We start from the raw sequence: 57,671 nt of genomic DNA, 5'->3' as shown, positions 1-57,671 counted from the left end.
ACCGCCAATGATCAGCCCGGCCGATCGCTGATGGTGCGCAGTTCCGGGCTGTACGCGCCCCCGACCGGCAGTGCCGTACAGGTCACCACCATTGGCCATGCCCACGTGCTCAGCGACACCAACCCCGCGTAGGCGCGAGTTTGTGCCTGAAGAAACGACCCTCACCCTGGTGAGAGCAAGCCTGCAGAGTCGGTATAAATCAACTAACGAATGAAACACTTCATATAACGCCCGGCACTTTCGTGGGGGCCTTTCCATTTTCCCGACCTCTACCTGCCGAACGCCGAATGGAACTCGGCGCGTCTGTGCTCGATCCCGTTGTCCATGCCGAAGTCGAAGGGCGGGTGATGGCTGATGCATTTCGCCAGCTGCTGGCCGCTGCGCGCCAACGCCACCTCCATTTCCAACCCTTGGGCGACTTGCTGCCACCCATCCCGAGTGCATTGCCGACGGGTCGGGTCCGGCGCGGCGCAGTCGACACGTGGCGTTGTACAACACGATAGACGAACTGAAATATGGCCTCGCTTATCCTGACGGCGCGCAACAGCGCATCAATCCCGAGCACGCGCCCAAGACTCAGGAGTGACCCATGAAAATCAGTGTATTTGGTAGCGGTTACGTTGGCCTGGTACAAGCCGCTGTGCTGGCTGAGGTCGGCCACGACGTGGTCTGCATGGACATCGACGAGCAAAAAGTCGAACGGCTGCAGCAGGGCCACGTGAGCATTTACGAACCGGGGCTGGCCAGCCTGGTCCGGGAAAGCCTGGAAGCCCGGCGCCTGCAGTTCACTACCGATGAAAAACTCGCGGTGCAACACGGCCAGGTGTTGTTCATCGCGGTCGGTACGCCCTCCCGGGACGATGGCTCGGCGGACCTGCGCTACGTGCTGTCGGTGGGTGAAGCAGTGGCCCGTCATCGCGAGCAACCGGTGATTCTGGTGGAAAAATCCACCGTGCCCGTGGGCACCGGCGACACCTTGCGCGCGCACATCGACAAATGCCTGATCAAGGTGGGGCGATTGCTGCAGTTCGAGATCGTCTCCAACCCCGAGTTTTTGAAGGAAGGCTCGGCCGTGGCCGACTGCCGGCGCCCGGACCGCATCGTCATCGGCTGCGAAAGCGATGAGGTACGCGACGTCATGCGTGACCTCTATGCGCCGTTCAATCGCAACCATGACCGCATCATGTTCATGGACCTGCGCAGCGCCGAACTGACCAAATACGCCGCCAACTGCATGCTGGCGACCAAGATCAGCTTCATCAACCAGATCGCCGAACTGGCCGAACACCTGGGCGCCGATATCGAATCGGTGCGCCTGGGCATCGGCGCCGACTCGCGCATTGGCTATCACTTCATCTACCCCGGTTGCGGCTATGGCGGCTCGTGCTTCCCCAAGGACATGCGCGCCCTGATTCACAGTGCCGAGCAAGCACACTGCTCCAGCGACCTGCTGCAGGCGGTGGAGGCAATCAACCAGCGGCAGAAACACAAGCTGTTCGACCGCATCAACGCCTTCTTCAAGGGCGACCTGCGGGGCAAGACCTTCGCCGTGTGGGGCCTGGCGTTCAAACCCAACACCGATGACATGCGCGACGCACCCAGCCGCGTGCTGCTGGAGTCGCTGTGGGCCGCGGGCGCCAGCGTGCGGGCATTCGACCCGGAAGCGATGCAGGAAACCCAGCACCTGTATCCCGAGGAAAGCAAATTGATGCTGATGGGCACGCCGGAATCGGTGCTGGCCGGCGCCGACGCACTGATCATCTGCACCGAGTGGCAACAGTTCAAGGCACCGGATTTCAACCTGATCCGCCAACGGCTCAAGGCGCCGGTGATCTTCGACGGACGAAACCTGTACGACGCCGACCGCCTGGCGCGCAACGGTTTCACCTATTTCCCGATGGGACGCGGCGAATCGCGCAAGCTGCCGATCCCCCTTCAGCAGTGGCCGGCGGCGCAGGGGGTGGCCTGAGGGGTCAGGCAGGTACTTTCAGATCCACGCCCAGCGCCAGGGCGAAAGCCTTGACCAGAGGGCTGCGTACGGTGTTGTGGCGCAGGATCAGGTTGAACGGCGTGTCGATATGGATCAGGTCCGGGCGCACCGCGCGAAACTGTCCCTGGGCGACCATGGCCGCCGCGTAGTGTTGCGGCAGGAAGCCAATGAAGCGTCCGGTCTTGATCAGCAGTGCCACGGCCTCCACTTGCGTGGCCGAGGCGGAAAAACTGTCATAGCGGGCAAAGTTGAGTTTGTCGCGGTGGATTGCATAACGATGGTTCACGCATTCGTAGTCCTTGAGCAGGTGACTGCCAATGTCGCCGTCGGGAATGGCGAACAACGGATGACCGACCGCGCAATAAATCTGCGAGCGTTCTTCATACAGTTTGTAATAATCGAACTCCTCGCGCTTTTGATAGACCGGCACAATCCCTGCGACTAACCGACCCTCTACCACGCCCCTCTCCACCTCATCCAGCTGTGAAGCCTGAATTTGCAACCTGACCTTCGGCGATGACTCACTAAGTTGTTTTAGCGCAGCAACTAACGGTGAATGATCGTCGGTGATCGTATTATCAATAACACCCACACCAAGATCACCGATCAGTTCATTTTGAGCAGAACTAAGCCGGTCCCGAAAGTTATCGACCGAGGCAAATAAATCAATCGATGCCTGATACACCAGGCGACCTTCTTCGGTCAGATGAAAGCCTTCCCGACCCCGGGTGCACAGACGCATGCCGATGCGGATTTCAAGGTCGGAAATCTGCTTGCTGATGGCGGCCAGCCCCACATTCAGCTCGTTTTGAGCCGCGCTGAAGCCTCCGGCCTCGACCACCGCCTTGAACACTTTCAACAGTTTGAAATCCAGCCCGCTGAGGGCCAGCGGCGCTCGTTGCGGCGGTTTCGGCGTCGGGTTTCCGGAATTGGAAAGTGGGGTTTCCATAATGCTTATTTACCTCTGGCGCCGTATTCAACAACCTGTGCCCAACAACAAAAACATAGCTGGCCTAATAATAATGATCACAGAAAACCTGGCTTGGCAACCGCCAAAAAATCCAGAACATGCGTGCCAGATCACGGTGTTCGAATTATTAAAAGCTGACGTTTCGATCAGCCCTCGCTCCTTTCGTAACTGCGCTTTCCCCCTGCCCTAGAACATTGTTTTGGCCTGACCACGCCCGCTCGATTCCTATCGATTCCGGTAACGGTTCCAGGCCAGGCACACCGATTTCAGTTCGCTTGACCGACGAGGAAAACAACAATGTCCCAAACCACCGAACGTCTCTGGGGTGCGCGCTTCCAAAGCGGCCCGTCCGAAGCCCTGGCGGCCTTGTCCCGGTGCCCCGAGCGCTACTTCCGACTGACCCCGTACGACCTCGCCGGCTCCAAGGCCCATGCCCGTGAGCTGCAACGTGCCGGGCTGCTGAGCGAACAGGAAACCCTGACCATGCTCGACGCACTCGAGCGCATCGGTGCCGATTTCCGCGACGGCCGTATCGCCCCGACCCTGGACGACGAAGACGTCCACACCTTCATCGAACGCCTGCTGACCGAACGCCTCGGCCCGCTCGGAGGGAAACTGCGCGCCGGTCGTTCGCGCAACGACCAGACCGCCAACGACCTGCGTCTGTTCCTGCGTGACCACGTGCGCACCCTGGCCGTTGAAGTGCTGGCGCTGCAACAGGCACTGGTGGGCCAGGCCGAACAACACGTCGAAAGCATTTGCCCGGGTTTCACCCACCTGCAACAGGCCCAGCCGATCGTGTTTGCCCACCATCTGCTGGCCCACGCCCAGTCGATGTTGCGCGACGTGCAACGCCTGGTGGACTGGGACGCCCGCACCTCGCTGTCGCCTCTGGGCGCAGCGGCCATGGCCGGCTCGGCGATTGCGCGGCTGCCGCAGCAATCGGCGAAGGAAATGGGTTACAGCGGGGTGTGCGAAAACTCCATCGACGCCGTGGCCAGCCGCGACCACGTTGCCGAGTTCCTGTTTATCGCCAGCATGCTCGGCATCAACATTTCCCGCCTCGCTGAAGAGTTTTGCCTGTGGTCGTCCCGGCAATTTCGCTGGGTTGCCCTGGACGATGCCTACGCCACCGGCAGTTCGATCATGCCGCAGAAGAAAAATCCGGACATTGCCGAGCTGGCCCGGGGCAAGGCGGGTCGCCTGATCGGCAACCTCACCGGCCTGCTCTCGACCCTGAAATCGTTGCCGCTGTCGTACAACCGCGACCTGAGCGAAGACAAGAACGGTGTGCTCGACAGCGTCGACACCTTGCTGCTGGTGCTGCCGGCCATGGCCGGAATGGTGGCGACCATGACGGTCAACGTCGAAGAACTGCGGCGCCAGGCACCGCTCGGTTTCACCCTGGCCACCGAAGTCGCCGACTGGCTGGGGGTGCGCGGCGTGCCATTCAAGGAAGCCCATGAAATCACCGGCGCACTGGTCAAGGCCTGTGAGAAACACGACATCGAGTTGTGGGAGGCCTCTCCGGCGCTGTTGGCAGAAATCGATCCTCGCCTGACCCCGGAAGTGCGCGACAGCCTGACGCTGGAAGCTGCCATCGCCGCCCGCAGCGGCTGGGGCGGCACCGCGCCGCAACAGGTGCGCGAACAGATCGGTCGCCTGAAAACCGCCCTCGCCGCCCAGCAGGCGTGGACCGAGAACTATCAGGGTTTTCGCCTCTGAATCAAACACACGGCCCCTGGGGGAGCGAGTCTGTTCACGATAGCGGTGCATCAGTAATCAAGAGGCTGGCTGACAAGATGCCATCGCGACCAGGCTCGCTCCCACGGGGCCAAGTGTTTGACCTGAAATAAAGTGTACGGAGAACCAACATGAGCCAGACCCAGGCAGAGCGACTCCAGGCGGAGCGCAAACTGGCGGAAAACCAGTTCGATATCACCCAGTACGATCATGTGCCACGGCGTTACTACGGGCGGATCTTCTTCGCCACGGTGATCGTCATCGCCCTCATCGGCCTGGTGCGCGCCTTCGCCGAGGGCAAGATCGAATGGTCGTACATCGGCCAGTTCCTCACCTCCCAGGCGATCATGTGGGGCCTGCTCAACACCATCGTCATGGCCGTGCTGGCGATGGCGCTGGGCATCGTCTTCGGGGTGATCACGGCGATCATGCGCATGTCGGCCAACCCGATCCTGCGCTACGTGGCGCTGACCTACACCTGGCTGTTCCGTGGTACGCCGCTGATCCTGCAGCTGCTGCTGTGGTTCAACCTGGCGCTGATCTTCCCCACCATCGGCATCCCCGGCCTGTTCGAAATCGACACCGTGAGCCTGATGACGCCCTTCGTCGCAGCCCTGCTCGGCCTGAGCATCAACCAGGGCGCCTACACCGCCGAAGTGGTGCGCGCCGGCCTGCTGTCGGTGGACACCGGCCAATACGAGGCCGCCAAGTCGATCGGCATGCCGCGCCTGCAAGCCCTGCGCCGGATCATCCTGCCGCAGGCCATGCGGATCATCATCCCGCCGGTCGGCAACGAGTTCATCGGCATGGTGAAAATGACGTCGTTGGCCAGCGTCATCCAGTACTCGGAGCTGCTCTACAACGCCCAGAACATCTACTACGCCAACGCTCGGGTGATGGAGTTGCTGATCGTCGCGGGCATCTGGTACCTGGCGACCGTCACGGTGCTGTCCTTCGGTCAAAGCCGCCTGGAGCGTCGTTTCGCCCGCGGCGCCGGCAAGCGTTCCTGAGGAGTCGAACATGAGAAACATCGTCAAGGCCGTGAGCCTGAACAAGTACTACGACCAGTTCCACGCGCTCAAGGACGTCAACATCGAAGTCGAGCAAGGCGAAGTGCTGTGCATCATCGGCCCGTCCGGCTCCGGCAAGAGCACCCTGCTGCGCTGCGTCAACCAGCTGGAAAAAATCGACAAGGGCGGCCTCTGGGTCGACGGCGAGCTGGTGGGCTACCGGGTGGTCGGCAACAAGCTGCATGAGCTCAACGAGACGCAGATCGCCCGGCAACGCCTGTCCACCGGCATGGTGTTCCAGCGTTTCAACCTGTTCCCGCACATGACCGTGCTGCAAAACATCATCGAAGGGCCGTGCCAGGTGCTCAAGCGTTCGCCCAAGGAGGCGCAGGAGGAAGCCCTGGAACTGCTGGCCCGCGTCGGTCTCGCCGACAAACGCAACAGCTATCCGATCGAACTCTCGGGTGGCCAGCAACAACGTGTGGCCATCGCCCGCGCACTGGCCATGCGGCCCAAGCTGATGCTGTTCGATGAACCCACTTCGGCACTCGACCCGGAACTGGTCGGAGAGGTGCTGTCGGTGATGCGCGACCTCGCGCAGACCGGCATGACCATGATCGTCGTCACCCATGAACTGGGCTTCGCCCGGGAGGTTTCCAACCGCATGGTGTTCATGGACGGCGGACAGATCGTGGAGGCTGGAAGCCCCGAAGAAATACTAATAAGTCCACAAAACCCGCGCACCCAAAGTTTCATTTCTGCCGTTCGAACCTAAGCGTCCGCCTCGCCAACCCGCAGCGGCGTCAAAACACTCATAAGAGAACGACCATGAAGAACTTCGTAATCCCCGCAGTACTCGCCGGCCTGATGGCCTCCAGCGTCAGCTTCGCCGCCGAATTGCCGGCCAGCATCAAGGCCAAGGGCGAGATCGTCGTCGCGATCATGCCAAACTATCCGCCGATGGACTTCAAGGACCCGGCCACCAACCAGTTGACCGGCCTCGACTATGACCTGGGCAATGCGCTGGCCGAACGCCTGGGCATCAAGATCAAATGGCAGGAGACCGGTTTCGAGCAAATGATCAACGCGCTCACCACCGATCGCGTCGACATGGTGCTGTCGGGCATGACCGACACCGCCGAACGGCAGGCCAGCGTGACCTTCGTCGACTACTTCACCAGCGGTCCGCAGTTCTACACCTTGCAGAAAAACAAGGACACTAACGAAATCATCGACCTGTGCGGCAAGAAAGTCGGCACCAGCCGTCGCACTACGTTCCCGGCGGAGATCGCCGAGTGGAGCAAGGCCAACTGCGAAGCGGCGGGTAAACCGGCGATCAACGTGGTCGGCACCGAAGGTTCCGCCGACGCCCGTGCGCAACTGCGCCAGAGCCGCATCGACGCGGCGATGCAAGGCAGCGAGACCCTGCCGTACCTCAAGACTCAGGAAAAGGACATGTACAAGACTGTGGGCCTGCCGATCTCTTCGCAGTTCACCGGCCTGGGCGTCAGCAAGAAAAAACCCGAGTTGAGCGAAGCGGTGAAAGTCGCGTTGCAGAGCATGATCGACGACGGCAGCTACCTGGCGATCCTGAAGAAGTGGGACCTGGAACTGGGTGCCATCAAGACGGTGACCATCAACGCCGGGAAGTAAGCCGCCAAGCAATCCTGTCCGCTGGTGGTGGGAGCGAGCCTGCTCGCGTGGATGTGTCAGTCGACACCGGTGCGGCTGATGCGCCATCGCGAGCGGCTCGCTACCACAGCGATGGGGTTTGACCCATGAAATAGCTGGAGCACCACGATGTCCTCCTCACCCCGACCCACCTGGCCGGCGCCCCACAAAGCCTGCCTGGCCCTGGCCTTCGACCTCGACGGCCCCACCGGCGATGCCATGCTCAATGGCTCGATCTGGCAAAAGCCGGAGTATTTCGGCTTTGGCGGTTATGGCCCTTACCGGGCGTTGCCGCGACTGCTCGACCTGCTCGATGCGTTCCGTCTCCCGACCACCTTCTTCGTCCCGGCCTGGGTCGTGGAAAACTGGCCGAAGCAGTGCCAGGCGATTGTCGAGCGCGGGCATGAGGTGGCGTACCACGGCTACAAGCACGAATCCTTTTACGCCCTGACGCTGGAACAGCAGAAGGACGTGATGAAGCGCTGCCGCGAGGTGTTCTGGAACCACCTGAACATCCGCGCCGAAGGTTTCCGCACGCCGTCCGGTGACTGGCACACCGAAACCCCGGCGATGCTGGTGGAGGCCGGCGTGACCTATTCCAGCAGCATGCGCGGCGACGATCGCCCTTACCTGGTCAAGGTACCGGGCTTCGACACCCCGCTGGTGGAGATCCCCGGGCGCTGGGAAATGGACGATTACGCCTCACTGGCCTATACCCGCGCGCCGGATTTCCCTTCAGGTCTGGATCGCACCGCCAGTTATGAGCTGACCCTGGACAATTGGTGTCGCGAATACGACGGCGCCATGGATGAAGGCTTGTGCCTGACCACCCTGTTCCACCCCAAGATCACCGGCAAGCCGGGACGTATCCTGCTGCTGGAAAAACTCTTCGAACACATGCGTCGGCGTGACGACGTGTGGTTCGCCACCTGCGCCGATGTCGCGCAGTGGTGGCTGAAGGAGCACCACCATGACTGAGTCGGTTTTCTGGCCCAAAGGCTACCGTTGCGCCGTCGTGGTGACGGTCGATTACAACGACATCCACGGCATTCTGACCCAGGCCCCGGAAGTGGCCGGACGCGACAAGACCCTGTCCGTGTGGCGTTACGGCACGCAACGGGGTGTCGAGCGTCTGCTGGGGCTGTTCGATGAACTGCAGGTGTGCAGCAGCTGGTTCGTGCCCGGCATCGTTGCCGAGGAAAACCCGCAGCATCTGCAGGCCATTCAAGCGGCCGGGCACGAGATTGCCTGCGCCGGGTATCGCCATCAGAACTACGACACCCTGGACCTGGCGCAACAGCGTGACGAAGTCGCCCGAGGGTGCGCCGCGTTGCAGGCACTGACCGGCCAGCGCCCCAGCGGTTTCCGCATTCCCGCCGGCAACGGTGCGCCAGGGTTCATCGAAGCCCTGGGCGAACAAGGCATTCGCTGGTCGTCGTCGTGGCGCGGCGATGATCTGCCTTTCGCGCACCCCACCGCGCCCGGGGTCATCGAACTGCCCTTGCACTATGAGCTGGAGGACGAACCCTACTTCGCCTTCAACCTGAGCCCGGCGGTGCCGCCGGCGCAATCGCGGATCGCTTCCTACAGCCACACCCTGGGCAATCTGCAAATGGACTTCGCCGGTTTTCACCGCTTCGGCCTGTGTTACGTGCTGCGCCTGCACCCCGAGATCATTGGCACGCCCGGGCGGATCGGCGTGTTGCGCGAACTGCTGCAGGGCATCCGGCAACACGATGATGTGTGGATTGCCCGCGGTGCCGAGGTCGCCCAATGGTGGACGGATTCGGCGCTGCCAACGGCTGGGGATCACCCCGCCTCGGTGTACGAACGGCATTATCGGGACTACCTGCCATGACCGAACGCCTGCAGCGACTGGCGCAGTTCTGCGTCGACACCCGTTTTGAAGACTTGCCAGCGGCACTGGTGATACAAGCCAAGCGGCACATCCTCGACACCTTCGGGGCGACATTGGCCGGCGCGGACAGCGAGGTCGCACGCCAGGCGCATCAGGTGTTCGAAGGCGAAACGGGCAGCAGCCTGGTCTGGGGCACCGACCTGCGACTCGGCGCGGCCCAGGCGGCAATGCTCAACGGCGTCGCCGCGCATGCGCTGGAACTGGACGACACGGGTGGCTGTGACCACTCCGGGGCGGTGGTGTTGCCGGCGGTGATGGCCGCCGTGTCGATGGCGCCTGGACCGGTCAGCGGTCGTGAGCTGATCACGGCGGTGGTACTCGGTTATGAGGTCGGCCGGCGGGTGCTCGAGGCCTGCGGTGGTTACTCGGCGCACAACGGCGCCGGGTGGCACTCCACCGCCACCTGCGGGGTGTTCGGCGCGGCCGCCGCCAGTGCGCGCATCCTGCGACTGGACGCCGGGCAAATGCTCGCCGCGCTCGGCATCGCCGGCAGTTTCAGCGGTGGCCTGTGGGCGTTCATCCACGACGGTTCACAAAGCAAAAAACTGCACAGCGGTCGTGCGGCCGAAGGCGGTTTGATGGCGGCCCGGTTTGCCTGGCAGGGCATCACCGGGCCGGCGAAGCTGTTCGATGATGTCTGGGGCGGTTTTCTCAAGACCTTGGCGGTGCAGACGGCGAAGCCGCCAGCGCTGGATGCGGATCTCGGATCGGTGTGGAAACTCGCGCGCTGTTCGATCAAGCCCTACGCCTCCTGCCGGGGCACCCATTCGGCGATCGATGCGCTGGGGCAATTGTTGGAACAGTTGCAAGTCGACGCCGATCAGGTCGAAGACATCAAGGTGTCGTTGTGCGGGTTCCTGCAGGGCATGTGCGGTGGCCAGGATATCGCCACGCTGCCAGCGGCACAGATGAGCCTGCCCTACGCGCTGGCCGCGCGCCTGGTGCATGGCCATTGCCGGCTTGACGCCTATGACGAGACCGCGCGCCGTGACCCGCGGATTGAACGCTGGCTGTCGCGCATTCGCCTTGAAGTGGACCCGAGACTGTCGGAGGATGGCGAGCCCGTGGTTCGCGTGCGGACCGTGGACGGTCGGCAGGCGCAGTTGTGCGTCGATCCTCCCCTGGGCGCGCCAGCCAATCCCTTGAGCGATGCGGCGCTGGAGCAGAAGTTCTTCAGCCTGGCGACGAGAGTGATGCCGCAGGGGCAGGCCGAGGCGTTGGCGGAGCAATTGCACCGGCTCGAGACGCTGGATTCGGTCGCGTTGCTCGAGCAGTGGCTGGGGTGATCGCTCTGGCCCCATCGCGAGCAGGCTCGCTCCCACATTGGAAGCCTGAATGCAGGCCAACGGTGGGAGCGAGCCTGCTCGCGATAGCTTCACCCCGATCATCAGACGAACATTGAATAAGGACATCTGCCCCGCCGTGGCCACTTACTCGCTTGTCATTCGCCGCCTGATGATCGTCTCGTTGACCATCGTCGTCAGCCGTGCCATCACCAGCCCGCTGCTCACCCTGTTCCTGAGCAACAAACTCGGCCTCAACCAACAGGACGTCGGCTTGCTGTTGGGCATCGCGGTGTTCATCGCCACCCTGCTCGCGCTCTACGGCGGCTACATCATCGATCGCCTGGAAAAACGCCGGTTGCTGATCCTCGCCATGCTCTCCAGCGCCATCGGCTTCGTGCTGCTGACCTTTGCCCAGAACCTGTACCTGACCACCCTGACCCTGGTGATCACCGAAACGGCATCAGCGCTGTTCCTGATCGGCTCCAAGGCGATCCTCAGCGAAAACCTGCCCGTGGGCCAGCGGGCCAAGGCGTTTTCCCTGCGCTACACCCTGACCAACATCGGCTACGCCACCGGCCCGATGCTCGGTGTGGTGATTGCCGGGGTGTACCCGATTGCGCCATTCCTGATTGCCAGCGCCATCGCCTTCGCCAGCATTTTCCTGATGAGCGGCATTCCCAGCGACTCTGCCCCGCCCCCCGCGATCGGCCAGCCACAGAGCTTCCTGAAAACCCTGATCACCCTCAAGAACGACCGCACGCTGATCATGTTCACCTGCGGTTGCCTGCTCAGTACCGTGGTCCACGGGCGTTTTACCCTGTACCTGTCGCAATACCTGCTGGTGGTCGAGGACGCCCAGCGTGCGCTGCAAACCATGGCCGCCCTGCTTGCCTGCAACGCGATTGCGGTGATCCTGCTGCAATACCAGATCGGTCGTTTCCTCAAGCGCGAACAACTGCGCTACTGGATTGCCGGTGGCACCAGCCTGTTCATCCTCGGCCTGATCGGCTTCAGCCTGGCCGACAGCCTGGTGTCCTGGTGCGTGGCGATGTTCATTTTCACCCTGGGTGAAATGATCATCTACCCCGCCGAATTCCTCTTCGTCGACACCCTGGCCCCGGAAGAACTGCGTGGCAGCTACTACGGCGCGCAGAACCTCGCGGCCCTGGGCGGCGCCTTGAGCCCGGTGATCTGCGGCTACCTGCTGATGCACACCCCGGCGCCGACCATGTTCTACGCCTTGAGCCTGCTCACCGCGCTGGGCGGCTCCCTGTGCTTCATGAGTGGCCGGCGGGTGGCGTTACAGCAAAAATAGTGCACTCAAACAGCATTAATATGAATTAGTCAGCATCCGCAATGAGCGGCACACTGTGCCTCGTTCCTCCCCCAATAGTTGGAACTTCTTCAAGGGCTTTCTGGATATCCCAGCTAAGCCTTTTTTTTGCCTCGATTTTTGCTACGGATCGTTTACTCAATGCTTGCTCGCTGGATACCCGCCGCCATCAACACCCGTCCCTCGGAATGGAGCCGCGCTGCCATCGGCATGGCGCTCGGCACCCTGTTCAGCGTGTGGCTGTGCTCGCAGTTCTTCGGCATCGAAGTCGCACAGCACCTGATCGGGCCGCTGGGCGCTTCGGCGGTCCTGCTGTTCGCGGTGTCCTCCGGGGCGCTGGCGCAACCCTGGTCGATCATCGGCGGCTACCTCACAGCCGGCGTGGTCGCGCTGCTGACGGCGCACGTACTTGGGCGTACCTTGAACAGTGCGTGCCTGGCCGCCGGCATGGCGCTGATCCTGATGTGCTGGCTGCGTTGCCTGCATCCACCGGCCGGCGCGGTGGCGCTGTTGATGGTCCTGGCCGATCCGGCCACCAGCGCCCTCGACTGGCAGGCCCTTGCCCCGCTGATGCTCTGCGCTGCGACCCTGCTGTTCAGCGCGATTGCGTACAACAACCTGACGCGCATCCGTTACCCGAAAAACGCCAGCGAGCCGGCGGCCAGGGTTCCGGCTGACATGCCTGTCGACAGCCAGGCCATCACCGCCCAGGACCTCAAACTTGCCTTGGCCGAGATGGAAGCCTTCATCGACGTCACGCCTGAAGATCTGGAAAAGTTGATCCACACCAGTGAGTTGCACGCGAAACGTCGCAGTATTGGTGAAGTGTTGAGCCAGAGAACCTGAGACAAAATCCTGTGGGAGCGGGTTGGCCCGCTTCCATGGTTGAGTTGCACGCCTCGTACTTGGAGTGAGGTAAAAACGCAGACGAACCCTGCATATATGCCTGTTGTACATCACAAAATTGCACTGTTACGATCCCTGATCGCTCGCACGCGGGCTTCTGTATAAAAAACAATAAAAGCAGGGAGTTATCGATGACTGCTCAGGTTTCTTCTCCAGGGACTCCGTCCAGGGACGTCACGCCCAACGCAGTGCTGGCCGAGGTTCGCAACCATATGGGTCACCTGACCCTCAACCGTCCCGCCGGTCTCAATGCAATCACCCTGGACATGGTTCGCCTGTTGCAGCGCCAGCTCGATGCCTGGGCGAAGGATCCACAGATTCACGCCGTGGTCCTGCGCGGCGCGGGTGAAAAGGCCTTCTGTGCCGGTGGCGACATTCGTTCGCTCTACGACAGCTTCAAAAGCGGCGACACCCTGCACCAGGACTTCTTCGTCGAGGAGTATGCCCTCGACCTGACGATCCACCACTATCGCAAACCGGTTCTGGCCTTGATGGACGGTTTCGTCCTGGGCGGCGGCATGGGCCTGGTGCAAGGCGCCGATTTGCGTGTCGTCACCGAGAAAAGCCGCCTGGCGATGCCGGAAGTCGGCATCGGCTACTTCCCGGACGTCGGTGGCAGCTACTTCCTGTCGCGCATTCCCGGCGAGCTGGGCACCTACCTGGGCGTCAGCGGTGTGCAGGTGCGTGCCGCGGATGCCCTGTATTGCGGGCTGGCCGACTGGTACCTGGAGAGCGACAAACTGGGCACGCTGGACGAACACCTCGATCGGTTGCAATGGCGCGATACGCCACTCAAGGATTTGCAGGGCCTGCTGGCGCAACTGGCGGTGCAGCAATTGCCCGACGCGCCGCTGAACAGGCTGCGCCCGGCCATCGACCATTTCTTCGCCCTGCCCGACGTGCCGAGTATCGTTGAGCAACTGCGCGCAGTGACCGTCGCCGACAGCCACGAATGGGCAACGACCACGGCGGACCTGCTCGACACCCGCTCACCGCTGGCCATGGGCGTGACCCTGGAAATGCTGCGACGCGGCCGGCAGTTGAGCCTGGAAGACTGCTTCGCCCTCGAGCTGCACCTGGACCGCCAGTGGTTCGAGCGCGGCGACCTGATCGAAGGCGTGCGCGCCTTGCTGATCGACAAAGACAAGAATCCGCGCTGGAACCCGCCAACCCTGCAGGCGCTGGACGCCGGGCATGTCGCGAGTTTCTTCACGGGGTTTGACCGGAGCGGGAGCTGAGCCATGCACGATATCGAATTGAGTGAAGAACAAATCATGATCCGCGACATGGCCCGGGATTTTGCCCGCGGCGAGATCGCCCCCCACGCCCAGGCCTGGGAAAAGGCCGGTTGGATCGACGACGCCCTGGTGGCGAAGATGGGTGAGCTGGGCCTGCTGGGCATGGTGGTGCCCGAGGAATGGGGCGGCACCTACGTCGATTACGTTGCCTATGCCCTGGCAGTGGAAGAGATTTCCGCCGGCGACGGCGCGACCGGCGCGTTCATGAGCATCCACAATTCCGTCGGCTGCGGTCCTGTCCTCAATTACGGCACCGAGGAACAGAAACAGACCTGGCTGGCGGACCTCGCCAGCGGCCAGGCCATCGGCTGCTTCTGCCTGACCGAACCCCAGGCCGGTTCCGAAGCCCACAACCTGCGCACCCGCGCCGAGTTGCGTGATGGCCAGTGGGTGCTCAACGGAGCCAAGCAATTTGTCAGTAACGGCAAGCGGGCGAAGCTGGCCATCGTATTTGCCGTGACCGATCCGGACCTGGGCAAGCGCGGTATCTCGGCCTTCCTCGTGCCCACCGGCACCGAGGGTTTCATCGTTGACCGCACCGAACACAAGATGGGCATCCGCGCGTCCGACACCTGTGCCGTGACCCTGAGCAATTGCACGATTCCCGAAGCCAACCTGCTGGGCGAGCGCGGCAAAGGCCTGGCGATCGCGCTGTCCAACCTCGAAGGCGGGCGTATCGGCATCGCGGCCCAGGCCCTCGGCATCGCCCGCGCCGCGTTCGAAGCGGCCCTGGCCTATGCCCGTGATCGCGTGCAGTTCGACAAGCCGATTATCGAGCACCAGAGCGTTGCCAATCTGCTGGCAGACATGCAGGTACAGTTGAATGCCGCACGGCTGCTGATCCTGCATGCCGCCCGCCTGCGCAGCGCCGGCAAACCGTGCCTGTCGCAAGCGTCGCAAGCCAAACTGTTCGCCTCGGAAATGGCCGAGAAGGTCTGCTCGTCGGCGATACAGATTCATGGCGGGTATGGGTATCTGGAAGACTACCCGGTGGAGAAATACTACCGGGATGCGCGGATTACCCAGATCTATGAGGGATCCAGCGAAATTCAGCGGATGGTGATTGCCCGGGAACTGAAGAACTACCTGATCTAAGCCTTTGGTCTGCACCATTCTCTGCGTGGGAGCGACCAAAAGCATCGTCGGAACGCCGCCCGGAGCCGGCTCGCTCCCACACTGGATCTCTTAACACTGGAGATCTACTGTGGGAGCGAGCCTGCTCGCGATGGTCGTCAACGATGACACGGGATGTCTGGATGTAAAGCGGACACTTGTATGAGCGAGCCTGAAAGCGCTACCTACTTCCCGACGAACTCCGCCTCCCGTTTCCCAATGAACGCCGCCATCCCCTCTTTCTGATCCTGCGTGGCAAAGGCCGCATGGAACACTCGACGTTCAAAGCGAACCCCTTCCGACAGGCTCACTTCAAAGGCGCGATTCACGCTTTCCTTGACCATCATCGCAATCGGCAACGATTTTTTGGCGATCAGCGCCGCGACTTTCAGGGCTTCCTCCAGCAATTCGTCGCTTGGCACGATGCGCGCGACAATCCCGCAGCGCTCCGCTTCCACCGCATCGATCAGGCGCCCGCTCAGGCACATTTCCATGGCCTTGGCCTTGCCCACCGCGCGGGTCAGGCGCTGGGTGCCGCCCATGCCCGGCAGCACACCGAGGTTGATTTCCGGCTGGCCGAACCTGGCGTTGTCACCGGCCAGGATGAAGTCGCACATCAGCGCCAGCTCGCAACCGCCGCCCAGGGCAAAACCGTTGACCGCCGCGATGATCGGCTTGCGCCGGTTGGCCACCCGGTCGCTGTCGCTGAACAGGTCGTCGAGGTAGATCTGCGGGTAGGTCAGCTCGGCCATTTCCTTGATGTCGGCGCCGGCGGCGAAGGCTTTTTTCGAGCCGGTCAGCACGATGCAACCGATGTTGGAATCCTTCTCCAGGCCGTCGAGGGCATGGTTCAGTTCACTGACGATCTGCGCGTTCAACGCATTGAGCGCCTGCGGACGGTTCAGGGTGATCAGGCCGACACGGCCGTGGGTTTCCAGCAAAATCGTTTCGTAGCTCACAATGGACTCCTTCTTAAAGATTGCGCGAAATGACCATGCGCTGAATGTCGCTGGTGCCTTCGTAGATCTGACACACCCGCACGTCGCGGTAGATCCGCTCCAGCGGGAAGTCGTTCAGGTAACCGTATCCGCCGAGGGTTTGCAACGCGGCCGAGCAGACCTTTTCGGCCATTTCCGAGGCGAACAGCTTGGCCATCGAGGCCTCGACCAGTGCCGGCTTGCCGCTGTCACGCAGCGCCGCCGCGTAGTGCACCATCTGCCGGGCGACGGCGATCTGGGTCGCCATATCCGCCAGGCGGAACGCAACGGCTTGGTGCTCGATGATCGGTTTGCCGAAGCTCTCGCGTTCGCGAGCATAGTCGCGGGCCGCTTCAAACGCGGCACGGGCCATGCCCACTGATTGCGCAGCGATACCGACGCGGCCGCCCTCGAGGTTGGCCAGGGCGATTTTGTAGCCCTCGCCCTCCTCCCCCAGGCGGTTCGCCACCGGCACCTTGACGTTTTCGAAAAGAATCTGGCAGGTGTCCGAGGCATGTTGGCCGAGTTTGTCCTCGACCCGGGCCACACTGTAGCCCGGCGAATCGGTTGGCACGATCAACGCGGTGATTCCGCGCTTGCCGGCACTCGGATCGGTCACCGCAAACACGATCACCACCCCGGCGTTCTGCCCGGAGGTGATGAATTGTTTGCAGCCGTTGAGCACGTAATGATCGCCTTCCAGTCTGGCCCGGGTTTTCAGGCCGCTGGCATCGGAGCCGGCCTGGGGCTCGGTCAAGGCGAAGGCACCGAGCATCGAACCGCTGGCCAGGGGCTTGAGCAGGCGCTCCTTCTGTTCATCGTTGCCGTAGTGCAGGATCGGCACGCAACCCACCGAGTTGTGCACGCTCATGATGGTCGAGCAGGCACCGTCGCCCGCGGCGATTTCTTCCAGCGCCATGGCGTAGGCCAGGTAACCGGTGTCGCACCCGCCCCATTGCTCCGGCACCAGCATGCCGAAAAAACCCAGTTCGGCCATCTCGCCAATGGCTTCTTTCGGAAAGCGGTGTTCGCGGTCCCACTCGGCGGCGAACGGCTTCAGCCGCTCCTGGGCAAACTGCCGGGCCGCGTCGCTGATTTGCAGTTGTTCGTCATTGGGGATCATGACCAGTCCTTGATTCGATTCAGAGTACAAACTTGTGGGAGCGAGCCTGCTCGCTCCCACAGGGGATATGGGTTTGCGTCAGGACAGGCATTCCACCGCCATCGCCGTGGCTTCGCCGCCACCGATGCAGATGGCCGCCACGCCCCGCTTCAGGCCCTTCTGGCGCAGCGCCGAGAGCAAGGTCACGAGAATCCGCGCGCCGGACGCACCGATCGGATGCCCAAGGGCGCAGGCGCCGCCGTGCACGTTGAGTTTGTCGTGGGGAATCTCCAGCTGCGTCATCGCCGCCATGCCGACCACGGCGAAGGCTTCGTTGACTTCCACCAGGTCCACGTCAGTGAGCGACCAGCCGGTTTTCTTCATCAGCTTCTTGATCGCGCCAATCGGTGCCACGGGGAACAGGCCTGGGGTATCGGCAAAGGCCGCGTGTCCGTGAATCACCGCCAACGGCTTGAGGCCACGCTTGTCGGCCTCGGATCGACGCATCAGCACCAGCGCCGCCGCGCCGTCGGAAATCGAACTGGAGTTGGCTGCGGTCACCGTACCGCCCTCGCGGAACGCCGGTTTCAGCGAAGTGATCTTGTCCAGCCTGGCCTTGGGTGGCTGCTCGTCGTTGCTGATCAGCACCTGCTCCTTGCCGACCGTCACGCTCAGCGGGACGATTTCGTCCTTGAAGCGGCCGTCCTTGATCGCCTGCTGGGCGCGGGTGGTCGAGGCGATGGCGAACTCATCCTGGGCCTGGCGGCTGAAACCGTGGGTCTCGGCGCAGTCCTCGGCAAAGGTGCCCATCAGGCGGCCCTTGTCGTAGGCATCTTCGAGGCCGTCGAGAAACATCGAGTCCAGTACCCGGCCGTGGCCCATGCGATAACCGCTGCGGGCGCGGTCCAGCAGGTACGGCGCATTGGACATGCTTTCCATGCCCCCGGCGATCACCACCTCGGCGCTGCCGGCGAGCAGCATGTCGTGAGCCAGGATGGCGGCCTCCATGCCGGAGCCGCACATTTTGTTCAAGGTGGTGCAGCGGGTCGATTTATCCAGCCCGGCGCCCAGTGCCGCCTGACGGGCCGGGGCCTGGCCGAGTCCGGCCGGCAGTACGCAGCCCATCAGCACCTCGTCCACAGTGTCCGGCGCAACACCGGCACGCTCGACGGCGGCCCGTATCGCAGCGGCCCCCAGTTGCGGCGCGGTCAGGCTCTTGAGTTCACCCTGGAACCCGCCCATCGGGGTGCGCACGGCGCTGACGATCACAATCGGGTCATTGGCAGTAGTCATGACAAATCCTCTTACTTGGCGGCCATGCGCAAGGCGCCGTCGAGACGGATCACCTCGCCATTGAGCATGCTGTTTTCAATGATATGCCGGACCAGCGCGGCATATTCGTCCGGTTTGCCCAGGCGTGGCGGGAACGGCACGCCAGCGGCCAGCGAATCGCGAACCTGCGGGGTCATGCCGGCCATCATCGGCGTTTCGAAAATGCCCGGGGCGATGGTCATCACGCGGATACCGAAACGCGCCAGCTCACGGGCGGCGGGCAAGGTCAGGCTGACAATCGCGCCTTTGGAAGCGGCGTACGCGGCCTGGCCGATCTGGCCGTCGTAAGCCGCCGCCGAAGCGGTGTTGATGATCACTCCGCGCTCGCCATCGGTATCCGGTGTGGTTTCGGCAATCGCCGCGGAGGCCAGGCGCAGCATGTTGAAGCTGCCGATCAGGTTGACGTTGATCACCTGGCTGAAACTGCCCAGTGTGTGCGGACCGTTCTTGCCGAGGATCTTCTCGCCACGCACGATGCCGGCGCAGTTGACCAGGCCGTTGAGGCCGCCAAACGCCTTCACCGTGGCCTGCACCGCAGCTTCGGCCGCAGCTTCGTTGCTGATATCGGCCACCACGCTCTGCGCACCGAGCCGTTCGGCCTGGGCCGCGACAGCCTCGGCGTTCATGTCCACCAGCATCACCTTGGCGCCGGCGGCCACCAGCATCTGCGCCGTCGCCGCACCGAGGCCGGAAGCGCCGCCAGTGACGAGAAAAACCTTGTTTTCGATCTGCATCATTGTTTCCTTGGGTTCAAGCTGAAACGTTCTTCGCCGCGGCCTCTTGAGCCTTGGCGATTTCCTGGTTGCGCAAGATAAAGCGCTGCAATTTGCCGCTTGGGGTTTTCGGCAACTCGCTGACAAATTCGATTTCACGCGGATAAGCGTGCGCGGCCAGGCGCTTGCGCACGTGCTGGCGCAGCTCTTCAGCCAGCTCGGGCGCGGCGCGGTACTGGGCGCTGAGCACCACGAAGGCCTTGACCAGCTCGGTGCGCTCCGGATCGGGTTTACCGACCACTGCCGCTTCCACCACCGCGGGGTGCTCGATCAACGCGCTTTCCACGTCGAACGGACCGACGCGATAACCCGAGGTGGTGATCACGTCGTCGCTGCGTCCCACGAAGCTGATGCTGCCGTCCGGGTTCCACTCCACGGTATCGCCGCTCAAGTAGTAATTGCCGACGAATGCCTTGGTCGGCGCACCTTCGTAGCCGGCGAACCAGCACATCGGCGACTGGGTACGGTCAATGGCCAGAATCCCGGGCTGGCCGACACCCAATTCCCGGTATTCATCGTCCAGCACCACGATGCGGTGGCCGGGCGAGGCAAAACCGGCGGCGCCAAGGTGGATAGGATGATCGAGGCCGTGGTGGTTGCACAGGACCATGCCCAGTTCGGTCTGACCGTAGTGGTCGTGGATCACCACGCCGAGGTTGTCGGCGAACCAGCGAATCACTTCCGGGTTCAACGGCTCGCCGGCGCTGCTGACGATGCGCAGCTTGCCCTTGATCGATTGGGCGAACGCGTTGCCGCCGGCGATCAACAAGCGGTAGGCGGTGGGCGAACCGGTGAGGTTGGTGATCCCGTATTTGTTGATCACCCGGCAGGTGCTTTCCAGGGTGAACGGGCCATCGTAGAAGGTGATCGGGTGCCCCATGGCCATCGGCCCGGTGACGCCGAAATAGATGCCATAGGCCCAGCCCGGATCGGCAACGTTCCAGAACGCGTCTTCCGGGCGCAGGTCGACGGCGTCACGGGTGTAGGCCTGGAAAGCGACGATGGCCTTGAGTGGCACCGACAGCGCTTTCGAGGGCCCGGTGGTGCCCGAGGTGAACATCAGCAGGAAGGGGTCTTCGCCGGTCAGCAGCACCGGTTCGCACTCGGGGGAATGGTTGGCCAGTTCGGCCCAGAAGCTGAAATCGCCACGGACAATGCCCTGGCCTTTCGGGCCGCCGACGCTGACGATGGTCGGGCAATCGGCGACCTCGGCCAGTTTTGCCCGGTTGACCGCGTCGGTGACCACCACCTTGGCGCCAGAGCTGCCCAGACGGTGCTCGATGGCTTTGGGGCCAAACGCCGTAAACAGCGGCTGATACACCGCACCGATACGCCAGGTGGCGAACACGGTGATCAATAATTCTATGTTGCGTGGCAGCAGGCCGGCGACCTTGTCGCCCTTCTGCACGCCCTGGGCGAGAAGGAAATTGGCGAAACGCGCAGCCTGGTCTTGCAGATCGCTGAAGGTGTACGTCGCGCTGGTGCCGTCGCGGCCTTCCCAGAACAAAGCGATGCGCCCGGGTAAGGCGTGACGGTCGCAACATTCGACGCAGGCATTGAGCGCCTCGAGCGAGCCGCTGAGCGCGGCGTCCACGGTGTGCTGATAGTTGAACTGTGTGACGGCAGACAAGTAATCGCGCATTGCCAGAATCCCTCGGTGTTCTTATTAGGTTGGGGAACCGTAAACAACGCAGGAATACTCGCTCCGCAGCGGATACGGGGCAATGGTCAAAGCCATCAAACTGGATGACTGGTTTGGCCAAAAAGTACGTGATCATAGTTGCATCAACGCTGTCACGTATCACATTTTGATAATCAACCTGTGTGGCCAACAAAAAGTGGCCTTGTTAGTTTGCCACCGCGTTAATTGACGCCAATGCCCCATTTTCTTCAAAACCGATCCTGCCAGGGAGGCAGCATGTTGCCCGACACAAATAACTCCGACCCTCATCCGTTCATCTTTAAACAATCGATCGCCACGCAGTTCGCTGACCGCCCGACACTGCGCAGCGTTGCCAGACAACAACTTCAACACGCGGTGGATGCAGGGTTCATCAATCAATCAATGTCGATAGAACAACTTTTCATCCATCATGCCGAGGCGGGTTCGGAACAGCACTCGAGCCCCTTGCTGGACGAGTTCCTCTTGGCATTCAGCCAGGGCCGCAATCTTGCCTTGAAACCCGCAAGCCTGTGGTTTAGCCCGCTAGGCGGGAGCCAGGCAGGCCAACCCCGAGAGATCGAAACTTCGCTCATCCAGCATGAACTCGACAACCTGGCGCAGACCTTGATGCAGGCGTTACAGAAGGCGTTGCTGGATTATTGGCAACATGGCGCCGATAACGGCATGAGTCGTTGGCAATGGTTTTCGGAAACACTCAAAGACGCCTGCGCGGCAAACATTACCGAGGACCTATATCGGTCAGACCCCTCTCTATATACGGCATTGGTGCAATTGGTCAATCGGCCCGAAAGCGTCAAACGCGAGAGGATCAATGAGCAACTTCGCAGCCATGCCTGGTTATTGAAAGTCACAATAAAAAACGACTGCGCTGACACTTCACTCATTTATCCGGCGATATTTTTTAATCGTGCATCGGCAATCGTCAGCTGTCAGCCATCCGGCGCGCTGACGACGTTCGCCACAGCGGTAGAATGTTTCGCCGGGGTTGCCGAGGATATGCAAAATCGCTGGGACATCGACGCCATGGCGTGTGAGCGCTTCGAGCCGGACGCGGATATCTTCGATGAACTGGCTCGGGTCCTGATCGATCAACAAATGCGGGAGCTGGAAAATCTGAGGTTCCCGATTGATGAGATGTTCGACAGCGCCGAGCGGCAGATCGAACGCATCACCGACCCGCTGCAATCATTGGCGGGCAAGCAGCCGGGATCGTCCTTGCCGACGCGTATCGACCGTCACCTGCCGCTATGGTTGAAGCAGGCTGGCGCGGCCGACCGCCGCGCCTATCGCCACTTCATATCGGCCATGGCGGCGGCGCACTTTGAATGGGATGGCGCAACCTGCTTCAGCGATCTGCAATCCATTCGCGACTTCACCTATCGGGCGCTCGTCACGCAGATGGGCAAGGCGCGACATGATCCCGTGGATCCTGACCAGGTCGAGCTGCACATCAAAGTCGCGCACGGTGTGATTTTTGGTTCGGGTTACGTCGAGACCAAGCGCGTAAACCTGATCGATGCCGCCCTGGAAAACCTTGCCGGTCTGCCTTGGGGCGACATGCAGGTGACCAGTCGGGATCAACGGGACTTGCCCGAATGGTTGACCCCGGACAACGCCAAGACGCTGATCCAGGCGGTCGATATCGGCCGCACCTATCCGGCGTACCTGAAACAACATCTGCTCGATAACCGTTCGGAAGCTCGGACCCGGCAAGAGCTGTTCTCGATTCATTTGCGCAATCAACTGCCGTTGCAAGCACTCGAGAGCACGCTGAAGGCCACCCATGGCTTTGATCACAGCGGCTACCGGATCATCGTGGCGCTGACGGATGCCTCCATCAGGTTCGCCGACCGGCAGGTAGATATCCGACCGTTGCACCTGCGGCTCGGGCCGGTGTTGAACATGTTTGTCATCGAATCCCTGAGCCAGCCTGACGGGCCTGTTGTGCTTTACCGACCGTTTTATACACCGTCATTGATGCAATACGCGTCACGGGCACACCTGCAACACGCGCTTGAAAGCGACGAATCGATTCAACAGAGTGTGACGCCCTGGTACAACGCAGTGGTCAAGGGCACCAGGTTGATGGGGGCCAACGAAATCTATCGCCGCTGGGAAATGCACCTCCAGGCTCCTCTGCGCAACGATGTATTTCAACACCTGTTCGATGCCTACAGTCAGGCCCTGATTGAATTGGCGGATCATCAATCGGTGTCGAATGCCGAAAATCGCTGGGCCAGTTTCCAGACGCTCGGCTGGCTGATCTTCGAGGCCGCGTTGCCACTTGTAACCGGACCTGCTGCGATGGCCGGCTGGCTGGTGCTTTTGGCAGCCAGCCTTAAAAGCGACCTTGAAGCGTTTGCCGATAAAAACGTCCACGACAAATCCTTTGCAGTGGCCGACCTGCTGCTCAATCTCGCGGCGGTACTCATGCATGCCGGGCGCCTTTCGCCCGAGTCCGCTCATGTATCGCAACACGCACCGGATGCCATGGCCCCTGAAATCTCCGGGCCAACCGAGCATGAAGCCCCGCCCGCCCCTCTGACCGTACACCTCATCGAAGGTCCGCAACCTGCTGTCGCGCTGCACCCGGACGTCGACCTCGCCGCCACCGAAAATCCGTGGGCGACGCCTCGTCAACGCTATGCACCAAGGTTGCAAGCCTTGCTGGACGGGTTCGCCCTGGAAACGCCGGAGAATCCTGGCGAGCTCGTTGCGCAAGGCCCGCGCAAAGGTCTTTACCGGTATCGGAACAAATGGCATGCGCACGTGGGAGAGCAATATTTCCGGGTTTCCATCGAGGAAGGTAGAGTGCTCATCATTGACCCCAACGACATCACACGACCCGGCCCCTTCCTGATCGCGGACGGCCAGGGACGCTGGTCGGTGGATACCATGTTGCGCCTCAGAGGCGGCGGCACGAGAAAACGCGCGCATGGCGAAGCCGACTCGGCAGCCCCGGCCCAGTCACGCCGCGCAGTCGCTGATGCCAATGGTTTTCCGAGCGTGGTGGAAGAGGAAGTCACCTCTTTGCCCAAGCGTCTGTTTCATTATGTGAACCGGGAAAAACTGGGGACGTTCTATGCCCAGGGCGGTGCCTTCATCGATTATTCGTCCAACGATGCCTACGGCAGACCGCAACGTCACAACGTCGGCCTGTATGTCACCGACCTGGCGCCGGATTCGATGCCGCTGCAGAAACTGTCCGAGACCCTCTTTGGCAGAAACCGTTACAACGTCTCGTCACGGACAAACAAGATCCATGCGGTGCTGGAACTCGACCCGACGCAGTATCCGCAAGGCACGGTGAAGCTTTATCAATTGCGAAGCCCCAGGCTTTCAGAGCACATCTACGTGCTGCGTGGCGATCTGCAGGAGTTGCAGTTGCGGGTCAAGGCTTCGAAGTTTGGCACGGGCTCCACCTCGCTGGTCAAGATCACCGTGCTTTGATCAGGTGCGCACAATGGGTGCGCGACGGGCGGCAGTGTCACTGCCGGAATGGCTCAGGATCAGGCTGCGGTAGTGCCCGGGGTTTGATCCCGACCACTTGCGAAAGGCCTTGTAGAACGAGCTCGCGTCGGCAAAACCCAGGCGCGTGGCGATCTCGCTGAAACTGATCGCCGGCTCCGCCAGCCAGCTGATCGCCAGTTCCTTGCGCACACTGTCCTTGAGGCCCTGGTAGGTCTGCCCTTCTTCCGCCAGACGCCGGCGCAGGGTCGAGGCCGACATGCACAACTGCTGGGCCAGCGCTTCGGTCTCCGGCCATCGCTCGGCCGGCAACTGCCGCAGGTCCTGCTTGATGCGGCTGGCGAGGCTTTGCGGGTCGCGGTATTTGACCAGAATGTTGGCCGGTGCCTGGGCCAGGAAGCGTTTGAGTTCTTCGGCGCTGCGCTTGATCGGCAAGTCCAGGCAATCGGCGGAGAAAATCATCCGCGTGCGTGGCCGGTCGAAACGCAGGTTTTCCGAGAACATCACCTGGTAGTCGCCGCAAAAGTCCGGCTCGGCACAACGCAGCTCGATGGCCAGGATGGGAATGCGCCGGCCCGCCAACCAGCACGCGACACCGTGCACGATCATCCAGTAGGTGAAATAGGTAAAGGCGCGTCGTGGGTCCTGTTCGTCCTCCAACAGCACGATCTCCGCCAGGCTTTGCTGGCGAACCAGTTGCGCCGGCAGGTGTTCGAGCATCAGCGACAAAAAGGTCAACGCCGACGTCAGGCCGTCCGCGAGGCTGGGCTGGACCATCGAGCAGCGGCACAGGAACGCCAGGCTCCCGGATTTGAGCTTGCGCGGGTCCATGCCAAAAAACTCATCGTCGCGCCTGCGGGCCAACAAACGCCACAGCCGTGCATAGGCCGTGGCCGGTACACGGGCGTTGGGTGACTCCAACTGTGCGGAATCGATGCCGACCTTGGTCAACACCTCATGGGTGGCCGCCCCCGGCGCGCAACTTTGCAGCAGTGCTTCACGCACCAGTTGCATGGAAATGGTGTCTTTTTCCGACATTGAGTGAGGTGGGCCCTGTTGTTTTTTGAGTGCTCGCATCTTACCGCAGCCGTGAGCCCGCCGCCGACTTCCAGTGGCAGCGAGCCTGCTTGCGATTGCCTGTCGCGAGCAGGCTCGCTCCCACAGATTCGTTTTCAGTGCGGGACAATATTCAGGGTTGTTCAGCTTAGGTTCAGGTAAATGTCAATGATTGCCATTTGGGAATGAGTGTCATTATGTTACAACTTAGCACCCTATCTAAATCGCCCACGGTGCTGAATGCTCGTTCCCTTTCTGATCATGTTGCGCGAGGGCATCGAAGCCGCGTTGATCGTCGGCATCATTGCCAGTTACCTCAAGCAAACCGGGCGCGGGCAGTGGATGCCGGCCGTGTGGGTCGGCGTGTTCCTCGCCGCCGCGCTTGCGCTGCTGGTGGGGGGTGGCCTGGAGCTGGTCAGTGCCGAATTCCCGCAGAAGCAGCAGGAGTTGTTCGAAGGCGTGGTCGGTCTGGTGGCGGTCGGCATCCTCAGTTCCATGGTGTTCTGGATGCGCAAGGTGGCACGTTCGATCAAGCATTCGCTGCACGTTTCCCTCGATCATGCGCTGGCCGGGTCGCGGCACCAGGTGACCGCGCTGATCGCCATGGTGTTCTTCGCCGTCGCCCGTGAAGGCCTGGAAACCGTATTTTTCCTGCTGGCCGTCTTTCAACAGAGCGAAGGCCCGGGTGCGCCGATCGGTGCCCTGCTCGGCCTGATCCTGGCAATCATCGTCGGCTTCCTGATCTACAGCGGCAGCATGCGCCTGAATCTCGCGGCGTTCTTTCGCTGGACCGGGCTATTCATCCTCGTGGTGGCCGCCGGCATCCTCGCCAACTCGGTGCAGGCCCTGCATGAAGCCGGGATCTGGAATCACCTGCAAACCGTGCTCTTCGACTTCAGCACCGCCCTGCCCATGGACAGCGCCCTGGGTTCGGTGCTGGCCGGCATGTTCGGTTACCAGGAAGCTCCGACGGTCAGCACCCTGGGTGCCTATCTGATTTATCTGGTGGTGGCGCTGGTGATGTTTTTCCTCCCCGCCGCTGCGACCGCCACAAAACCCTGTGGCAGCGAGCCTGCTCGCGATGGGCGTCAACACTGACGCCGGTCGCCTGATGCCGTGCGGTGTCTTTGCGTTCATCGCGAGCAGGCTCGTTCCCACACGTGGGGCGGTGTCGTGTTCAGATTTTTTCTTTCAGTCAACAAGGGCCTCCATGCCAAGTCAAACCCCACCTCAAACTTCCCCTCCCCGCGCGTTGCGCTGGGCGGTGGCCGGTTCGGTGATCCTGATGATCGCCGCCGGCGGCCTGTTCTACTACGCCTCGAAGATGGCGGCGGCCAAGCGTCAGGCCCACCCTGACGAAGTGCAAGTGACCATTCACCCGCACAGCTGCGAGCCGAATGCCCTGACCGTTCCGGCCGGACGCGCCAGTTTCCGCATCGTCAACCGTTCGGATCGGGCCGTTGAATGGGAGATCCTCGACGGCGTGCTGGTGGTCGAGGAACGAGAAAACATCGCCCCCGGACTCAGCCAGGTGATCAACGCCAACCTGTTGCCCGGTGATTACGCGATCACCTGCGGTTTGCTCAGCAATCCGCGCGGCACCTTGCATGTCACGCCCACTGCCGCGTCCGAGGCGGCTGCCAGGGCCAAGCCGTCCATGGTCGCCTTCGTCGGGCCGTTGTCGGAGTTCCGCGTGTACCTGAGCAGCCAGGGCAGCGCCCTGATCAAGGCGGTCACGGCGCTGGAACAAGCCGTTGCGGCGGGCGACCTGACTCAGGCGCAGGCGCTGTACATTCCGGCTCGCGCAGCCTATCAGCGCCTGGCCCCGGCCGCACAACGGCTGGCTGAAGTCGACAACCGGATCAACGCGCGCGCCGATTACTTCGAACAACGCGAGCAGGACCCGGGTTTTCGTGGCTTCCATCGCCTGGAATTCGCGCTGTTCGAGCAACGCAGCCTCAACGGCCTGACCCCGGCAGCCCAGCAACTGCTGGCCGACGTCACCACACTCAAGCAACAACTGCTGGCCCAATCGCTGCCCCCGGAGCAACTGGTCAGCATCGTGGTGCGCAACCTCGACAACCTGGGCGACGTACGTGCCACCAGCGGCGAAGAGGAACGCTACAGCCACAGCGACCTCAACGGTTTCGCCGGCAACCTCGACGCCGCCCGCAAAGTGCTCGATCTGCTACGCCCGTTGCTGGACAAATCCGCCGCCGACCTGCTGCCAACCCTGGACAACGCCCTTGCCGGCCTCGATGCCGAACTCAATCGGTTCAAGGTCGAGGGAGGTTACGCCCGCTACGACAGTGTCAACGCCGAGCAGCGCCAACAGATCGCCGACAAGGCCAAGGCATTGGCCCACGCACTCGATGCCATCGATCCCGCCCTTGGCCTCTCCGGCCTGTAACAGAAGACCTTGCAGATGAACGAATCAGAGCCATTCAACCTCCAGCGGCGCCGCGTATTGATGGGCATGGGCGCCGCCGGCGTTGCCCTTGCCGGTTCGGCACTGAGCTGCCCGGCCATGGCCGCCAGCCCCGCGCAAGTCACCGAAGCGCCCAGCAGCGACAGGACCGAAGACCGCCACGATTTCCACGGCCTGCATCAGAGCGGCATCGTCACACCGCGCCCGGCGTCCGGCATGCTGGTGTCATTCGACGTGCTGGCCAGCGACCGCGACGATCTGGAGAGACTGTTTCGCACGCTCGACGAACGCATCGCCTTCCTGATGAAGGGCGGCCCGGTGGCCCAGGTCGACCCGAAACTGCCACCGGTGGATTCAGGGATCCTCGGCCCGGTGGTCACGCCGGACAACCTGACCATCACCGTATCCGTGGGCGATTCGCTGTTCGATGAGCGCTTCGGGCTGGCCGCTGCCAAGCCGAAACGGCTGAGCCGCATGGTCGGTTTTCCCAACGATGCGCTGGAGGCCGACTGCTGCCACGGCGACCTGAGCCTGCAGTTTTGCGCCAACACCGCCGATACCAACATCCATGCCCTGCGCGACATTGTGAAAAACCTGCCGGACCTGTTGCTGGTGCGCTGGAAACAGGAAGGCAGCGTGCCGCCGCAAGCACCCGCCAAACCCGGGGTGCCGGCCCAGAGTGCGCGCAACTTCCTCGGTTTTCGCGACGGCTCGGCCAACCCGGACTCCAACGACGGCAAGGCCATGGAGCGCATTGTCTGGGTGCAGCCGGGCAGCGACGAGCCGGCCTGGGCCGCCCATGGCAGCTATCAGGCGGTGCGGATCATCCGCAACTTCGTCGAACGCTGGGACCGCACCCCGTTGCAGGAACAGGAAAGCATTCTCGGACGCGTCAAAAGCACCGGCGCGCCCATGGGTGGCAACCATGAAACCGAAGTGCCGGACTACGCCAGGGATCCCGAAGGCAAACTGACAAAGCTCGATGCGCACATCCGCCTGGCCAATCCGCGCACCGCCGCCAGCCAGGCCAACCTGATCCTGCGCCGGCCATTCAACTACTCCAATGGCGTGAACAAGAATGGGCAGCTGGACATGGGCCTGTTGTTCATCTGCTATCAGGCCGACCTGGAGAAAGGCTTCATCACCGTGCAAACACGACTCAACGGCGAGCCGCTGGAGGAATACCTCAAGCCGGTCGGCGGTGGGTATTTCTTCACCCTGCCAGGTGTCACGGGCGACCAGGACTTCATTGGCCGCTCGCTGCTTCAAGCTACACAAACGACAAAAACCGTCTGAACCGCACTGTGCACAACCCCCTACGGAGCCGCCCCATGAAAAAGTCGCCACTCGCTTTATTGCTGACCCTCGGTTTGCTCAACACCCCTTTTTCGGCTTTCGCGGCGACTGCGCCGCTGGAACTGGTGGGGCCGATTTCGGACTACAAGATCTATGTCACCGAGCAGTTGGACGAACTGGCCAGCCACACACGACAGTTCACCGACGCAGTAAAAAAAGGCGACCTCGCCACCGCACAGAAACTCTACGCGCCGACCCGGGTGTACTACGAGTCGATCGAACCGATCGCCGAACTGTTCAGTGACCTCGACGCGTCCATCGACTCGCGTGTCGACGACCACGAACAAGGCGTCAAGGCCGCAGACTTCACCGGCTTCCACCGCATCGAGTACTCGCTGTTCTCCGAGAAAAGCACCAAGGGCCTGGGCGATTTGGCCGACGGTTTGAACAAAGACGTCCAGGACCTGCAAACCCGCGTGGCCGGGTTGACCTTCCCGCCTGAAAAAGTGGTGGGTGGCGCGGCAGCGCTGCTGGAAGAAGTGGCGGCGACCAAGATCTCAGGCGAGGAAGATCGCTACAGCCACACCGACCTGTATGACTTCCAGGGCAACATCGATGGCGCGAAGAAAATCGTCGACCTGTTCCGCCCGCAGATCGAGAAGCAGGACGCGGCATTCATCGCCAAGGTCGACAAGAACTTCGCCACGGTGAACAAGACCCTGGCCAAGTACAAGACCCAGGACGGTGGTTTCGAAACCTATGACAAGGTCAAGGAAAGCGATCGCAAGGCGCTGGTCGGGCCGGTGAACACCCTGGCCGAAGACCTGTCGACGCTGCGGGGGAAACTCGGTCTGAACTGAGTTGCAGGAGCGAGTCGGTTCGCGATGGTCGTCAACGACGACGTTGGCTGTTTGAATGCCCGCGGTGTCCAGGCTTCCTTCGCGAGCAAGCTCGCTCCTACAGTAGATTTGACGTCTACAAAATGCGGTACAGCAAGCGCTCGATCCGTACCCGACTCACCCGCTTGAGAAACTTCGCCACACCGGTCGGGTAGTCCGGCAGGGTTTCCAGCGACTGGTAGCGCTCGATCCGTGTGGTGTGCTGGAAAATCTGCACCAGCTCCTGACGGCGCGGCGCCAGCAATTCCCCTTTCGGGTCATCGATCAGCAAGGCGTTTTCCAGGTCGAGGCGGAACGCACGCGGGTTGAGGTTGTTGCCGGTCAGCAAGGTGTAGCGCTGATCGACCCACATGCCCTTCAGGTGATAGGTGTTATCGCCGTCCTTCCACAAATGCAGGTTCAACTGGCCGCTGTCGACGCTGCGATGATGACGCTTGGCGAAACGCCGCAGGCTGATCTCGTACAGGTACGGTAACGCCGAGATCACCTTGAACGGCTCGCTGGGCGGAATGTAGAAGTCGTTGGCGGTCTTGTCGCCGACCACGATGTCGATCTTTACGCCCCGCGCCAGCGCCCGGTTGATTTCCCGGGTCACGGCCAGTGGCAGGTTGAAGTAGGGCGTGCAGATCGTCAGTTGATGCTGGGCGCTGGCGATCAACTCGCAGATCACCCGGCTCAACGGATTGTTCTTGCCCACGCCAAGCAACGGGCTGACCGACAAACCGCCCTTGTCCGTGGAGCCCGACGTGGTGTCGTACGCCGCGTGCTTGAGACGACTGCGCAAGTCACCAATGTCGTTGCGCAGGCTGCGGGTGGTGGGCAGGTTCGGCAAATCCAGGCGATGCACCGCTTTGGAGGCCACCAGACCGTGCTGCACCAGGTGCTGCATCGAGTCAGCCAGGGCGCGATTGTGCAGCAGGTGATAGCGGTCGTAACGGTACTTGTCGAACTTGTGCAGGTACACGTTGTTCAGGCTCGCGCCGCTATAGATCACGCAGTCATCGATCACGAACCCTTTCAGATGCAGCACCCCGAACAGCTCGCGGGTCTGCACCGGCACGCCATACACCGGGACCACGCTTTCGTGGGTCCGCGTCATTTCCTGATACCACGCCGCGTTGCCCGGCTGCTTGCCGGCGCCAATTAGGCCACGCTGGGCGCGCAGCCAGTCGACGACCACCACCACGTCCATTTCCGGACGCGCCAGCTTGGCGGCGTGCAGGGCATCGAGGATTTCCTGGCCGGCTTCGTCCTGTTGCAGGTACAGAGCGACGATGTAGATGCGTTGGGTCGCAGCGGCGATTTTGTCCAACAGGCATCGACGGAATTCTGCAGCACCACTGAGGAACGTCACCTTCTCGGCGGACAGCGGAAAACTGCGCAGTTTGGGCAGCAGGGAGCGTTTGAAAAGCGACGGCATAGGGCTCGCAAGGGGTCGAATCCAGAGAGTCGCAGAGCTTACACCATGGAGAGGCTCGGGTCTTCTTCACACCGATCACACGGTGGGTGCGAGCCTGTTGGCGAGGCCATTTCATGTCAGGCGAAAATAAAATTTGACCAAGGAGAACGATCGTTCTACTCTATGCCCCATGAACGAAATCACTCGCAACGACACACGCGACATCATTCTGGATGTCACCGAAAAGTTGATCTATAAAAGTGGCATCGCCGCCACTGGCATGGATCTTCTGGTGAAAACCGCCGGCGTCTCCAGAAAAAGCATCTACCGCTACTTCGCCAACAAGGAGGAGTTGGTGGTTGCCGCTCTGCAACGCCGCGATGAGCGCTGGATGCACTGGTATCGAAGCGCTGTCGATCAGGCCCCCACCCCGGCCGATCGCCTGCTCAACCTGTTTACCGTGCTCGGCACCTGGTTCGCCTCCGAAGGCTTCCGTGGCTGTGCGTTCATCAACACCAGCGGGGAAACCGGCGACCCGCAAGACCCGGTTCGCCTGGTGGCCAGGGAACACAAACAAAAGCTGCTCGACTACGTGCTCGAGCTCTGTACCGAACATGGTGCGAACGATCCGGAGACGCTGGCCCGACAGCTGCTGATCCTGATCGACGGTGCCATTACCGTGGCGCTTGTCATGGGTGATCACAGTGCGGCCGATAATGCGCAATGCATGGCGCGAAAGTTATTGGACCTGTAACACTTTTACCAAGCCCGACAACTTGCTTGAACTTTAATCTTTTTGGGAGATTTGACATGTCTAACGCTGAAGTTCGTCCGCCATTGCCGCCTTTTACCCGTGAATCGGCCATCGAGAAAGTTCGCCTGGCCGAAGACGGCTGGAACTCCCGCGACCCGGCGCGCGTGTCACTGGCCTATACCCTCGACACCCAATGGCGCAACCGCGCCGAATTTGCCCATAGCCGCGAAGAAGCCAAGGCGTTCCTCACCCGCAAATGGGCCAAGGAGCTGGACTACCGCCTGATCAAGGAGCTCTGGGCGTTCACCGATAACCGCATCGCCGTGCGTTACGCCTATGAATGGCGCGACGATTCGGGTAACTGGTTCCGCTCCTACGGCAACGAAAACTGGGAGTTCGACGAGAATGGTCTGATGGCTCACCGTTTCGCCTGCATCAACGACATGCCGATCAAGGAAAGCGAACGCAAATTCCACTGGCCGTTGGGTCGCCGGCCGGACGATCATCCGAGCCTGTCCGACCTGGGTCTGTAAACACCGGGCAACGAATGTGGGAGCGAGCCTGTTCGTTCCCACAATCGCTTTACGGTTTGTCAGGCGACGGCCGCTGTTTCCACGGCGGCCTGCGCCTCCAGCTCCCGCACCAACGGCAGCACCCGCTTGCCGAAATACTCCACTTCCTCCTGGAAGTGCAGGAACCCCGCCAATACCAGGTCCACCCCCACCGCCTTCAACGCCACGATCCGTTCGGCAATCTGCTGGGGCGTGCCGATCAGGTTGGTCTTGAAGCCGTCGTTGTACTGCACCAGGTCCTCGAAGGTCGATTTGGCCCAGTTGCCCTCGCCTTCCGGTGACGCCCTGCCCGCCTGCTTCGCGGCATCGCCAAAGGCATTCACCGCTTCCGGGTCGGCCTGGTCGATGATCTGCGCGAGCACGGCGCGTGCCTCTTCCTCGGTATCGCGGGCGATGACAAAGGCGTTGACCCCGATTTTCACCGAATGATGGTTCGCTGCGGCCTTGCTGCGGATATCGTCGACCTGTGCCTTGATGCCTTCCGGGGTGTTGCCGTTGGTGAAGTACCAGTCCGACACCCGCGCCGCCATGTCCCGCGCCGCGCGGGAACTGCCGCCCTGGAAGATCTCCGGCTGGCCCAGTGGCTTGGGCTTGAGCGTGTAGTTGTCGAAGCGGTAGAAATCCCCCCGAAAGGTGAAGTTGTCCTGGCTCCAGACGCCCTTGAGCGAGCGGATGAACTCTTCGGAGCGGCGATAACGTTCGTCGTGCTCCAGCCAATGCTCGCCGATGGCCTGGAACTCCCCCTTGAACCAGCCGCTGACGATGTTCACCGCAATGCGGCCATTGGTCAGTTGATCGATGGTCGCCAGCTGTTTGGCCGCCAACGCCGGTTGCCAGGGGCCGGGCAGGATCGCCGCGATCACTTTCAATCGGCTGGTGGCGCCCAGCAGCGCGTGGCTGAACGCCACCGACTCATGCTGATACTCGGCACCGTAGCCGGCGGTGAAGCGAATCTGTGTCAGGGCGTATTCGAAACCGGCCGCCTCGGCCAGTTGCGCCAGTTTGCGGTTGTAGTCGATGCCCCAGTGGGTGCGTTGCTCGATCTTGCTGACCACCAGCCCACCGCTGACGTTCGGCACCCAGTAGGCAAATTTGACGGCTTGCTGACTCATTGGCGTGTCCTCGGGACGTTAGGGATGTCCTGGGGAGAGAGCAGCAAGCGTGCCAGTGCTCATCTTGAATCCAGCGAAACCCTGGGGGAGCGAGCCTGCCCGCGATAACGGAGTGTCAGTCCACGAACCAGAGACTGATCCGTCGCTATCGCGAGCAGGCTCGCGCCCACAACTGGACCCTGTCCGCCAGGGCAATTTGTGATTTTGCTGTTGGTGCAGCAACAGTTCGCAGGAGCTGGAGCGCCAAATGGACGAACAAACCCGGGTTGCCCCTACCCGGCATGGACCCTGCAATCCTCCCTGGCATCCACTGCCGATCCAAGGAGCTGTCCCCATGACCGAACACCAGGTAATCAACCCGCTGTCCGTTGGCGTCGACTATGAGACGCTGGCCGCGCGCTTTCGCCCGATATTCCAGCGCATTGCCGCCGGGGCGGTGGAGCGCGAACAGTCGCGCAGCCTGCCCCATGAGCCGATCCAATGGCTCAAGCACGCCGGGTTCGGCGCCGTGCGGGTGCCCGTGGAATACGGCGGTGGCGGTGCGTCGTTGCCGCAGTTGTTCGAGTTGCTGATCGAACTGGCCGAAGCCGACTCCAATGTGCCGCAAGCTCTGCGCGGGCATTTCGCGTTCGCCGAGGACCGTTTGAATGCCACGCCGGGCCCGGCGCGGGACCTGTGGTTCAAGCGCTTCGTCGACGGTGACATCGTCGGTTGCGCCTGGACCGAAATCGGCAATGTGACCATTGGCGAAGTGATCACCAAGGTCTCGCCCCATGCCGACGGCTGGCGGCTCAACGGCGAGAAGTTCTACAGCACCGGCAGCCTGTTTTCCGACTGGATCGATGTCTACGCCCAGCGCAGCGACACCGGGGGCGATGTGATCGCCGCAGTGCGCACCCAGCAATCGGGGATCGTGCAGAGTGACGACTGGGACGGTTTCGGCCAACGCACAACGGGCAGCGGCACCTCACGGTTCATCGAGGCCGACGTCGACGCCGAAAACATCATCGACTTCGCCACACGCTTCAAATACCAGACAGCGTTCTATCAACTGGTGCTCCTCGCCACCCTCGCCGGGATCGGTCGCGCCGCGTTGCGCGATGTGGCGCATCAGGTGCGCGAACGTAAACGCATCTACAGCCACGGCAACGCCCCGCGCGTCAGTGAAGATCCGCAGATCCAGCAAGTGGTGGGCGAAGTGGCGGCGCTGGTGTACGCCGCCGAGGCCAGCGCACTGAAGGCCGCGCAACCTGCGCAGCGGGCGTACCTGGCGCGGTTCTCCGGCGATGAAGCGCTGGAACGCGCGGCCAATGCCGACGCCGAAATCCAGTCGGCGACGGCGCAAGTGGTGGTGTCGGAGCTGATCCAACGGGCCACCAGCGAGCTGTTCAACGCGCTCGGGGCGTCGGACATCCGTGAAGGCAAATCCCTGGACCGGCACTGGCGCAATGCCCGAACCGTGTCCTCACATAATCCGGTGATCTACAAGGCGCGGATTGTCGGGGATTGGGCGATCAATGGCACTGAGCCGCCGTTTGTCTGGCAGATCGGCAATGGGCCGGCCTCGAAATGATGTAGCGCCCGGCCGTCAGCAATGGCGAGCAGGCTCGCTCCCACAGGGTGGAGGCATTTCAATGGGGAGCGGGCCGAGGCCGTAGCAGTCGCCGCAACGTCTGGATACAGGTAACATATCGGCCTTCCCGCAGCGATGTCCTGCACCCTGCCGACTTAAGCCGATTCCATGCCTTTCGAACTCAGTGTTGACCTCACCACCCTGGCCATTCTGGCCCTTGTCGCTTTCATTGCCGGTTTCATCGACGCCATTGCCGGTGGCGGCGGCCTGTTGACCACCCCGGCGCTGTTGACCGCCGGCCTGCCGCCCCACCTGGTGTTGGGCACCAACAAACTCAGTTCGACCTTCGGTTCGGCCACCGCCAGTTTCACCTTCTATCGGCGCAAGCTGTTTCATCCCCGGCAGTGGATGCATGCCATCGTCGGCACGCTGGTGGGTGCGCTGACCGGCGCCGTGGTTGCGCATTACCTGCCAGCCGAATGGCTGAACAAGATGCTGCCGGTGATCGTCTTCGCCTGCGGCATCTATCTATTGTTCGGTGGCACGCCGAAAGCACCGCTGGATGCCGACGCGCCGATCAAGAAGAAATGGCAGTCGACCCAGGGCTTCAGCCTTGGCTTCTACGACGGCGTGGCGGGCCCCGGCACCGGCGCGTTCTGGACCGTCAGCAGCCTGCTGATGTACCCCATCGATCTGGTCAAGGCCAGTGGCGTGGCGCGCAGCATGAACTTCGTCAGCAACATCGCGGCGCTGTCGGTATTCGTGTATTCCGGGCAGGTGGACTGGATCATCGGCCTGAGCATGGGCCTGTCGGTGATGGTCGGCGCCTTCTTTGGCGCCCGCTCCGCCATCAGCGGCGGCGCCAAGTTCATTCGCCCGGTGTTCATCACCGTGGTGCTGGGCCTGACCGTGCGCCTAGCCTGGCAACACTGGTTCAGCGTGGCCTAGACGACGCGCCACATAGACGTCGATCAGGTATCGGGCAATCGAGCGTGACGCCGGCAACGGCGGCAGCGCGTGCACGTTGAACCACTGGGCGTCCTCGATCTCGTCTTCCTGGCAGACGATCTCGCCACCGGCGTACTCGGCGTGAAAGCCCAGCATCATCGAGTGCGGGAACGGCCAGCACTGGCTGCCCATGTACTGAATGTTCCTGACCTCGATCCGCACTTCCTCGCGCACCTCGCGAATCAGGCAGTCCTCGGCCGACTCGCCGGGCTCGGCAAACCCCGCCAGGGTGCTGTAGACCCCGGTGACGAATCGCGGTGAACGCGCCAGCAGGATTTCATCGCCGCGGGTGATCAGTACGATCATGCTCGGCGAAATGCGTGGGTAATAACGCAAATCGCAGGGTTCGCAGTACATCGCCCGCTCAAGGGTGACCTGCTGTGTCGCCTGCCCGCAGTTACCGCAAAAGCGGTGCTCGCGGGCCCAGGTGCCGATCTGCGCGGCATAACCGAGCACCTTGTAGACAACCTGATCGCCCTCGAGCATGAACGCCCGCAGACCTTTCCAGCTGCAACCGGGCACTTCGCTGGCGTTGCGCAGTTCCAGCAGGAACACCGGCTCGCCATCCAGGTGGCCGATGCCATGCTCGGCAATGACCGACAGGTCCTGGCGCTTGAGCCATTCACGCGGGAACAGCGCGCCATTGTCATCGAACAGAAAGCCTTCTGGACTGCGCGCAACGGCCAGGCCGCCCGGTTGATCGGTGTCCAGTACTGCGGTGGTCCAGCGTGAAATCATTGTTCAATCAATCCGCAAAATCGGGTTTCTGTTTGCTCATGTGGGCGGCCATGGCCACGCGCAAATCGGTGGATTGCAGCATGGCAGCGTTCCACGTGGCGACGTATTCAAGGCCGTCGTCGATGCGGTGATCGCGCATGTAGCTGATCATCTCCTTGGTGCCGCTGACAGCAATCGGCGACTTGCTGGCGATCTCGCGGGCAATGCCCATGACACCGTCGAGCAGGCTGGCGCTATCGCTGTAGACACGATTGACCAGGCCGATGCTGCGCGCTTCCTCCGCACCGAACGAGCGACCAGTGTAAGCCAGTTCACGCAGCATGCCGTCACCGATGATCCGCGGCAAGCGTTGCAGCGTGCCGACATCGGCGGCCATGCCGATGTCGATTTCCTTGATCGAGAATTGCGCGTCCTCGGCGGCGTAGCGCATGTCGCAAGCGGCGATCAGGTCGATGGCACCGCCCAGGCAGTACCCCTGGATCGCGGCGAGCACGGGCTTGCGGCAGTTGTCGACCGCATTGAAGGACGCCTGCAGCGCCAGGATCTTGCGCCGCAGCAGGCGCGCATTGCGGCCCACGTCCTTGCCCAGCTCATTGGCCACGCCGGCCAGCATCATCAGGTCGATGCCCGAGGAAAAATGTTTGCCGGCGCCACTGAGTACCACCACGCGCACTTCATCGGTGTCGTCGACCCACTGGAAGATTTCGATGATTTCGCTCCAGAACGCGGCGTTCATCGAATTGATCTTTTCCGGGCGGTTTATTTGCACATGGGCAATTTTATCTGCCAGTTCGACGGTGAACGCGCTGTATTGGGACATGACTGTGATCCTTTCCTGCCGGCGAAAATGAGGTCCGAACTATAACAAGGCAGCCCCGCTCACCGTCAGGCAGCGCTTCGGCCAAAAACGGGACCTGCGGGCGCACCACCAGGGTGCGCGAACATTTTTGGCCATGCACATCCATGTGACGCAGACGTGACTTTTTGGGGCTGGTTTGCAGAAAAACATGCACTTCGTCGGAACAATTTCGGCTCGATCCGGCACGTTCGTACCGCTTCGGACCGATTGTCGAACAATTTTGCTATCTGCCATTCACCGCTCTAAGTTCTGGCCTAGACTCATTTTCGCGGGGCAAAACCGGTCGGTCACAACAGGCAAAAAAAATCGAAACTTTTGCCATTCATGGCCGGTCATCTGACAGGTAGGTGCGTTGCGACTGGTGCATTCCTTGCAACGTCCACTCCAGCCAATCTGCTTGGACGCATGGCCAGCACTTGCTTGCCACTGCGCTGTGTACTTGTGCCTGGCCAGAGGAATTGGCCGCGAAGCACCGTTTGCAAGATTTGGAAATAGATCAACAACACGGGAGACTCAGATGATAAGTGCGGCATTAGATATTCAGGGAGAGCGTGCTCATCAGCCGGTCGGGGAATCGAGCACTGCGAGCACCCCGAGTGCCCAATCGATCAGCGTCCCGGGCACCCGAACACTGACACCGGTGGCCAGTCAGAATCCCAATCGAAAGAAAGTGCTGTTCGTCACCTCGGAAATCGCCGACCTGGTCAAGACCGGCGGCCTCGGCGATGTGTCCGCCGCACTGCCCCGGGCGATGGCGCATTTGCACGATGTGCGGGTGTTGATCCCCGGTTACCCGCAAGTGCTGCACAGCGAAAACCCGATCCATATCATCGGTGAACTGGGTGGCCACGCCGCCTTGCCGCCCTGCAAGATCGGACGCATGGACATGCCCGACGGCCTGGTCATCTACGTGTTGATCTGTCCTGAGCTCTACGAGCGCGAGGGTTCGCCCTACGGCGCCAACAACGGCCGCGACTGGCCGGACAATCACATTCGTTTCGCCCGCCTGGGCCTGGCGGCTGCCGACATCGCCGCCAACCTCGCGCAGATTCACTGGTGCCCTGACCTAGTACACGCCCACGACTGGCCCGCCGGCCTGGCCCCCGCCTACATGCACTGGCGCGGGCAGCGCACGCCGACACTGTTCACCATTCACAACCTCGCTTACCAGGGCGTGACCAGCCTCGGCTCCTGCCCTGAGCTGGGGATCCCCACCCACGCCCTGCAACAGGAAGGCATGGAGTTCTACGGCAAGATGTCGTTCCTCAAGGCCGGCATGGCCTATTCGAGCCACATCACCACGGTCAGTGCCACCTACGCCCAGGAAATCACCACCCCGGCGTTCGGCTGCGGCCTCGACGGTTTTCTCGCCGCCAAGACCCAGCAAGGACTGCTCAGCGGCATTCCCAACGGTATCGATGAGAGCTGGGACGCGGCCACCGACTCGCACCTGTTCCGCCCCTTCGCCATTGGTGACTGGGAGGGCAAGGCCGTGAACGCCGCGCACGTGCGCGAGCTGTTCGGCCTGGACGATTCCGAGGGCCCTCTATTTGCCGTGGTCTCGCGCCTGGTCTACCAGAAAGGCCTGGACCTGACCGAAGCCGTGTCCGAATACATCGTCAAATCCGGCGGGCAGATCGCGATCATCGGTCGTGGCGAGCCGGAAGAAGAACAAGCCATGCGCGAACTGGCCCTGCGTTTTCCCGGGCAGATCGGGGTGCGCATCGGCTTCAACGAAACGGATGCCCGGCGCATGTTCGCCGGCAGCGATTTCCTGCTGATGCCTTCGCGTTACGAGCCTTGCGGCCTGAGCCAGATGTACGCCCAGCGCTTCGGGTCGTTGCCGGTGGCACGCAATACCGGGGGCCTGGCCGACACCATCGAAAACGGCGTGACCGGTTTCCTGTTCGACGAATCCACCGTGGAGAGTTACCAGGAAGCCCTGAGCCGGGCGTTCAAGGTGTTTGCCTTCCCGGGCCTGCTCAACGCCATGCGCTGCCGCGCCATGGCCGCTCCGTTCAACTGGTGCAAGGCGGTGGAACCCTACGCCGAGCTCTACGAACAACTGGTCGCCAAGGCCCTGGGGAAATCGCACAAACAGTAAGAGGTTTTCAGCAATGCCGTTACGGACCCTTGAGACCTGGCCCCACGGCGCAATCATGCTGGACGCAGAACATACGCGTTTTGCCTTGTGGGCGCCCGATGCGTTTTTTGTCAGTGTCGAACTGGAAAATGGACAATCCTTGCCGCTGCTGCCTCAGGCTGATGGCTGGTTCGTGATTAAAACCCGCTGCGAAGCGGGCACGCGTTACCGCTACAACATCGATGGCGAGATCGAAGTTCCCGACCCCGCTTCCCGGGCGCAGGAGGGTGACATTTCGGGGCGCAGCATCGTGGTCGACCCCCTCGCCTATGCCTGGCAGAACAGCCATTGGCTGGGGCGACCGTGGAACGAAGCGGTGATCTACGAATTGCATGTCGGGGCGCTGGGCGGTTTCAGCGCAGTCGAACAGCATCTGGCGCGCCTGGTGGAGATGGGGATCACCGCCATCGAATTGATGCCCATCGCGCAATTTCCCGGTGAGCGCAACTGGGGCTACGACGGCGTGCTGCCCTTTGCGCCCCAGGCCTCCTATGGCAGCCCCGAACAACTCAAGCACCTGATCGACACCGCCCACGGCCATGGCCTCGCGGTGATCCTCGACGTGGTCTACAACCACTTCGGCCCGGACGGCAATTACCTGCACCGTTACGCCAAGGGCTTCTTCAATGAGGACCGGCACACGCCCTGGGGGGCGGCCATTGACTTTCAGCAGCGCGAGGTGCGCGACTTCTTCATCGAAAACGCGCTGATGTGGTTGCTGGAATACCGTTTCGACGGCCTGCGTTTCGATGCGGTGCATGCCATCGAGAGCCCGGACTTCCTCCAGGAACTGGCCCGACAGGTGCGCGACCAGGTCGACCCGGCGCGACACGTGTGGCTCACCGTCGAGAACGAACACAACCAGGCCAGTTTGCTTGAGCAAGGCTACGACGCGCAGTGGAACGACGACGGCCACAACGCCTTGCATGTGCTGCTGACCGGGGAAACCGATGCCTATTATGCCGACTATGCCGACAACCCGACGCAGCAACTGGCCCGCTGCCTGAGCCAGGGTTTCGTGTTTCAGGGGCACATCAATCGCCATGGCGAGGCCCGTGGCGAATACAGCGCTCACTTGCCCCCCACTGCGTTCGTGCTGTTCCTGCAGAATCATGACCAGATCGGCAATCGCGCATTTGGCGAACGCTTGCACCAACTGGCCCACCCCGACGCCCTGAAAGCCGCGACGGCGCTGTTGCTGCTGTCACCGATGATCCCGTTGCTGTTCATGGGCGATGAGTTCGCCGCCGAACAACCCTTCCTGTTTTTCACCAGCCATCACGGCGAACTGGCGAAGCTGGTGCGTGAAGGACGCCGAAACGAGTTTGCCGCGTTCAGCGCGTTTGCCGACCCGCACAAACGCGAACAGATTCCCGACCCCAATGCACCGGACACCTTTGAAGCCTCGCGGCCGCAACGGTCGACAACGCACAGCTCGGATTGTGAACGGTTGTACCGCCAACTGTTGCGGATCCGCCACGAACAGATCATTGACCACCTGCCCGGCACACAGGCACTGGGCACGGATGTTCTGGGGGTTGGAGCCGTTTCGGCGCGCTGGCGACTGGGCAACGGCAGCCAGCTGCGAATCGACCTGAACCTCGGCGACAAGCCGGTGGTCCACTCCCCACAGGCCGACGCCGTGGTGCTGTTCGAACACCCGCCACAGTCCGTCGACCTGCTGAACCAGGGCACGCTTGCCCCGTATTGCGCGCTAGTCAGTCTCACGGCCGCAGCCCCTTTGCTACCCCCGGACGGAGAGCGTCAATGAGTGATGCGCAACTTGAAATACTGGCCACCCACGCGGGCCTGGCGGTGGACTGGATCGACGCCAACGGCCGTCCGCAAAAAGTCGCGCCGGCGGTACTGCGCAACGTCCTGACCGGACTGGGCCACCCTGCCGGGACCGCCCAGGAAATCGACGCCAGCCTGCTCGAACTGCAACAGGTTCAACAGACCCGGCACCTGCCACCCCTGCTCACCGTCGACTTTGGCAGTGGCCTGGATCTGTCGCGTTACTTCCAGCCTGAAACGCCTTGCGAAATCCACCTCGAAGACGGCGCCCGACTCAATCTGAAACTCAACGCCGACGCCGTGCTGCCCGGCCTGATACCGGTCGGTTATCAGCACGTCGACATCGACGGCCAGTCCTTCACGCTGGCCGTGGCACCAAACCGCTGCTACAGCGTCGGCGATGCGGTCGACAACCCGATCCCGCGCGCCTGGGGCCTTAGTGTGCAGCTGTATTCACTGCGCCGCCCCGGCGATGGCGGTTTCGGCGACACCCAGGCACTGGAAGACCTGGTCCGGGTGGCGGGCGAACGGGGGGCCGAAGCGGTGGCGATCAGTCCGCTGCATGCGATGTTCAGCAGCGACACCCAGCGTTACAGCCCTTACTCTCCCTCCAGTCGCCTGTTCCTCAACAGCCTGTATGCCGCCCCTGGCGCCATACTGGGCGAACGGGCCATGCGCGCGGCGATCGACAGCACCGGACTGGCCGCAGAGCTCAAGCACCTCGAAGAGCTGCCACTGATCGACTGGCCCGTTGCAGCCGAAGCCAAACACCGTTTGCTGCAGGCCTTGTACGAAGGCTTCGTGCAGGGTGAGCACCCTTTGCACGCCGATTTCAGCAGCTATCGGCATGCCGCCGGCGAAGCCCTGGAAAACCATTGCCGCTTCGAAGCGATCCAGGAAACCCTCGCCGCCAGGGGCGAACGCCTCGACTGGCGGGAGTGGCCCGAACAGTGGCGTGACCCGCGCAGTGCGGCCTTGGCGGCGTTTGCCGAAGAAAACGCCGGACGCATCGGTTTCTTCGCCTTCTGCCAATGGCTGATAACCCGTTGCCTGGAGCGGGCGCAGGCGGCGGCGCGCAGCAGCGGCATGAGCATCGGCCTGATCGCCGACCTGGCCGTGGGGGCCGATGGCGGTGGCAGCCAGGCCTGGAGCCGTCAGGATGAACTGTTGGCGTCCCTGACCGTAGGTGCACCGCCGGACATCCTCAATCGCACGGGCCAGGGCTGGGGGATTTCCGCATTTTCGCCCGAAGGCCTGGTGCGCAACGGTTTTCGTGCCTTCATCGAAATGCTCAGGGCCAACTTCGCCCACGCCGGCGGCCTGCGCATCGATCACGTCATGGGCCTGCAACGGCTGTGGGTGATTCCCAATGGTTCGCCGCCCGCCGATGGTGCCTATCTTTATTACCCGCTCGACGACCTGCTGCGTTTGCTGGCGCTGGAATCCCACCGTCATCAGGCCATCGTCCTTGGCGAGGACCTGGGCACCGTGCCGGATGGACTGCGCGACAAACTCACCGCCCGCTCGATCCTGGGCATGCGCGTGATGCTGTTCGAACAGGACAACGCGCACTTCAAGCCGATCCTCGACTGGCCAGACAGCGCGCTGGCCACCACCAGCACTCACGACCTGCCCACACTCAACGGCTGGTGGCATGGCCGCGACATCGACTGGAATGCCCGGTTGGGGCTGGTCGATGCCCAAGGCGAGATCGACTGGCGCCAATACCGCGAACGCGAACGCGAAGGCCTGCGCAGGGTGTTGAGCGAGGACCCGCAAAACTTTCGCGAAGAGCATCATGAAACCGACCAGGTGCTGGATGCGGCCATTCGTTTCCTCGGTCACACGCGTGCGCCGCTGGTCCTGCTGCCGCTGGAGGACGCCTTGGGCATCGAACAACAGGCAAACCTGCCTGGCACCGTCAATACCCACCCGAACTGGTCGCGACGCCTGCCGGGCGACAGCGAAACACTGCTCGATGGCGAGGACGCCGCCCGGCGCCTGGAACTGCTCGCCTGTGCGCGCCTTCAAGCTGCCGAGCGTGACCGATGAGCACGCCCGACATCCGCCCCTTGCGTGCGACCCTGCGCCTGCAATTCCATAAAGGCTTCACCCTCGACCAGGCAGTGCCACTGGTGCCGTATTTCGCGAGTCTCGGCATCAGCCACGTCTACGCCTCGCCCTTGCTAAGTGCTCGGGCGGGGTCGATGCACGGCTACGACGTGGTGGACCCGACCAGCGTCAACCCGGAACTGGGTGGCGAAGCAGCACTTCGGCGTCTGGTCGAGGCGTTGCGCGCGCACGACATGGGGCTGATCCTCGACATCGTGTCCAATCACATGGCCGTCGGCGGCGGCGACAACCCATGGTGGCTGGACCTGCTGGAATGGGGCCGCTTGAGCCCCTACGGCGAGTTCTTCGACATCCAGTGGCATTCGCCCGATCCGATGATGGAAGGCCAGCTGCTGCTGCCGTTTCTTGGCAGCGATTACGGCGTCGCCTTGCAGGAAGGCACCCTGCCCTTGCGCTTCGATGCGCAACGGGGAGCGTTTTACGTCGAGCATTATGAGCACCACTTTCCGATCTGCCCGATGAGCTATGGCGAACTGCTCAGAGCCGATCACGAGGAGCTCAAGGCGCTGGCCGAGCGTTTCAGCACCCTGAGCTACCAGACCGACGCCCATGGCCTGGCGAAGCCCTTGCAAAACCAGTTGCGGGAACTGGCCGGCGATCCCGCGGTGCTGCAGATCATCGAGCAGAACCTCAAGGGCTACGATTCACTGACGCGAGAAGGCTTCGAGCGCCTGCATCGGCTGCTCGAGCAGCAAAGCTACCGGCTCGCCAGTTGGCGCACGGCAGCGGACGACATCAACTGGCGGCGCTTTTTCGATGTCAACGAACTCGGTGGCCTGCGCGTCGAGCGTCCGGCGGTGTTCGAAGCGACCCACGCGAAAATCTTCGAGCTGATCGCCCAGGGCCTGATCGACGGCCTGCGCATCGACCACATCGACGGCCTGGCCGATCCACGCCGTTATTGCCGCAAGCTGCGACGCCGGGTCGACAGCCTTTCTCCCGACCGGCACTTGCCGATCTATGTCGAGAAAATCCTCGGGGAAGGCGAAACCCTGCACCGTGACTGGTCGGTGGATGGCACCACCGGCTACGAATTCATGAACCAGTTGTCATTGCTGCAGCACGATCCCGCCGGGGCTCACACGCTGGGTGAACTGTGGCAGCGCTACAGCGAACGGCCGGCCGACTTCCGCCAGGAAGCGCAATTGGCGCGCCAGCAAATTCTCAACGGCTCGCTGGCCGGCGACTTCGAAAGCGTCGCCCAGGCCCTGTTGCAAGTGGCCCGGGACGACCTGATGACCCGTGACCTGACCCTCGGGGCGATTCGCCGGGCGTTGCAGGCACTGATCGTGCACTTCCCGGTGTACCGCACCTACATCAGCCCCTGTGGTCGATCCGAGCAGGACGAAAGGTTTTTCCAGCAGGCCATGGACGGCGCCCGCCAGACGCTTGGCGAAGCGGACTGGCCAGTGCTCGATTGCCTGGCCCGCTGGTTGGGCGGCGAGCGTTGGCGCCAACGGCCACGGGGGCGCTCGCGCAAAATTCTCAGGCATGCCTGCGTGCGCTTCCAGCAGCTGACTTCGCCAGCGGCGGCGAAAGCCGTGGAAGACACCGCGTTCTATCGTTCAGCGGTGCTGCTGTCGCGCAATGACGTGGGTTTCAGCACTGAACAGTTCAGCGCCCCGGTGGCCGACTTCCATGCCGATTGCCTCAATCGACTGCACACGTTCCCCGACAACCTGCTGGCCACCGCGACCCACGACCACAAGCGTGGCGAAGACACCCGCGCCAGGCTGGCGGTGTTGAGCGAGCGCAGCGCCTGGTTCGCCGAACAGGTGCCGCTGTGGCAAGCCCTGGCCCGGCCGTTGCGCGACGACGACCTGATGCCAACGTCCGGCGATGAACTGATTCTCTATCAAGCGTTGCTCGGCAGTTGGCCACTGGACCTGCACAGCGACGATCGCGCAGGCCTGGAGGGCTACACTCAACGGGTCTGGCAGTGGCAGCAGAAGGCCCTGCGCGAGGCCAAACTGCAGAGCAGTTGGAGCGCGCCCAACGAGGCTTACGAACAGGCGACCCGGCAATTCCTCGAACGCCTGTTGCTCAGTCCCGAAGGGGAATTGTTACGCGCGGCGCTCGGCAAGGCGGCGATGTCCATCGCCGTTCCCGGCGCCCTGAACAGTCTGGCGCAAACCTTGCTGCGCATGACCGTGCCGGGCATTGCGGACCTTTATCAGGGCAACGAGTACTGGGACTTCTCGCTGGTCGATCCGGACAACCGCCGCCCGGTGGATTACGCCAGCCGCGAGCAGTCCCTGGCCAGCCATCCCTCGCTGGCCGACCTGCTGACGAACTGGCGCGACGGGCGTATCAAGCAAACCCTGATTGCGCGCACCTTGAACCTGCGCGCCGAGCATGCCGAGCTGTTTAGCCGCGGCACGTATGAAGCGCTGGAAGTGGTCGGCAGCGAGGCGCATCGGGTGCTGGCTTTTGCGCGGACACTCGGGCGTCAGCGGGTCATCGTGATCGTGCCGATCCGCTGTGCAGAGTTGCTGAAAAACGCTGCCGACCCCCGGATTGGCGCGCTGCAGTGGGGCGATACGCGGGTCAGGTTACCGTTTGCCACCCGCGAGGAAAATCTGAAGGGACTTTTTGCAAGCGTCGCAGTCACACACCACAAGGAGCTGATGATTGGCGCTGCGCTGGGAGATTTCCCGGTCAATCTCTTTATCCAATCTTTGAGTGCAGTTCAGGAGTAGAGCGATGAGTACCGACGATAAACGCATTCGCGAATTTGCCTATCAGATCTGGGAGTCGGAAGGCAAACCCGAAGGCCACGAAGCCCGGCATTGGGAAATGGCGCGCAAGCTGGCCGAAGCCGAAGCCCTGGCCCCAAAGAAAGCCCCCAAGGCCACCGGCAGCAAAACGCCGGGCACCAAGGCCGCCACGGGCAAGGTAGCCAACGGCAAGGCAGCCGAGCCAAAAACCAAAGCCAAGGCCAAGCCGGCCGCCGCAGCAAAGGTGGTCCCGCCCGGAGAAAAACCGGCGGAGAAAAAACCTCGCGCTGCGCGTAAACCGCCTGCGGTCTGACGCTTCCCGAGAATGTTGTGAATCGATCGTGGCGAGCCTACTCGCCACCGTGAACGCGTTCGTCCCGAAAAAAGAGTGTTCAACCCTGTCCGACCCTAAGGGCTGCGTCGGGAGCCAGAAGCACATTAATGACCCGCCCTTGCAGGAGCCTCTATGAGCAGTGCAAAAAAATCCGCGCCAGAACCGCTCGCCGAGCCTTCGAGAATCCGCGAAGGCCTGCCCTTCCCGCTGGGCGCCACCTGGGATGGCCTGGGCGTCAACTTCGCGTTGTTTTCCGCCAACGCAACCCGGGTCGAACTGTGCATCTTCGATGATGCCGGCGAAGTCGAACTCGAACGCATCGAGCTGCCTGAATACACCGACGAGATCTACCACGGTTACCTGCCCGACGCCCACCCGGGGCTGATTTACGGCTACCGTGTGTACGGTCCGTACGATCCGGCGAACGGCCATCGCTTCAACCACAACAAGCTGTTGATCGACCCCTATGCCAAACAACTGGTCGGCCAATTGAAATGGTCCGAAGCGCTGTTCGGCTACACCATCGGCCACCCGGACGCCGACCTCAGCTTCGACGAGCGCGACAGCGCGCCCTTCGTGCCCAAATGCAAGGTGATCGATCCGGCACACACCTGGGGCCACGACCACCGCGTCAGCGTGCCGTGGGACAAGACGATCATTTACGAAACCCATGTGCGCGGCATCAGCATGCGTCACCCGTCGGTGCCGGAAAACGTACGCGGCACCTTCGCCGGCTTGATGGTCGATGACGTGTTGGAACACATCCGCAAGCTGGGCGTGTCGTCCGTCGAGCTGCTGCCGATTCACGCTTTCGTCAATGACCAGCACCTGCTGCACAAGGGCATGACCAACTACTGGGGCTACAACAGCATCGCGTTCTTCGCCCCTGACCCGCGTTACCTGGCCAGCGGCAAGATCGCCGAGTTCAAGGAAATGGTCGCGCACCTGCACGAAGCCAACCTCGAAGTGATCCTCGACGTGGTCTACAACCACACCGCCGAAGGGAACGAGCAAGGGCCGACCCTGTCCATGCGCGGCATCGACAATGCCTCGTACTACCGCCTGATGCCCGACGACAAGCGCTTCTACATCAACGATTCCGGCACCGGCAATACCCTGGACCTGAGTCATCCGTGCGTACTGCAAATGGTCACCGATTCGTTGCGCTACTGGGCCACGGAAATGCACGTCGACGGTTTCCGCTTCGACCTGGCGACCATTCTCGGGCGCTATCACGATGGTTTCGACGAGCGCCACAGCTTTCTGGTCGCCTGCCGCCAGGACCCCGTGCTGCGCCAGGTGAAAATGATCGCCGAGCCTTGGGATTGCGGCCCCGGCGGCTATCAGGTCGGTGGTTTCCCACCCGGTTGGGTCGAGTGGAACGACAAGTTCCGCGACACCGTGCGCGCATTCTGGAAAGGCGACGAGGGCCAATTGGCCGACTTTGCCAGCCGCATGACCGCCTCGGGCGAAATGTTCAACCAGCGCGGCCGCCGCCCGTACGCGTCGGTGAACTTCATCACGGCCCACGACGGTTTCACCCTCAACGACCTGGTGTCGTACAACGACAAGCACAACGAAGCCAACGACGAGAACAATCAGGACGGCAGCAACAACAACCTGTCCTGGAACCACGGCGTCGAAGGCCCCACCAACGACCCCGAAATCAACGCGTTGCGCCACCGGCAAATGCGCAACTTCTTCGCCACGCTGCTGCTGTCCCAGGGCACGCCGATGCTGGTGGCCGGCGACGAGTTCGCCCGCACCCAGGACGGCAACAACAACGCCTATTGCCAGGACAGCGAGATCGGCTGGGTCAACTGGGACCTGAGCGAAGACGGCAAGGCCCTGCTCAAGTTCGTCAAGCGCCTGATCAAGTTGCGCCTGGCCTACCCGATCCTGCGTCGTGGCCGCTTCCTGGTGGGCAGTTACAACGAGGACATCGGCGTCAAGGACGTCACCTGGCTGGCGCCGGATGGCAGCGAGATGAGCACCGAGCAATGGGAAGATGCCCACGGCAAATGCCTGGGCATGCTGCTCGACGGGCGCGCACAGGAGACCGGCATTCGTCGCAAGGGCGGCGATGCGACGCTGCTGCTGGTGGTCAACGCCCACCACGACGTCGTCAACTTCACCCTGCCGCAGGTGCCCGACGGTGGCTTCTGGACCTGCATGGTCGACACCAACCAACCGTCGATCCGTGGCCAGGAGCGCTTCGAGTTCGGCCATGAGTATTCGGTGACCGGGCGTTCGCTGCTGCTGTTTGAATTGCAGCATGAGGAAGAGGAGTGAAATGGAACTCGAGGCATTTCTTCGGCGGCAGCCGCCGGCGTATCCCGACACGCAAGCGCTAGGCCGGTGCCTGCGGGCACTGGTCGAAGCGCGTCTTGACCAACTGCCGCTACCGGGCAGCGGGCGCACGCTGGAGCGTTTTCAGGGCCTGGCCAGCGTCGGCGGGCATGACCTGGGGTTGTGCAAGCTGTACGAGGGCCATACCGACGCGCTGGCGATCATGGCGCAACTGGGTGGAACGCCGACCGCCGCCAGCACCTGGGGCATGTGGGCGGCCGAGCCGCCGGACGCCAGGCTGCGGGTCGTTGCCCAGGGTCGCGGATTGACCTTGCACGGGCGCAAGGCCTGGTGTTCCGGAGCGGCGGTCTTGAGCCACGCGCTGCTGACGGCGTGGGACGAACAGGATCGCCAGCAACTGGTTGCGGTGGCACTGGACCAACCCGGCGTCACCCTCAGCGTTCAAGGCTGGCAAGCGGTGGGCATGGGGGCTACCGGCAGCGTCGACGTGCTGTTCGACGGCGCCGAAGGCCAGGCCATCGGCAACCCGGGTGACTATCTGCGGCGCCCTGGCTTCTGGCAAGGCGGCATCGGTATTGCCGCGTGTTGGTACGGCGCGGCCCAGAGCCTCGCCGAACGTTTGCGCAGTCATTGCTCCCGGCGCGAGGAACCTCATGCCCTCGCCCACCTGGGGGCGGTCGACAGTGCCCTGCATGCGGCGGCGACGGTGTTGCGTTGCAGCGCCAACGGCATCGACGCCGCTCCGCAGGACGACGCCGAACGCCTGGCACGACGTGTCCGCGCAGTGGTCGAGGACGCCGCAGAACAGGTGCTGCGGCATGTGGGGCACGCCCTCGGCGCCGGTCCGTATTGCAAGGACCCACAGTTCGCCCGCCTGAGCGCCGACCTGCCGGTCTTCCTTCGCCAAAGCCACGCCGAACGCGACCTGGCCGCCCTCGGCCTGCACATCCTCCCGGACACATGGACGTTATGAAAGCCAATCCCATCGTCGGCCAGGGCACGCCCCTGCACCGGTGGCAAACCTCCAGCCACCTGGCGCACGTGCCGGTCATCGATATCCTCGACCTGGTGCCGGCCGGCTCACGCGCGGTGGTCGTGGCACCGCACCCGGACGACGAAGTGCTCGGTTGCGGCGGCTTGCTGCAACTGTTGGCCGCCGACCGGCCGTTGCAACTGATCTCGGTCACCGATGGCAGCGCCAGTCACCCCGGCTCCCGGCGCTGGCCGGTGGAACGCCTGAGTGTGGTCCGTCCGCAAGAGTCGGCCGAAGCGCTGCGCCGGCTCGGCCTGCCCCTGCACCACCTCAAATGGCTGCGTGGCGGTTTTGCCGACAGTCAGGTCGCCGCACGGGAAACCCAGTTGGTTGATTTCATCGAGCGACACCTTCACCCCGAGGATGTGGTGTTCACCACGTGGCGCAAGGACGGACATTGCGATCACGAAGCGGTCGGGCGCGCAACGGTTGCCGCCGCGCAACGGGTTGGCGCAACCGTGCACGAGCTGCCGGTCTGGACCTGGCACTGGGCAACGCCCGAAGACCGCCTGGTGCCATGGCAGCGGGCGCGCAAAATTCTCCTGTCGCCGGCGCAGGTGGCACGCAAACGCCACGCGATTCACGCCTTTGCCAGCCAGTTGGAGGGCGATCCGCAGATCGGCTTGCCGCCGGTGCTGGCGCCCTACGTGATCGAGCGTTTGCTGCAACCGTTCGAGGTGGTGTTTGTATGAGTGTCGAGGATCGCTATTTCGACGGTTTGTTCGCTGGCAGCGAAGACCCCTGGGCGTTCCGCCAGCGCTGGTACGAACAACGCAAACGCGCGATCACCCTCGCCGCCCTGCCCCGTGCGCGCTACCGCTCGATTTTCGAGCCGGGCTGCGCCAACGGTGAGTTGAGCGCCGAACTGGCAGGCCGCTGCGATCGCCTGCTCTGTTGCGACACCGCAGCCGCCGCCGTGACCTTGGCCCGCACCCGCCTGAGCCTGTTCGAGCATGCCGAAGTGCGCCACAGCCGCTTGCCCGGCGACTGGCCGAAAGAACAGTTCGACCTGATCGTGCTCAGCGAAATCGGCTACTACCTGGATGCCGAAGACCTCAGGCACTTGATCCAGCAGGCTACGCAATCGCTGACCGCCGATGGCCAGTTACTGGCGTGCCACTGGCGCCCTCCGATCGAGGGCTGCCCCCTGAACGCCCGGCAGGTGCATGACCTTCTGCACGAACACCTGCAACTGGCGCGCCTGGTCCTGCATCAGGAAGCCGATTTCATCCTCGAACTGTGGAGTCGCGAACCGCGCTCCGTAGCTACGCTGGAGGGTTTGCGATGATTGGCATCCTGATCCCGGCGCACAACGAGGAAGCGCTGCTTGAAGACTGTCTTCGAGCGGCCCTGCGCGCCGCGCAGCACGAGTCGCTGGGCGGTGAGGCGGTCGAAGTGCTGGTGGTGCTGGACAGTTGCACCGATCGCTCCTTGGCCATCGCCGGCAGTTATCCGGTTCATTGCCTGGAAATCGAGGCACGCAATGTCGGCCAGGCTCGTGCGGCCGGGGCACGATTTCTGCTGGAACGCGGGGTGCGCTGGATTTCCTGCTCCGACGCCGACAGTCGGGTGGCCCATGACTGGCTGGTGGCACAATTGGCGCTCGACGTGGATGCGGTGTGCGGCACGGTGACCGTGGAGACGTGGGACGAGTCGTTCGACGAGTCGGCGCAGATCCGCTACCACCAGCATTATCAGCAGCGTGACGGCCACCGGCATATTCACGGGGCCAACCTGGGTATCAGCGCCGAGGCGTACCGGCGCGCCGGCGGTTTCGAGCCCCTGGCGTGCGATGAAGACGTGCAACTGGTGCGTCAGCTGGAGCGCTGCGGCGCGACGATTGCGTGGAGCCAACGTCCTCAGGTGCTCACCAGCGCACGCCTGGACAGCCGGGCCCGGGGCGGCTTTGGCGACTACCTGTCCGACCTGGCGCGCAGCGGATAAAAAACTAACTGGAACGAACAAGCACGCGACGAATAGCCTGACTTGAGCAATACTCTTGCACGCTGCAATCCAAGGTACGGAGCGCGGCACATTGCTATCAACCATAACAAGGACGTAGCCTGATGAAACCCGTATCCCTCATCGACAGTAGTCTGTCAGCCCAGATCTGGAACACTGCGCTTCAACTGGACAATGTTCCGGTGATCAACACCCAGACGCTGGTCCCGCCCGGCGCACGCGCCGTGGTGATCGCCCCGCATCCCGGCGACGAAGTGGTGACTTGCGGTGGCCTGCTGCAGTTACTCAGCGCCCTGGGCCACCCCCTGCAATTGATCTCGATCACCGACGGCAGCGCCAGTCATCCGGGCTCGCAGCAATGGTCGGAGAAACGTCTCAGTGTGTTTCGCCCCCAGGAAAGCGTCGAAGCCTTGCGCCGCCTCGGTTTGCCCATGCATAGCCTGAAATGGATTCGCGGGGGGTTCACCGATAACGCCCTGGCCGAACGCGAACGTCAGTTGAGTGAATTCATCGCCCGCTACCTGCGCCCAGGCGACGTGGTGTTCAGCACTTGGCGCGAGGACGGCAACATCGACCACGACGCGGTGGGCCGAGCCAGCGCCCACGCCGCCGCGCTGGTGGGCGCAGTCTTCAACGAAGTGCCGGTATGGGCCTGGCACTGGCCAACACGCGACAGCAACCTCTTCCCCTGGCACCGGGCACGCAAGCTGCGGCTCGACACCTGGACCGTGGCGCGCAAAAGCCACGCCACCCACGCCTACGCCAGCCAGCTCGACGGCGAGCCTGCGGTCGGCCTGCCGCCGTTGCTGCCGCCGGTGCTGCTGGAGCGTATGCGCCTGCCGTATGAAATCGTCTTCGTCTGAGTGCCGGTGTCCGACTGAACTGCCCGCTGCCGGATCAGTCGCATACATAGGCAACCCAGATTCAGAGGAGTGAAAGTGACCAGTGATTCCAAGCGGCAGGCCGTTGAATCGGTGCCATCGAGCACACCCCCGGTGGTTCATCGACTCAGGATACTGACGGTCAACACCCACAAGGGTTTCACCGCATTCAACCGGCGCTTCATCCTCCCGGAACTACGTGAGGCGGTACGCAGCACGTCGGCGGATGTGGTGTTCCTGCAGGAAGTGGTCGGTGAGCACGAGCGCCATTCCTCGCGTTTCAACAATTGGCCACAAACGTCGCAATACGAATTCCTGGCCGACAGCATGTGGAGCGACTTCGCCTATGGGCGCAATGCGGTCTACCCCGACGGCCACCACGGCAATGCCTTGCTGTCCAAATACCCGATCCGCGAATACCGCAACCTCGATGTGTCGATCACCGGACCCGAGCGGCGTGGGTTGCTGCATTGCATTCTGGATGTGCCGGGCCATAACGAGGTTCATGCCATCTGCGTACACCTGAGCTTGCTGGAAAGCCATCGCCAGCTGCAGCTGGAGCTGTTGTGCCAGTTACTCGAATCCTTGCCGGACGACGCCCCGGTGATCATTGCCGGCGACTTCAACGACTGGCAGTTGCAAGGCAACGCCACTCTGGCGCGTCGCGATTACCTGCACGAAGCCTTCGAGCGTCACCACGGCCGCCCGGCCAAGACCTATCCGGCACGTTTCCCCTTGTTGCGTCTGGACCGGATTTATCTGCGCAACGCCAGCAGCCACGACCCGAAAATTCTGGGCAGCAAGCCATGGACACACCTGTCCGATCACCTGCCGCTGGCGGTGGAGGTGCATTTGTGACCCGGCGGCCTGAGCCGCCACAACGCAAAAAAAGTTGCCCAACCTGTTATTTATGACAGTAGCCGGCTGCAAAATCTGTTGATACGGTGCAGCTGTCTGTATCCATGGCTGATACGGACGGGATCGTAGCGCAAGTTTTGCCAGGGTTTTCAGCAGGGAGCTGTATTTGTCGTCAATTCGCGCTGCCATGGGCGCCTGAGCCACTGCCACTCCAAGGGCGTGCACAGCTCAGGCGCAAATCAATGCGGAGAGACGAACATGACCTTTTCGACGCAACGGCCAATGGGCCGTTATTCCGTCTGCGCCTTTTCCTTGCTGCTCTGTGCGGGCAGCGCCCAAACCGCCTTGGCGGCCTGTGCATTGACGCCCACCGGCGGCAACGACAACTTCATGTGTGACAGTGGCAGCAGTGGCCCGTTGACCGATAACGCGGGCGACAACAGCCTGACCTTCCCCGCCAACGGCACCGGCTCGATCAACGGCAACGTAACCTTCGGCGCCGGCGCAGACACCGTGATCATGAATTCAGGTGTCATCAACGGATCGCTCAATGTGGGCGACGGCACCAACACCGTGAATATTGCGGGCGGGACCATCAGCACGGCGGTCAACCAGGGCAGTGGCATCGACCGCTTCACCATGAGTGCCGGGACCATCGGTTCCCTGGCCCAGGGTGACAGCCGTGACACGTTCCTGATGACCGGTGGCACCATCACCGGCGCTTTCGAAGACGGCGACGTGGCCAAAATGACCGGAGGATCCATCGGCCGGGTCGACATGAAACTCGATAACAATATTTTCGACCTGTCGGGCGGCACTATCCTCGGCAATCTGGTGACCGGTTTCGGCCAGGACACCATCATCGTTTCCGGCGGACTCATTGGTGGCAACGTCAGTGTCAGCGGCGGCAACGACAGCATCACCGTCACCGGTGGCGAGATCGTTGGCGAAGTCCGCGCCAGTATCGGCGACGACACGCTGCTGTGGGACGGTGGCGGAATCATCCGCTCGGCCGTTTTGATGGACCTGGGCAACGATCGTGTCACCCTGCGCAATCTGACCGACAGCACCCTGTCCCTCAATCCGAATATGGATGGCGGCGCCGGCAACGATCGCTTGACCTTCGACCAGACCCGCTCCTCTGGCGCCAGCCGCTACAACAACTGGGAAACGGTCAACCTGACCAACGCTTCGCGGTTCGACCTGCTCAATGACACCTTCCGCCTGGGCGACAGCAACATCGGCACCGGCGTCTTCAACGTGGACGGCAGCAGCCGGCTGACGTCCGTCCAGGGCGGCATTGCACCGCTCACCCCCGGCCTGATGGCCACGCTGAACAACAGCGGGGTCATCGATCTCACCCAGGGCAACACACGCACCAGCGACACCCTCACGGTCCAGGGCAACTACGCCGGCAATGGCGGTCAGTTGCTGTTGCAAAGTGCAGTGGGCGATGACGCCTCGCCCAGCGACAAACTGGTGGTCAACAACGGCACCTTGACCGGCACCACGTTGATTTCCGTCAGCAACCTGGGGGGCGCGGGTGCCCTCACCCTGCAGAACGGTATACAGCTGGTGCAGGCGCAAGGCACGGCAGTCAGCAACAACGGCGCATTCGCCCTGGCAGCGCCGGTGTCGGCCGGTGTCTACGACTACAACCTGTTCAAGGGCGGCATCACCGCCGGCAGCGAAAACAGCTGGTACCTGCGCTCCTCGGTGGTCGCCCCGCCGCTGGTGGAAGTTGCCAATGCCGACCCGACGCTACCACCCACCCTCGAGCCGCTGGTGCCGGTACCGGTGGTTGCCGCTGTTGCCGGGGTCGTTCCGGTGTTGCCCGCAGTCCAACCCGGTGCTGCGCCGATCCCGATCTTCAGGCCGGAGGTCCCGGTGTGGTCGGTGATGCCCCCGGTCGCCGCACAATTGTCACTGAACGCCCTCGGCACCTTCCACGATCGCCAGGGCGATCAGGGGCTGCTCACGCAAACCGGCCCCCTGAGCGCGGGCTGGGGCCGGGTCTACGGCAAAAATTTCGACCAGACCTGGGCCGGGACCGTCACCCCCCGTGTCGATGGCTCGCTTTATGGTTTCCAGGTCGGCACCGATCTGTTCGGCTCGACACTGAGCGGCGGCCAGATCCAGCGCAGCGGTTTGTTCGTCGGCCACTCGCGCCTGCGTGGCGATGTCGACGGCTTCAATGGCGGCTTTGAAGGCAAACAGGCCGGCAAAGTGGACCTCGAAGGCGACAGCGCAGGGGTCTACTGGACCCTGACCGACTCCGCAGGCGCCTACCTCGACACCGTGGCGATGTACACCCGACTCGACGGTGACAGTCATTCCGATCGTGGCCGGAAAATCGACAATGAGGGCCACGTCGCAACCCTGTCGGCAGAAGTCGGTTACCCCATTGCCATCAGCGACAAGTGGGTGATCGAACCCCAGGCGCAAGCGATTTATCAGAAAGTCAGCCTCGACAGCCAGGATGACGGCGTGTCGCGTGTTTCATTCGACTCCGACAGCGCCTGGACCGGACGCGTCGGCGCGCGCCTCAAGGGCAGTTACCAGGTCAGCGGCCGATCGGTCGAACCCTATCTGCGTGCCAACCTGTGGCACACCTTCTCGGGGACCGACACGGTGACCTTTGCCGGCACGGATGAGATCGTCAGCGAGCAGAAATCGTCATCGCTGGACCTGGGGGTGGGCGTGATCGTGAGCCTGTCATCGGCCGTCAGTGTGTACGCCAGCACCGATTACAGCAGCAATATTGACAGCAATCAGCTGCGAGGCAGCCAGGCGAACATGGGGGTGAGAGTGAGTTGGTAAGCCGGTAGCCTGCTATGCAAACCCCTCTAGCCTGCGGCTGGCAGGACGTTTTTTTGAACAAACAAGAACTTAGAGTCTCGATCAAAAACAGTTAGTTGCAATCGCTAAAATTCACATACCACTTATCGGCCATTTTCTTGACGCACGGTCGTCGGTCTTCTTAGCTTCACGTACTACCCCCGAAGTACCTGAGGGGGCACCCCACCAGACACCCGTAAAAACGGGCGGCCAGCGGCTTGCCCCCATTCCATTCGGTCGCCCCTCGTTCGGGGTAGGAGAGACGCCACAGCGAGATCCAGCATGCGATTGCAAGGTAGACCTCCATGAAAACTTCATTCACCCAACAAGAGATCAAAGTGACTTTCTGCACGGTGTCGAGTTCACTTCTACTGTGTTCATCCATGGAAGTGCAGGCCTC

General features: G+C 62.4%; 47 protein-coding genes and 1 pseudogene (2 of these 48 cut by a window edge). 37 read left to right on the top strand and 11 right to left on the bottom strand.

The genetic code is table 11. The features are described from left to right. The 3 genes and pseudogenes from IB249_RS22580 to IB249_RS22575 form a co-directional block, all read left to right on the top strand. Positions 1 to 132, top strand: partial view of an ABC transporter ATP-binding protein gene (locus IB249_RS22580; protein WP_192307943.1) — the final stretch only. The gene continues 948 nt to the left of window position 1, outside the view; only the last 132 of its 1,080 coding nucleotides appear in the window; the start codon falls outside the window, past its left edge; it ends in the stop codon at positions 130 to 132. A 188-nt stretch (positions 133 to 320) separates the two neighbouring features. Continuing rightward, positions 321 to 503 (top strand): annotated as a pseudogene (locus tag IB249_RS29810) (hypothetical protein); the annotation flags it as partial. Positions 504 to 589: 86 nt separating this feature from the next. Next, complete coding sequence (locus IB249_RS22575; protein WP_192307942.1) at positions 590 to 1,969, top strand: UDP-glucose dehydrogenase family protein; 1,380 nt, start codon at positions 590 to 592, stop codon at positions 1,967 to 1,969. A 4-nt stretch (positions 1,970 to 1,973) separates the two neighbouring features. Here the strand turns inward: IB249_RS22575 and IB249_RS22570 are convergent, their stop codons facing one another. Continuing rightward, complete coding sequence (locus IB249_RS22570) at positions 1,974 to 2,939, bottom strand: LysR family transcriptional regulator (RefSeq protein ID WP_192307941.1); 966 nt, start codon at positions 2,937 to 2,939, stop codon at positions 1,974 to 1,976. 318 nt (positions 2,940 to 3,257) lie between these two features. On the opposite strand from IB249_RS22570, the gene argH reads away from it, so the two are divergent. From argH to IB249_RS22515, 11 genes are all read left to right on the top strand, one after another. Beyond that, positions 3,258 to 4,685 (top strand): argininosuccinate lyase, encoded by a 1,428-nt coding sequence (argH, locus tag IB249_RS22565; protein ID WP_192307940.1) that lies wholly within the window; start codon positions 3,258 to 3,260, stop codon positions 4,683 to 4,685. A 149-nt stretch (positions 4,686 to 4,834) separates the two neighbouring features. After that, positions 4,835 to 5,713, top strand: coding sequence for an amino acid ABC transporter permease (locus IB249_RS22560; protein ID WP_192307939.1), 879 nt, complete (start codon positions 4,835 to 4,837; stop codon positions 5,711 to 5,713). A 10-nt stretch (positions 5,714 to 5,723) separates the two neighbouring features. Further along, complete coding sequence (locus IB249_RS22555) at positions 5,724 to 6,488, top strand: amino acid ABC transporter ATP-binding protein (protein WP_192307938.1); 765 nt, start codon at positions 5,724 to 5,726, stop codon at positions 6,486 to 6,488. 53 nt (positions 6,489 to 6,541) lie between these two features. Continuing rightward, positions 6,542 to 7,366, top strand: a complete 825-nt coding sequence (locus tag IB249_RS22550) for an ABC transporter substrate-binding protein (protein ID WP_192307937.1) — start codon at positions 6,542 to 6,544, stop codon at positions 7,364 to 7,366. A 147-nt stretch (positions 7,367 to 7,513) separates the two neighbouring features. After that, entirely contained in the window at positions 7,514 to 8,362 is an 849-nt protein-coding gene (locus tag IB249_RS22545; RefSeq protein ID WP_192307936.1) for a polysaccharide deacetylase family protein, read from the top strand. Beyond that, positions 8,355 to 9,242 (top strand): polysaccharide deacetylase family protein, encoded by an 888-nt coding sequence (locus IB249_RS22540; protein ID WP_192307935.1) that lies wholly within the window; start codon positions 8,355 to 8,357, stop codon positions 9,240 to 9,242. The genes IB249_RS22545 and IB249_RS22540 overlap by 8 nt, the downstream gene beginning before the upstream one ends. Beyond that, the gene (locus IB249_RS22535) at positions 9,239 to 10,588 is read left to right on the top strand and encodes an MmgE/PrpD family protein (protein WP_192307934.1); all 1,350 of its coding nucleotides are present in this window, start codon (positions 9,239 to 9,241) and stop codon (positions 10,586 to 10,588) included. Before IB249_RS22540 ends, IB249_RS22535 begins: the two co-directional genes overlap by 4 nt. A gap of 136 nt (positions 10,589 to 10,724) precedes the next feature. Continuing rightward, positions 10,725 to 11,903: an MFS transporter gene (locus IB249_RS22530; RefSeq protein ID WP_192307933.1), complete on the top strand. Its 1,179-nt coding sequence runs from the start codon at positions 10,725 to 10,727 to the stop codon at positions 11,901 to 11,903. A gap of 159 nt (positions 11,904 to 12,062) precedes the next feature. Next, positions 12,063 to 12,767, top strand: a complete 705-nt coding sequence (locus IB249_RS22525) for an HPP family protein (RefSeq protein ID WP_192307932.1) — start codon at positions 12,063 to 12,065, stop codon at positions 12,765 to 12,767. A gap of 191 nt (positions 12,768 to 12,958) precedes the next feature. After that, positions 12,959 to 14,065, top strand: a complete 1,107-nt coding sequence (locus tag IB249_RS22520; protein ID WP_192307931.1) for an enoyl-CoA hydratase/isomerase family protein — start codon at positions 12,959 to 12,961, stop codon at positions 14,063 to 14,065. Positions 14,066 to 14,068: 3 nt separating this feature from the next. Then, positions 14,069 to 15,220 (top strand): acyl-CoA dehydrogenase family protein, encoded by a 1,152-nt coding sequence (locus IB249_RS22515; protein ID WP_192307930.1) that lies wholly within the window; start codon positions 14,069 to 14,071, stop codon positions 15,218 to 15,220. Between the two features lie 203 nt (positions 15,221 to 15,423). On the opposite strand, the gene IB249_RS22510 is transcribed toward IB249_RS22515, so the two are convergent. The 5 genes from IB249_RS22510 to IB249_RS22490 all read right to left on the bottom strand — a co-directional run bounded on the left by IB249_RS22510 (position 15,424) and on the right by IB249_RS22490 (position 21,064). Next, positions 15,424 to 16,197 carry an enoyl-CoA hydratase gene (locus IB249_RS22510; RefSeq protein ID WP_192307929.1) on the bottom strand — a complete coding sequence of 258 codons (774 nt, stop codon included), beginning with the start codon at positions 16,195 to 16,197 and terminating at the stop codon, positions 15,424 to 15,426. Positions 16,198 to 16,210: 13 nt separating this feature from the next. Next, a complete protein-coding gene (locus tag IB249_RS22505) occupies positions 16,211 to 17,338 on the bottom strand; it encodes an acyl-CoA dehydrogenase (RefSeq protein WP_192307928.1) in 1,128 nt (375 codons plus the stop codon). A gap of 78 nt (positions 17,339 to 17,416) precedes the next feature. Further along, positions 17,417 to 18,610: an acetyl-CoA C-acyltransferase gene (locus tag IB249_RS22500; protein ID WP_192307927.1), complete on the bottom strand. Its 1,194-nt coding sequence runs from the start codon at positions 18,608 to 18,610 to the stop codon at positions 17,417 to 17,419. An 11-nt stretch (positions 18,611 to 18,621) separates the two neighbouring features. Then, the gene (locus IB249_RS22495) at positions 18,622 to 19,383 is read right to left on the bottom strand and encodes an SDR family NAD(P)-dependent oxidoreductase (protein WP_192307926.1); all 762 of its coding nucleotides are present in this window, start codon (positions 19,381 to 19,383) and stop codon (positions 18,622 to 18,624) included. A 16-nt stretch (positions 19,384 to 19,399) separates the two neighbouring features. Continuing rightward, positions 19,400 to 21,064, bottom strand: a complete 1,665-nt coding sequence (locus IB249_RS22490; RefSeq protein ID WP_192307925.1) for an AMP-binding protein — start codon at positions 21,062 to 21,064, stop codon at positions 19,400 to 19,402. Positions 21,065 to 21,340: 276 nt separating this feature from the next. On the opposite strand from IB249_RS22490, the gene IB249_RS22485 reads away from it, so the two are divergent. Continuing rightward, entirely contained in the window at positions 21,341 to 24,556 is a 3,216-nt protein-coding gene (locus tag IB249_RS22485; protein WP_192307924.1) for a dermonecrotic toxin domain-containing protein, read from the top strand. On the opposite strand, the gene IB249_RS22480 is transcribed toward IB249_RS22485, so the two are convergent. Further along, positions 24,557 to 25,612: an AraC family transcriptional regulator gene (locus tag IB249_RS22480; protein ID WP_192307923.1), complete on the bottom strand. Its 1,056-nt coding sequence runs from the start codon at positions 25,610 to 25,612 to the stop codon at positions 24,557 to 24,559. Positions 25,613 to 25,870: 258 nt separating this feature from the next. Between IB249_RS22480 and efeU the strand changes: the two genes are divergently transcribed. The 4 genes from efeU to efeO (IB249_RS22460) all read left to right on the top strand — a co-directional run bounded on the left by efeU (position 25,871) and on the right by efeO (IB249_RS22460) (position 30,214). Beyond that, positions 25,871 to 26,728, top strand: coding sequence for an iron uptake transporter permease EfeU (gene efeU, locus IB249_RS22475; protein WP_192307922.1), 858 nt, complete (start codon positions 25,871 to 25,873; stop codon positions 26,726 to 26,728). Positions 26,729 to 26,840: 112 nt separating this feature from the next. Then, a complete protein-coding gene (gene efeO, locus IB249_RS22470; RefSeq protein ID WP_192307921.1) occupies positions 26,841 to 28,040 on the top strand; it encodes an iron uptake system protein EfeO in 1,200 nt (399 codons plus the stop codon). 15 nt (positions 28,041 to 28,055) lie between these two features. After that, complete coding sequence (efeB, locus tag IB249_RS22465; RefSeq protein ID WP_192307920.1) at positions 28,056 to 29,354, top strand: iron uptake transporter deferrochelatase/peroxidase subunit; 1,299 nt, start codon at positions 28,056 to 28,058, stop codon at positions 29,352 to 29,354. A gap of 35 nt (positions 29,355 to 29,389) precedes the next feature. Then, positions 29,390 to 30,214 carry an iron uptake system protein EfeO gene (efeO, locus tag IB249_RS22460; protein WP_192307919.1) on the top strand — a complete coding sequence of 275 codons (825 nt, stop codon included), beginning with the start codon at positions 29,390 to 29,392 and terminating at the stop codon, positions 30,212 to 30,214. Positions 30,215 to 30,329: 115 nt separating this feature from the next. Here the strand turns inward: efeO (IB249_RS22460) and pssA are convergent, their stop codons facing one another. Then, a complete protein-coding gene (pssA, locus tag IB249_RS22455) occupies positions 30,330 to 31,673 on the bottom strand; it encodes a CDP-diacylglycerol--serine O-phosphatidyltransferase (RefSeq protein WP_192307918.1) in 1,344 nt (447 codons plus the stop codon). A 169-nt stretch (positions 31,674 to 31,842) separates the two neighbouring features. On the opposite strand from pssA, the gene IB249_RS22450 reads away from it, so the two are divergent. Both IB249_RS22450 and IB249_RS22445 read left to right on the top strand, forming a co-directional pair. Beyond that, positions 31,843 to 32,406: a TetR/AcrR family transcriptional regulator gene (locus IB249_RS22450; protein WP_192307917.1), complete on the top strand. Its 564-nt coding sequence runs from the start codon at positions 31,843 to 31,845 to the stop codon at positions 32,404 to 32,406. A 56-nt stretch (positions 32,407 to 32,462) separates the two neighbouring features. Beyond that, entirely contained in the window at positions 32,463 to 32,939 is a 477-nt protein-coding gene (locus IB249_RS22445; protein ID WP_192307916.1) for a DUF1348 family protein, read from the top strand. 59 nt (positions 32,940 to 32,998) lie between these two features. Here IB249_RS22445 and sfnG read toward each other — a convergent pair whose 3' ends face one another. Beyond that, on the bottom strand, positions 32,999 to 34,090 hold the full coding sequence (gene sfnG, locus IB249_RS22440; protein WP_192307915.1) for a dimethylsulfone monooxygenase SfnG: 1,092 nt from the start codon (positions 34,088 to 34,090) through the stop codon (positions 32,999 to 33,001). Positions 34,091 to 34,424: 334 nt separating this feature from the next. On the opposite strand from sfnG, the gene IB249_RS22435 reads away from it, so the two are divergent. Together IB249_RS22435 and IB249_RS22430 are read left to right on the top strand one after the other, a co-directional pair. Continuing rightward, a complete protein-coding gene (locus IB249_RS22435; RefSeq protein WP_192307914.1) occupies positions 34,425 to 35,663 on the top strand; it encodes an acyl-CoA dehydrogenase family protein in 1,239 nt (412 codons plus the stop codon). A gap of 168 nt (positions 35,664 to 35,831) precedes the next feature. Continuing rightward, positions 35,832 to 36,611, top strand: a complete 780-nt coding sequence (locus tag IB249_RS22430; RefSeq protein WP_192307913.1) for a TSUP family transporter — start codon at positions 35,832 to 35,834, stop codon at positions 36,609 to 36,611. Here the strand turns inward: IB249_RS22430 and nudC are convergent. Both nudC and IB249_RS22420 read right to left on the bottom strand, forming a co-directional pair. Beyond that, a complete protein-coding gene (nudC, locus tag IB249_RS22425) occupies positions 36,579 to 37,409 on the bottom strand; it encodes an NAD(+) diphosphatase (protein ID WP_192307912.1) in 831 nt (276 codons plus the stop codon). The two genes, IB249_RS22430 and nudC, sit on opposite strands and share 33 nt — an antisense overlap. A gap of 7 nt (positions 37,410 to 37,416) precedes the next feature. Continuing rightward, the gene (locus IB249_RS22420) at positions 37,417 to 38,229 is read right to left on the bottom strand and encodes a crotonase/enoyl-CoA hydratase family protein (protein ID WP_192307911.1); all 813 of its coding nucleotides are present in this window, start codon (positions 38,227 to 38,229) and stop codon (positions 37,417 to 37,419) included. A 556-nt stretch (positions 38,230 to 38,785) separates the two neighbouring features. Here IB249_RS22420 and glgA point away from each other — a divergent pair. The 14 genes from glgA to IB249_RS22350 form a co-directional block, all read left to right on the top strand. Beyond that, entirely contained in the window at positions 38,786 to 40,372 is a 1,587-nt protein-coding gene (glgA, locus tag IB249_RS22415; protein ID WP_192307910.1) for a glycogen synthase GlgA, read from the top strand. A 13-nt stretch (positions 40,373 to 40,385) separates the two neighbouring features. After that, entirely contained in the window at positions 40,386 to 42,182 is a 1,797-nt protein-coding gene (gene treZ, locus IB249_RS22410; RefSeq protein ID WP_192307909.1) for a malto-oligosyltrehalose trehalohydrolase, read from the top strand. Beyond that, a complete protein-coding gene (malQ, locus tag IB249_RS22405; RefSeq protein WP_192307908.1) occupies positions 42,179 to 44,257 on the top strand; it encodes a 4-alpha-glucanotransferase in 2,079 nt (692 codons plus the stop codon). Before treZ ends, malQ begins: the two co-directional genes overlap by 4 nt. Beyond that, positions 44,254 to 47,037, top strand: a complete 2,784-nt coding sequence (locus IB249_RS22400; protein ID WP_192307907.1) for a malto-oligosyltrehalose synthase — start codon at positions 44,254 to 44,256, stop codon at positions 47,035 to 47,037. Before malQ ends, IB249_RS22400 begins: the two co-directional genes overlap by 4 nt. Before the next feature lie 4 nt (positions 47,038 to 47,041). Then, entirely contained in the window at positions 47,042 to 47,368 is a 327-nt protein-coding gene (locus IB249_RS22395) for a DUF2934 domain-containing protein (protein ID WP_192307906.1), read from the top strand. A 153-nt stretch (positions 47,369 to 47,521) separates the two neighbouring features. Next, positions 47,522 to 49,681 carry a glycogen debranching protein GlgX gene (gene glgX / locus IB249_RS22390; RefSeq protein WP_192307905.1) on the top strand — a complete coding sequence of 720 codons (2,160 nt, stop codon included), beginning with the start codon at positions 47,522 to 47,524 and terminating at the stop codon, positions 49,679 to 49,681. Between the two features lies 1 nt (position 49,682). Next, positions 49,683 to 50,672 (top strand): acyl-CoA dehydrogenase family protein, encoded by a 990-nt coding sequence (locus IB249_RS22385; protein ID WP_192307904.1) that lies wholly within the window; start codon positions 49,683 to 49,685, stop codon positions 50,670 to 50,672. Beyond that, a complete protein-coding gene (locus IB249_RS22380; RefSeq protein WP_192307903.1) occupies positions 50,669 to 51,424 on the top strand; it encodes a PIG-L deacetylase family protein in 756 nt (251 codons plus the stop codon). Before IB249_RS22385 ends, IB249_RS22380 begins: the two co-directional genes overlap by 4 nt. After that, positions 51,421 to 52,020 carry an SAM-dependent methyltransferase gene (locus IB249_RS22375; RefSeq protein WP_192307902.1) on the top strand — a complete coding sequence of 200 codons (600 nt, stop codon included), beginning with the start codon at positions 51,421 to 51,423 and terminating at the stop codon, positions 52,018 to 52,020. The genes IB249_RS22380 and IB249_RS22375 overlap by 4 nt, the downstream gene beginning before the upstream one ends. After that, positions 52,017 to 52,676, top strand: coding sequence for a glycosyltransferase (locus tag IB249_RS22370; protein WP_192307901.1), 660 nt, complete (start codon positions 52,017 to 52,019; stop codon positions 52,674 to 52,676). Before IB249_RS22375 ends, IB249_RS22370 begins: the two co-directional genes overlap by 4 nt. A gap of 122 nt (positions 52,677 to 52,798) precedes the next feature. Continuing rightward, positions 52,799 to 53,557: a PIG-L deacetylase family protein gene (locus tag IB249_RS22365; protein WP_192307900.1), complete on the top strand. Its 759-nt coding sequence runs from the start codon at positions 52,799 to 52,801 to the stop codon at positions 53,555 to 53,557. 75 nt (positions 53,558 to 53,632) lie between these two features. Continuing rightward, the gene (locus IB249_RS22360; RefSeq protein WP_192307899.1) at positions 53,633 to 54,433 is read left to right on the top strand and encodes an endonuclease/exonuclease/phosphatase family protein; all 801 of its coding nucleotides are present in this window, start codon (positions 53,633 to 53,635) and stop codon (positions 54,431 to 54,433) included. 258 nt (positions 54,434 to 54,691) lie between these two features. Then, positions 54,692 to 57,253 carry an autotransporter outer membrane beta-barrel domain-containing protein gene (locus IB249_RS22355; protein WP_192307898.1) on the top strand — a complete coding sequence of 854 codons (2,562 nt, stop codon included), beginning with the start codon at positions 54,692 to 54,694 and terminating at the stop codon, positions 57,251 to 57,253. A 323-nt stretch (positions 57,254 to 57,576) separates the two neighbouring features. After that, positions 57,577 to 57,671, top strand: partial view of an autotransporter outer membrane beta-barrel domain-containing protein gene (locus IB249_RS22350; protein WP_192307897.1) — the 5' portion only. Its footprint extends 973 nt past the window's final position; the window shows 95 of its 1,068 coding nt (coding positions 1–95); its start codon is at positions 57,577 to 57,579; its stop codon lies beyond the right edge, outside the window.

Origin of the sequence: Pseudomonas sp. PDM04 (assembly GCF_014851765.1) — a bacterium.
In the GTDB taxonomy this organism is placed as follows: Bacteria; Pseudomonadota; Gammaproteobacteria; order Pseudomonadales; family Pseudomonadaceae; genus Aquipseudomonas.
This window is presented reverse-complemented; position numbering and strand designations above follow the sequence as displayed.

Coding starts and splice junctions, on each gene's coding strand:
- IB249_RS22575 (WP_192307942.1), top strand. CDS start 590: ATGAAAATCAGTGTATTTGGTAGCGGTTACGTTGGCCTGGTACAAGCC.
- IB249_RS22570 (WP_192307941.1), bottom strand. CDS start 2,939: ATGGAAACCCCACTTTCCAATTCCGGAAACCCGACGCCGAAACCGCCG.
- argH (WP_192307940.1), top strand. CDS start 3,258: ATGTCCCAAACCACCGAACGTCTCTGGGGTGCGCGCTTCCAAAGCGGC.
- IB249_RS22560 (WP_192307939.1), top strand. CDS start 4,835: ATGAGCCAGACCCAGGCAGAGCGACTCCAGGCGGAGCGCAAACTGGCG.
- IB249_RS22555 (WP_192307938.1), top strand. CDS start 5,724: ATGAGAAACATCGTCAAGGCCGTGAGCCTGAACAAGTACTACGACCAG.
- IB249_RS22550 (WP_192307937.1), top strand. CDS start 6,542: ATGAAGAACTTCGTAATCCCCGCAGTACTCGCCGGCCTGATGGCCTCC.
- IB249_RS22545 (WP_192307936.1), top strand. CDS start 7,514: ATGTCCTCCTCACCCCGACCCACCTGGCCGGCGCCCCACAAAGCCTGC.
- IB249_RS22540 (WP_192307935.1), top strand. CDS start 8,355: ATGACTGAGTCGGTTTTCTGGCCCAAAGGCTACCGTTGCGCCGTCGTG.
- IB249_RS22535 (WP_192307934.1), top strand. CDS start 9,239: ATGACCGAACGCCTGCAGCGACTGGCGCAGTTCTGCGTCGACACCCGT.
- IB249_RS22525 (WP_192307932.1), top strand. CDS start 12,063: ATGCTTGCTCGCTGGATACCCGCCGCCATCAACACCCGTCCCTCGGAA.
- IB249_RS22520 (WP_192307931.1), top strand. CDS start 12,959: ATGACTGCTCAGGTTTCTTCTCCAGGGACTCCGTCCAGGGACGTCACG.
- IB249_RS22515 (WP_192307930.1), top strand. CDS start 14,069: ATGCACGATATCGAATTGAGTGAAGAACAAATCATGATCCGCGACATG.
- IB249_RS22505 (WP_192307928.1), bottom strand. CDS start 17,338: ATGATCCCCAATGACGAACAACTGCAAATCAGCGACGCGGCCCGGCAG.
- IB249_RS22500 (WP_192307927.1), bottom strand. CDS start 18,610: ATGACTACTGCCAATGACCCGATTGTGATCGTCAGCGCCGTGCGCACC.
- IB249_RS22495 (WP_192307926.1), bottom strand. CDS start 19,383: ATGCAGATCGAAAACAAGGTTTTTCTCGTCACTGGCGGCGCTTCCGGC.
- IB249_RS22490 (WP_192307925.1), bottom strand. CDS start 21,064: ATGCGCGATTACTTGTCTGCCGTCACACAGTTCAACTATCAGCACACC.
- IB249_RS22485 (WP_192307924.1), top strand. CDS start 21,341: ATGTTGCCCGACACAAATAACTCCGACCCTCATCCGTTCATCTTTAAA.
- IB249_RS22480 (WP_192307923.1), bottom strand. CDS start 25,612: ATGTCGGAAAAAGACACCATTTCCATGCAACTGGTGCGTGAAGCACTG.
- efeU (WP_192307922.1), top strand. CDS start 25,871: ATGCTCGTTCCCTTTCTGATCATGTTGCGCGAGGGCATCGAAGCCGCG.
- efeO (WP_192307921.1), top strand. CDS start 26,841: ATGCCAAGTCAAACCCCACCTCAAACTTCCCCTCCCCGCGCGTTGCGC.
- efeB (WP_192307920.1), top strand. CDS start 28,056: ATGAACGAATCAGAGCCATTCAACCTCCAGCGGCGCCGCGTATTGATG.
- efeO (WP_192307919.1), top strand. CDS start 29,390: ATGAAAAAGTCGCCACTCGCTTTATTGCTGACCCTCGGTTTGCTCAAC.
- pssA (WP_192307918.1), bottom strand. CDS start 31,673: ATGCCGTCGCTTTTCAAACGCTCCCTGCTGCCCAAACTGCGCAGTTTT.
- IB249_RS22450 (WP_192307917.1), top strand. CDS start 31,843: ATGAACGAAATCACTCGCAACGACACACGCGACATCATTCTGGATGTC.
- IB249_RS22445 (WP_192307916.1), top strand. CDS start 32,463: ATGTCTAACGCTGAAGTTCGTCCGCCATTGCCGCCTTTTACCCGTGAA.
- sfnG (WP_192307915.1), bottom strand. CDS start 34,090: ATGAGTCAGCAAGCCGTCAAATTTGCCTACTGGGTGCCGAACGTCAGC.
- IB249_RS22435 (WP_192307914.1), top strand. CDS start 34,425: ATGACCGAACACCAGGTAATCAACCCGCTGTCCGTTGGCGTCGACTAT.
- IB249_RS22430 (WP_192307913.1), top strand. CDS start 35,832: ATGCCTTTCGAACTCAGTGTTGACCTCACCACCCTGGCCATTCTGGCC.
- nudC (WP_192307912.1), bottom strand. CDS start 37,409: ATGATTTCACGCTGGACCACCGCAGTACTGGACACCGATCAACCGGGC.
- IB249_RS22420 (WP_192307911.1), bottom strand. CDS start 38,229: ATGTCCCAATACAGCGCGTTCACCGTCGAACTGGCAGATAAAATTGCC.
- glgA (WP_192307910.1), top strand. CDS start 38,786: ATGATAAGTGCGGCATTAGATATTCAGGGAGAGCGTGCTCATCAGCCG.
- treZ (WP_192307909.1), top strand. CDS start 40,386: ATGCCGTTACGGACCCTTGAGACCTGGCCCCACGGCGCAATCATGCTG.
- malQ (WP_192307908.1), top strand. CDS start 42,179: ATGAGTGATGCGCAACTTGAAATACTGGCCACCCACGCGGGCCTGGCG.
- IB249_RS22400 (WP_192307907.1), top strand. CDS start 44,254: ATGAGCACGCCCGACATCCGCCCCTTGCGTGCGACCCTGCGCCTGCAA.
- IB249_RS22395 (WP_192307906.1), top strand. CDS start 47,042: ATGAGTACCGACGATAAACGCATTCGCGAATTTGCCTATCAGATCTGG.
- glgX (WP_192307905.1), top strand. CDS start 47,522: ATGAGCAGTGCAAAAAAATCCGCGCCAGAACCGCTCGCCGAGCCTTCG.
- IB249_RS22385 (WP_192307904.1), top strand. CDS start 49,683: ATGGAACTCGAGGCATTTCTTCGGCGGCAGCCGCCGGCGTATCCCGAC.
- IB249_RS22380 (WP_192307903.1), top strand. CDS start 50,669: ATGAAAGCCAATCCCATCGTCGGCCAGGGCACGCCCCTGCACCGGTGG.
- IB249_RS22375 (WP_192307902.1), top strand. CDS start 51,421: ATGAGTGTCGAGGATCGCTATTTCGACGGTTTGTTCGCTGGCAGCGAA.
- IB249_RS22370 (WP_192307901.1), top strand. CDS start 52,017: ATGATTGGCATCCTGATCCCGGCGCACAACGAGGAAGCGCTGCTTGAA.
- IB249_RS22365 (WP_192307900.1), top strand. CDS start 52,799: ATGAAACCCGTATCCCTCATCGACAGTAGTCTGTCAGCCCAGATCTGG.
- IB249_RS22355 (WP_192307898.1), top strand. CDS start 54,692: ATGACCTTTTCGACGCAACGGCCAATGGGCCGTTATTCCGTCTGCGCC.